The organism is Mesorhizobium sp. RSR380A (genome assembly GCF_054719385.1).
The window spans coordinates 3330151-3386251 of the sequence record NZ_JBTTIB010000001.1; the positions used below are offsets into that span (position 1 = coordinate 3330151).

The 56101-nt window shown below is 63.7% G+C and carries 51 protein-coding genes (2 of these 51 running past the window's edge); 26 read left to right on the top strand and 25 right to left on the bottom strand.

Annotation, left to right across the window (positions count from 1 at the left end; translation table 11 throughout):
- The 3 genes from cmk to ACYG9Z_RS16220 all read left to right on the top strand — a co-directional run.
- On the top strand, positions 1-364 hold the 3' portion of the coding sequence (cmk, locus tag ACYG9Z_RS16210) for a (d)CMP kinase (protein ID WP_023752474.1). The gene continues 281 nt to the left of window position 1, outside the view; only the last 364 of its 645 coding nucleotides appear in the window; its start codon lies off the left edge, out of view; the stop codon is at positions 362-364.
- Between the two features lie 204 nt (positions 365-568).
- Complete coding sequence (gene rpsA / locus ACYG9Z_RS16215) at positions 569-2266, top strand: 30S ribosomal protein S1 (protein WP_023703671.1); 1698 nt, start codon at positions 569-571, stop codon at positions 2264-2266.
- A 248-nt stretch (positions 2267-2514) separates the two neighbouring features.
- Positions 2515-3336, top strand: coding sequence for an MOSC domain-containing protein (locus ACYG9Z_RS16220; RefSeq protein WP_023746537.1), 822 nt, complete (start codon positions 2515-2517; stop codon positions 3334-3336).
- Positions 3337-3473: 137 nt separating this feature from the next.
- Here ACYG9Z_RS16220 and ACYG9Z_RS16225 read toward each other — a convergent pair whose 3' ends face one another.
- The 4 genes from ACYG9Z_RS16225 to ACYG9Z_RS16240 all read right to left on the bottom strand — a co-directional run bounded on the left by ACYG9Z_RS16225 (position 3474) and on the right by ACYG9Z_RS16240 (position 7456).
- Positions 3474-4181: an SDR family NAD(P)-dependent oxidoreductase gene (locus ACYG9Z_RS16225; protein WP_023739672.1), complete on the bottom strand. Its 708-nt coding sequence runs from the start codon at positions 4179-4181 to the stop codon at positions 3474-3476.
- Positions 4182-4368: 187 nt separating this feature from the next.
- Positions 4369-5949: a 5-guanidino-2-oxopentanoate decarboxylase gene (locus ACYG9Z_RS16230; RefSeq protein ID WP_023746538.1), complete on the bottom strand. Its 1581-nt coding sequence runs from the start codon at positions 5947-5949 to the stop codon at positions 4369-4371.
- Positions 5946-6614, bottom strand: coding sequence for a TetR family transcriptional regulator C-terminal domain-containing protein (locus tag ACYG9Z_RS16235; RefSeq protein ID WP_023746539.1), 669 nt, complete (start codon positions 6612-6614; stop codon positions 5946-5948). The genes ACYG9Z_RS16230 and ACYG9Z_RS16235 overlap by 4 nt, the downstream gene beginning before the upstream one ends.
- Positions 6584-7456: a dimethylarginine dimethylaminohydrolase family protein gene (locus ACYG9Z_RS16240; RefSeq protein ID WP_023725952.1), complete on the bottom strand. Its 873-nt coding sequence runs from the start codon at positions 7454-7456 to the stop codon at positions 6584-6586. The genes ACYG9Z_RS16235 and ACYG9Z_RS16240 overlap by 31 nt, the downstream gene beginning before the upstream one ends.
- Before the next feature lie 226 nt (positions 7457-7682).
- Here ACYG9Z_RS16240 and ACYG9Z_RS16245 point away from each other — a divergent pair, with 226 nt between their 5' ends.
- The 7 genes from ACYG9Z_RS16245 to ACYG9Z_RS16275 all read left to right on the top strand — a co-directional run bounded on the left by ACYG9Z_RS16245 (position 7683) and on the right by ACYG9Z_RS16275 (position 14016).
- Positions 7683-8498, top strand: a complete 816-nt coding sequence (locus tag ACYG9Z_RS16245; RefSeq protein WP_023693139.1) for an ABC transporter ATP-binding protein — start codon at positions 7683-7685, stop codon at positions 8496-8498.
- Positions 8499-8551: 53 nt separating this feature from the next.
- Positions 8552-9352, top strand: a complete 801-nt coding sequence (locus ACYG9Z_RS16250) for a transporter substrate-binding domain-containing protein (protein ID WP_023671323.1) — start codon at positions 8552-8554, stop codon at positions 9350-9352.
- A 209-nt stretch (positions 9353-9561) separates the two neighbouring features.
- Entirely contained in the window at positions 9562-10227 is a 666-nt protein-coding gene (locus ACYG9Z_RS16255) for an ABC transporter permease (RefSeq protein ID WP_031253443.1), read from the top strand.
- Entirely contained in the window at positions 10227-11036 is an 810-nt protein-coding gene (locus ACYG9Z_RS16260) for an ABC transporter permease (RefSeq protein WP_023703668.1), read from the top strand. Before ACYG9Z_RS16255 ends, ACYG9Z_RS16260 begins: the two co-directional genes overlap by 1 nt.
- Before the next feature lie 112 nt (positions 11037-11148).
- Positions 11149-12150 carry an Ldh family oxidoreductase gene (locus ACYG9Z_RS16265; protein ID WP_023752473.1) on the top strand — a complete coding sequence of 334 codons (1002 nt, stop codon included), beginning with the start codon at positions 11149-11151 and terminating at the stop codon, positions 12148-12150.
- Between the two features lie 328 nt (positions 12151-12478).
- Positions 12479-12931, top strand: a complete 453-nt coding sequence (locus tag ACYG9Z_RS16270) for a DoxX family protein (RefSeq protein ID WP_023700422.1) — start codon at positions 12479-12481, stop codon at positions 12929-12931.
- A gap of 104 nt (positions 12932-13035) precedes the next feature.
- On the top strand, positions 13036-14016 hold the full coding sequence (locus ACYG9Z_RS16275; RefSeq protein ID WP_023732640.1) for a complex I NDUFA9 subunit family protein: 981 nt from the start codon (positions 13036-13038) through the stop codon (positions 14014-14016).
- Between the two features lie 15 nt (positions 14017-14031).
- Here the strand turns inward: ACYG9Z_RS16275 and ACYG9Z_RS16280 are convergent, their stop codons facing one another.
- Positions 14032-15402: a cytochrome P450 gene (locus tag ACYG9Z_RS16280; RefSeq protein WP_023703667.1), complete on the bottom strand. Its 1371-nt coding sequence runs from the start codon at positions 15400-15402 to the stop codon at positions 14032-14034.
- 210 nt (positions 15403-15612) lie between these two features.
- Here ACYG9Z_RS16280 and ACYG9Z_RS16285 point away from each other — a divergent pair, with 210 nt between their 5' ends.
- The 3 genes from ACYG9Z_RS16285 to gyrB all read left to right on the top strand — a co-directional run bounded on the left by ACYG9Z_RS16285 (position 15613) and on the right by gyrB (position 21506).
- Complete coding sequence (locus ACYG9Z_RS16285; RefSeq protein WP_023752471.1) at positions 15613-16182, top strand: NADPH-dependent FMN reductase; 570 nt, start codon at positions 15613-15615, stop codon at positions 16180-16182.
- Between the two features lie 103 nt (positions 16183-16285).
- Positions 16286-18889 carry a caspase family protein gene (locus ACYG9Z_RS16290; protein ID WP_031244159.1) on the top strand — a complete coding sequence of 868 codons (2604 nt, stop codon included), beginning with the start codon at positions 16286-16288 and terminating at the stop codon, positions 18887-18889.
- A gap of 145 nt (positions 18890-19034) precedes the next feature.
- Complete coding sequence (gyrB, locus tag ACYG9Z_RS16295; RefSeq protein ID WP_023752469.1) at positions 19035-21506, top strand: DNA topoisomerase (ATP-hydrolyzing) subunit B; 2472 nt, start codon at positions 19035-19037, stop codon at positions 21504-21506.
- 36 nt (positions 21507-21542) lie between these two features.
- On the opposite strand, the gene ACYG9Z_RS16300 is transcribed toward gyrB, so the two are convergent.
- The gene (locus ACYG9Z_RS16300) at positions 21543-22991 is read right to left on the bottom strand and encodes a hypothetical protein (RefSeq protein ID WP_031244158.1); all 1449 of its coding nucleotides are present in this window, start codon (positions 22989-22991) and stop codon (positions 21543-21545) included.
- Positions 22992-23322: 331 nt separating this feature from the next.
- On the opposite strand from ACYG9Z_RS16300, the gene ACYG9Z_RS16305 reads away from it, so the two are divergent.
- Positions 23323-24240: a membrane protein gene (locus ACYG9Z_RS16305; RefSeq protein WP_023752467.1), complete on the top strand. Its 918-nt coding sequence runs from the start codon at positions 23323-23325 to the stop codon at positions 24238-24240.
- Positions 24241-24331: 91 nt separating this feature from the next.
- Here the strand turns inward: ACYG9Z_RS16305 and ACYG9Z_RS16310 are convergent, their stop codons facing one another.
- The 10 genes from ACYG9Z_RS16310 to ACYG9Z_RS16355 all read right to left on the bottom strand — a co-directional run bounded on the left by ACYG9Z_RS16310 (position 24332) and on the right by ACYG9Z_RS16355 (position 36402).
- On the bottom strand, positions 24332-25729 hold the full coding sequence (locus tag ACYG9Z_RS16310; RefSeq protein WP_023671337.1) for an NAD(P)(+) transhydrogenase (Re/Si-specific) subunit beta: 1398 nt from the start codon (positions 25727-25729) through the stop codon (positions 24332-24334).
- A 6-nt stretch (positions 25730-25735) separates the two neighbouring features.
- Positions 25736-26161 (bottom strand): proton-translocating transhydrogenase family protein, encoded by a 426-nt coding sequence (locus ACYG9Z_RS16315; protein ID WP_032885960.1) that lies wholly within the window; start codon positions 26159-26161, stop codon positions 25736-25738.
- The gene (locus ACYG9Z_RS16320) at positions 26161-27438 is read right to left on the bottom strand and encodes a Re/Si-specific NAD(P)(+) transhydrogenase subunit alpha (protein ID WP_023671339.1); all 1278 of its coding nucleotides are present in this window, start codon (positions 27436-27438) and stop codon (positions 26161-26163) included. The genes ACYG9Z_RS16315 and ACYG9Z_RS16320 overlap by 1 nt, the downstream gene beginning before the upstream one ends.
- A gap of 101 nt (positions 27439-27539) precedes the next feature.
- On the bottom strand, positions 27540-27764 hold the full coding sequence (locus ACYG9Z_RS16325; RefSeq protein WP_023671340.1) for an aa3-type cytochrome c oxidase subunit IV: 225 nt from the start codon (positions 27762-27764) through the stop codon (positions 27540-27542).
- A gap of 166 nt (positions 27765-27930) precedes the next feature.
- Entirely contained in the window at positions 27931-28080 is a 150-nt protein-coding gene (locus ACYG9Z_RS16330; protein WP_023671341.1) for a DUF3096 domain-containing protein, read from the bottom strand.
- A gap of 104 nt (positions 28081-28184) precedes the next feature.
- The gene (locus ACYG9Z_RS16335; protein WP_023671342.1) at positions 28185-28952 is read right to left on the bottom strand and encodes an N-acyl amino acid synthase FeeM domain-containing protein; all 768 of its coding nucleotides are present in this window, start codon (positions 28950-28952) and stop codon (positions 28185-28187) included.
- Between the two features lie 167 nt (positions 28953-29119).
- Entirely contained in the window at positions 29120-31462 is a 2343-nt protein-coding gene (locus ACYG9Z_RS16340; protein ID WP_031205657.1) for an EAL domain-containing protein, read from the bottom strand.
- Positions 31463-31574: 112 nt separating this feature from the next.
- Positions 31575-35045, bottom strand: a complete 3471-nt coding sequence (locus tag ACYG9Z_RS16345) for an indolepyruvate ferredoxin oxidoreductase family protein (RefSeq protein ID WP_023752466.1) — start codon at positions 35043-35045, stop codon at positions 31575-31577.
- A 222-nt stretch (positions 35046-35267) separates the two neighbouring features.
- Complete coding sequence (locus ACYG9Z_RS16350) at positions 35268-35798, bottom strand: hypothetical protein (RefSeq protein ID WP_023729725.1); 531 nt, start codon at positions 35796-35798, stop codon at positions 35268-35270.
- A complete protein-coding gene (locus ACYG9Z_RS16355) occupies positions 35791-36402 on the bottom strand; it encodes a CGNR zinc finger domain-containing protein (RefSeq protein ID WP_023683519.1) in 612 nt (203 codons plus the stop codon). Before ACYG9Z_RS16355 ends, ACYG9Z_RS16350 begins: the two co-directional genes overlap by 8 nt.
- A 148-nt stretch (positions 36403-36550) precedes the next feature.
- Here ACYG9Z_RS16355 and ACYG9Z_RS16360 point away from each other — a divergent pair, with 148 nt between their 5' ends.
- The 4 genes from ACYG9Z_RS16360 (at position 36551) to ACYG9Z_RS16375 (ending at position 41096) form a co-directional block, all read left to right on the top strand.
- Positions 36551-37456 carry a branched-chain amino acid ABC transporter permease gene (locus tag ACYG9Z_RS16360; RefSeq protein ID WP_023752465.1) on the top strand — a complete coding sequence of 302 codons (906 nt, stop codon included), beginning with the start codon at positions 36551-36553 and terminating at the stop codon, positions 37454-37456.
- A 197-nt stretch (positions 37457-37653) separates the two neighbouring features.
- Positions 37654-38259 carry a TRAP transporter small permease subunit gene (locus ACYG9Z_RS16365; RefSeq protein WP_023671348.1) on the top strand — a complete coding sequence of 202 codons (606 nt, stop codon included), beginning with the start codon at positions 37654-37656 and terminating at the stop codon, positions 38257-38259.
- Complete coding sequence (locus ACYG9Z_RS16370; RefSeq protein ID WP_460222834.1) at positions 38256-40034, top strand: TRAP transporter large permease; 1779 nt, start codon at positions 38256-38258, stop codon at positions 40032-40034. Before ACYG9Z_RS16365 ends, ACYG9Z_RS16370 begins: the two co-directional genes overlap by 4 nt.
- 33 nt (positions 40035-40067) lie before the next feature.
- On the top strand, positions 40068-41096 hold the full coding sequence (locus ACYG9Z_RS16375; RefSeq protein WP_023694709.1) for a zinc-dependent alcohol dehydrogenase family protein: 1029 nt from the start codon (positions 40068-40070) through the stop codon (positions 41094-41096).
- Positions 41097-41346: 250 nt separating this feature from the next.
- Here ACYG9Z_RS16375 and ACYG9Z_RS16380 read toward each other — a convergent pair whose 3' ends face one another.
- Complete coding sequence (locus ACYG9Z_RS16380) at positions 41347-42456, bottom strand: TRAP transporter substrate-binding protein (protein WP_023671351.1); 1110 nt, start codon at positions 42454-42456, stop codon at positions 41347-41349.
- A 294-nt stretch (positions 42457-42750) separates the two neighbouring features.
- Between ACYG9Z_RS16380 and ACYG9Z_RS16385 the strand changes: the two genes are divergently transcribed.
- Complete coding sequence (locus ACYG9Z_RS16385) at positions 42751-43524, top strand: gamma-glutamyl-gamma-aminobutyrate hydrolase family protein (protein WP_023703661.1); 774 nt, start codon at positions 42751-42753, stop codon at positions 43522-43524.
- Between the two features lie 10 nt (positions 43525-43534).
- Here the strand turns inward: ACYG9Z_RS16385 and ACYG9Z_RS16390 are convergent, their stop codons facing one another.
- From ACYG9Z_RS16390 to ACYG9Z_RS16410, 5 genes are all read right to left on the bottom strand, one after another.
- On the bottom strand, positions 43535-43945 hold the full coding sequence (locus ACYG9Z_RS16390) for a hypothetical protein (RefSeq protein ID WP_023683514.1): 411 nt from the start codon (positions 43943-43945) through the stop codon (positions 43535-43537).
- 82 nt (positions 43946-44027) lie between these two features.
- On the bottom strand, positions 44028-45011 hold the full coding sequence (locus tag ACYG9Z_RS16395) for a 2-hydroxyacid dehydrogenase (RefSeq protein WP_023671354.1): 984 nt from the start codon (positions 45009-45011) through the stop codon (positions 44028-44030).
- Positions 45008-46030, bottom strand: coding sequence for a LacI family DNA-binding transcriptional regulator (locus ACYG9Z_RS16400; RefSeq protein WP_023752463.1), 1023 nt, complete (start codon positions 46028-46030; stop codon positions 45008-45010). Before ACYG9Z_RS16400 ends, ACYG9Z_RS16395 begins: the two co-directional genes overlap by 4 nt.
- Positions 46031-46097: 67 nt before the next feature.
- Entirely contained in the window at positions 46098-46982 is an 885-nt protein-coding gene (locus tag ACYG9Z_RS16405) for a DMT family transporter (protein ID WP_032886143.1), read from the bottom strand.
- 157 nt (positions 46983-47139) lie between these two features.
- A complete protein-coding gene (locus ACYG9Z_RS16410) occupies positions 47140-48105 on the bottom strand; it encodes a LysR family transcriptional regulator (protein ID WP_023689239.1) in 966 nt (321 codons plus the stop codon).
- Positions 48106-48233: 128 nt separating this feature from the next.
- Here ACYG9Z_RS16410 and ACYG9Z_RS16415 point away from each other — a divergent pair, with 128 nt between their 5' ends.
- Positions 48234-49022 (top strand): alpha/beta fold hydrolase, encoded by a 789-nt coding sequence (locus tag ACYG9Z_RS16415; protein WP_023752462.1) that lies wholly within the window; start codon positions 48234-48236, stop codon positions 49020-49022.
- On the opposite strand, the gene ACYG9Z_RS16420 is transcribed toward ACYG9Z_RS16415, so the two are convergent.
- Complete coding sequence (locus tag ACYG9Z_RS16420; RefSeq protein ID WP_023714565.1) at positions 49019-49426, bottom strand: DUF2000 family protein; 408 nt, start codon at positions 49424-49426, stop codon at positions 49019-49021. The two genes, ACYG9Z_RS16415 and ACYG9Z_RS16420, sit on opposite strands and share 4 nt — an antisense overlap.
- A gap of 46 nt (positions 49427-49472) precedes the next feature.
- Here ACYG9Z_RS16420 and ACYG9Z_RS16425 point away from each other — a divergent pair, with 46 nt between their 5' ends.
- The gene (locus tag ACYG9Z_RS16425; protein WP_023752461.1) at positions 49473-50336 is read left to right on the top strand and encodes an AraC family transcriptional regulator; all 864 of its coding nucleotides are present in this window, start codon (positions 49473-49475) and stop codon (positions 50334-50336) included.
- 26 nt (positions 50337-50362) lie between these two features.
- Here the strand turns inward: ACYG9Z_RS16425 and ACYG9Z_RS16430 are convergent, their stop codons facing one another.
- Entirely contained in the window at positions 50363-50833 is a 471-nt protein-coding gene (locus tag ACYG9Z_RS16430) for a MarR family winged helix-turn-helix transcriptional regulator (RefSeq protein WP_023694717.1), read from the bottom strand.
- A 419-nt stretch (positions 50834-51252) separates the two neighbouring features.
- Here ACYG9Z_RS16430 and ACYG9Z_RS16435 point away from each other — a divergent pair, with 419 nt between their 5' ends.
- From ACYG9Z_RS16435 to ACYG9Z_RS16450, 4 genes are all read left to right on the top strand, one after another.
- The gene (locus tag ACYG9Z_RS16435; protein WP_023694718.1) at positions 51253-52308 is read left to right on the top strand and encodes a CobW family GTP-binding protein; all 1056 of its coding nucleotides are present in this window, start codon (positions 51253-51255) and stop codon (positions 52306-52308) included.
- A gap of 69 nt (positions 52309-52377) precedes the next feature.
- On the top strand, positions 52378-52656 hold the full coding sequence (locus tag ACYG9Z_RS16440) for a type II toxin-antitoxin system TacA family antitoxin (RefSeq protein ID WP_023689244.1): 279 nt from the start codon (positions 52378-52380) through the stop codon (positions 52654-52656).
- A complete protein-coding gene (locus tag ACYG9Z_RS16445; protein ID WP_023752460.1) occupies positions 52653-53180 on the top strand; it encodes a hypothetical protein in 528 nt (175 codons plus the stop codon). The genes ACYG9Z_RS16440 and ACYG9Z_RS16445 overlap by 4 nt, the downstream gene beginning before the upstream one ends.
- A gap of 111 nt (positions 53181-53291) precedes the next feature.
- Positions 53292-54266: a WD40 repeat domain-containing protein gene (locus tag ACYG9Z_RS16450; protein ID WP_023689246.1), complete on the top strand. Its 975-nt coding sequence runs from the start codon at positions 53292-53294 to the stop codon at positions 54264-54266.
- A 1-nt stretch (position 54267) separates the two neighbouring features.
- Here the strand turns inward: ACYG9Z_RS16450 and ACYG9Z_RS16455 are convergent, their stop codons facing one another.
- Positions 54268-54720, bottom strand: coding sequence for a hypothetical protein (locus tag ACYG9Z_RS16455; protein WP_023683507.1), 453 nt, complete (start codon positions 54718-54720; stop codon positions 54268-54270).
- Positions 54721-54875: 155 nt separating this feature from the next.
- Between ACYG9Z_RS16455 and ACYG9Z_RS16460 the strand changes: the two genes are divergently transcribed.
- Positions 54876-56101 carry the 5' portion of an aspartate aminotransferase family protein gene (locus tag ACYG9Z_RS16460; protein ID WP_023752459.1) on the top strand. It continues 157 nt past the right edge of the window, so 1226 of the gene's 1383 nt are visible here — the first part of the coding sequence; the start codon lies at positions 54876-54878; the stop codon falls past the right edge of the window.

A 56101-nucleotide genomic window follows, 5' to 3' on the forward strand; every position in this document is an offset into this window, starting at 1 on the left:
CATCCTGGTCGAAAAGCAGCGCGATTTCGCCAGGACACCGCCAGGCGCGGTGCTCGACGGGCGCGACATCGGCACGGTCGTGTGCCCTGACGCCGACATAAAGCTCTATGTGACGGCGAGCGCCGAAGTGCGGGCGCAGCGCCGGCTGGCCGAGATCGAGAGCATCGGCGGCACCGCCGATTTCGCCGAAATCCTTGCCGATATTGTGCGCCGCGACGAGCGCGACATGGGCCGCGCCGACTCGCCGCTGAAGCCGGCGGCGGACGCGCACTTGCTTGATACCTCCGAAATGGCTATAGAGGCCGCGTTTCTAGCGGCCAAAGCGATCATCGACGACGCCCTGGCCAAGAGAGACAAAGCCTGATCCAGGGTTTTCCCGCTCCACCGATTGCCGGAAGCGAAGAAAATACCCATATCGGGCACGAACCAGCCTGCCAGCATTCTTCATGCGCCGGAATTGCCGCTTAGGCGGCCCAGGGCTTTTGTAGCCCGGAACGCCGGCAGGCCAACGCAACGCTAACCCACGGCGCCCGTCCCGCAAGAGATGCGGGGCACTCCAGGAGAAAATATGTCAGCTGCAAATCCCACTCGCGACGATTTCGCGAGCCTGCTCGAAGAATCATTTACCGCCGGCCACTCCGGCGAAGGTCAGGTCGTCAAGGGCACGATCCTGGCGATCGAAAAAGACATGGCCATCATCGATGTCGGCCTCAAGGTCGAAGGCCGCGTGCCGCTGAAGGAATTCGGCGTCAAGGGCAAGGACTCGACGCTCAAGGTCGGCGACACGGTCGAGGTCATGGTCGAGCGCATCGAAAACGCGCTGGGCGAAGCCGTCCTGTCGCGCGACAAGGCCCGCCGCGAAGAGAGCTGGGTCAAGCTCGAAGAGAAGTTCACCAAGGGTGAGCGCGTCGAAGGCGTCATCTTCAACCAGGTCAAGGGCGGCTTCACCGTCGACCTCGACGGCGCCGTGGCCTTCCTGCCGCGCAGCCAGGTCGATATCCGCCCGATCCGCGATGTCTCTCCGCTGATGCACAACCCGCAGCCCTTCGAGATCCTCAAGATGGATCGCCGCCGCGGCAACATCGTGGTGTCGCGCCGCACCGTGCTCGAGGAAAGCCGCGCCGAACAGCGTTCGGAAATCGTGCAGAACCTCGAAGAAGGCCAGGTTGTCGAAGGCGTCGTCAAGAACATCACCGATTACGGTGCGTTCGTCGACCTCGGCGGCATCGATGGCCTGCTGCATGTCACCGACATGGCATGGCGCCGCGTCAACCACCCGACCGAGATCCTCAACATCGGTCAGACGGTCAAGGTGCAGATCATCCGCATCAACCAGGAAACCCACCGCATCTCGCTCGGCATGAAGCAGCTCGAGAGCGATCCGTGGTCCGAGATCGGCACCAAGTTCCCGATCGGCAAGAAGATCAAGGGTACCGTCACCAACATCACCGACTACGGCGCGTTCGTCGAGCTGGAGCCGGGCATCGAAGGCCTCATCCACGTTTCGGAAATGTCGTGGACCAAGAAGAACGTGCACCCCGGCAAGATCCTGTCGACGACACAGGAAGTCGACGTTGTCGTGCTCGAGGTCGATCCGGCCAAGCGCCGCATCTCGCTCGGCCTCAAGCAGACGCTGGAAAACCCGTGGCAGGCTTTTGCCGCGAGCCATCCGGTCGGCAGCCAGGTCGAGGGCGAGGTCAAGAACAAGACCGAGTTCGGCCTGTTCATCGGCCTCGAAGGCGACGTGGACGGCATGGTGCACCTTTCCGACCTCGACTGGACCCGTCCGGGCGAGCAGGTCATCGAAGAGTACAATCGCGGCGACATGGTCAAGGCGCAGGTGCTCGACGTCGACATCGACAAGGAGCGCATCTCGCTCGGCATCAAGCAGCTGGCCAAGGATACGGTCGGCGAAGCCGCGACTTCAGGCGAACTGCGCAAGAACGCTGTCGTCACCTGCGAAGTCACCGGCATCAAGGATGGCGGTCTGGAAGTGCGGCTGGTCGACAGCGGCATCGAGACCTTCATCAAGCGCAACGACCTCAGCCGTGACCGTGACGAGCAGCGCCCCGAGCGCTTCTCGGTCGGCCAGAAGCTGGACGCCCGCGTCATCGCCTTCGACAAGAAGACCCGCAAGCTGCAGGTCTCGATCAAGGCGCTGGAAATCGCCGAAGAGAAGGAAGCCGTCGCACAGTACGGCTCGACTGACTCCGGCGCTTCGCTGGGCGACATCCTTGGCGCCGCGCTGAAGAAGCAGGGCAGCTAAGCCGCTTCGCGCGCAGCGCGTAAGTCGCTTCGCGCAAGCGTAAACCTCGGCTGCGCCTCACGCGCGGCTTGAACAAGAAGACCCGCGGGCCGCAAGGCTCGCGGGTTTTTTCATGCTCGGCGACGCGGTTGGCACAAGACAAAGACGGCGGAACCCCTTCAATTCCGCATGCGCGGCTGTAGGCTCGGCTGTCGTTGCAGACGTAAACACGGAAGTCCGGCCCTTCGGGCAACAGGGAAGCATGCGCGATGAAGGTCGTCGAACTCTATCGCTATCCGGTCAAGAGCCTGCGCGGCCATGCCGTGCCGAGCGCCGACATCGAGACAATGGGCATGGAAGGCGACCGCCGTTGGATGGTGATCGACAAGGATGGGCAGTTCCTCACCATTCGCCAGATACCTGATATGACGACGATCGACGTCGAGCATCGCGGAACGGGCATCCTGTTGAAACATGACAGGCATGGCTCGCACTTCGTCGAGGCACCGGCTCCCGGCACCGCGCTCCGGCAAGTCAAGATCTGGAAGGATATGGTTGCCGCGCGGCCGGGCGATCCGGCCGCCGGCGCCTATCTCTCGGCTATTCTTGGCCGGCCCGTCGATCTCGTCTATTTCGACGATCCGCGAAACCGGCCGGTCGATGCGGAATTCGGCCAGCCTGGCGATTACGTCGGCTTTGCCGACGGTTTTCCGCTGCTGATCGCCACGACGGGCTCGCTGAACCATCTGAACAGCCATCTTGGCAGGCGCATCGAGATGGCGCGGTTCCGGCCAAACATCGTCGTCGACGCAGACGGCGCATGGCTCGAAGACAGCTGGAAGACGATCCGCATCGGCGCTGTCGAGTTGCGCATCGCAAAGCCCTGCTCGCGCTGCGTCATCACCACCCGAGATCCGTTGAGCGGCGAGCAGCCGGACCCGCGCGAGCCGTTGCAGACGCTTGGCAAACTCCACCGCTCCGCCAAGGGCGGCATCATCTTCGGCCAGAATGCCATTCCCAACAACGCCGGCACGATCGCCATCGGCGACGCAGTCGAGGTCGTGGAAGCGGGGGTCTCGAACCTGACGTAGTCGCAGCCCTTCTAATGCCGTGGAGGCGTCGGCGGGTCGCCATGATTGAATGGCCAACCTCCGCTGTAGATCAGGCGAGGTCGGCAAAGGCCGCCATCGGAAGCCAAACCAAATGAGCCGCTCTGCGCGGCGGAACTTCAGGCGCGGCCGTAGAGCGGCGCCAGCGTTCCGCTCATTGCCAGATTGGCCGGTGATGCCAGATAGGCGATTGCCTCGGCGGCGGCTTCGAGGCTGACCCATCTGCCGAAATCGGCGTCCGGCATGTCGGCGCGGTTGGCTGGCGTATCGAGCGTCGAGGGCGCCACCGCGTTGACCAGTATGCCTTTGTGCTTCAGCTCTTCCGCCATCGCCACGGTCATCGCCGCCACCGCCGCTTTGCTGGCGGTATAGGCGACCATGCCGGCGCCTCGGCGCGGGTCGAGCCCAGCACGCGCCGTGACATTGACGATGCGGCCTGCAGTGGCCGAGCCAAGCATGGAGCGCACCGCCGCGCGGCAGCACAGAAAGGCGGTGCGGGCGTTGGTGTCCATCATTTCGGCAAAGGATGCGGATTCGATTTTCTCGACGGGGGCCATGGCGAAGCCGCCGGCCAGATGGATGGAGGCCCACAATTCGGGAACGCTGTCATAGAAGGCATCGACCTTGGCAGGATCGGCGAGATCGACATTATGCGCCAGCCGGACGCGATCATGGGCCGCGAAGGGGAAATGCGTGGGGGCCGACGCGTGGGCATTGGGCACATGGCAGATCGCGCCGTCCGCCAGCAATTTGCCGACGACCGCGGCACCCAGCGCCCCGGTGCCACCGGTCACCACGATATGCTTGCCCTGAACTGTTTCCGTCATCCTGGACGCTCCTGTCGTTTCTTATATTATGTCGCTTGTCGTGCCGCGCCGACGCAGAGCGTCGCGCCTTTTGCACGATCACTCAACCGACATCTCGACATGGCAGTTGTTGCGTCTTTGCATCGCTCGAAGCCGCCGACCGCCCCTTCCGACCCCCGCGCATGGACGTACGGCGCGCGGCCAGGCGTCAGTCGATGGTGATTTCGAGGACGTGCGGCAGTCTGGTTGCGCGTGCGCGTTTGAGCGCATCGGCGAGACCGGCAGTACCGGCAAGCCGCTCGGCTGATATGCCGTAGGCCTCGGCCAGCTTGCAGAAATCCGGCGGCGCCGGGGACACGCCGACCGGCTCGACGCCGACATCGAGCATCGACGTTTCGATCTCGCGATAGCCTCTGTTGTTCCAGACGACGAAGATGACCGGTGCGGGTGCATCGAGCGCCGCGCCTAGCTCCGGCAAGGTGAACTGGAAGCCGCCGTCGCCGGTCAGGCAAACCACCGGCACGCCGGGCATGGCGAGCGCTGCGCCGATCGCCGCCGGCGGCCCGTAGCCGAGCGCGCCGAAACCGGTGGCGGCGTTGAACCAGCCGCCTGGCCGGTCATGGTCGTAATAGAGATTGGCGGCGTAGATCGGCTGCGTGGAATCGCCGACGATGATTGCGCCCGGCAGTGCGTCGCGGATGGTTTCCACCGCACGCACCTGCGCGGCATAGGCCGGGCTGAGCTCGGCAAAGGCCGCCTTCCTCGACGCGGCTGCGCGGCTCTCGCCGTTCTTCGCCGCGGCATGATCAGGGTGGAGCGCGCCAAGCAGTGCGCCAAGCGCCTCCGCGCAATCGGCCTGGATGCCGACGCTCACCGGGCGGCGGGCGAGCTGGTCGGCGCCGATATCGATGCGGATCAGGTTGGCGGGCAGCACGAAGCCGCCGTCGCTGTAACCGTCATAGTCGGTCGGGCCGAATTCGGTGCCGGCAGCGATGACCAGATCGGCGTCTGCCATCAGCGCACGCACCGCCTTCAGGCTGGGGCTGGCCGGCACGCAAAGCGGATGCGCGTGCAGCAGACCGCGCGCATTGGCGGTCTGGACGACAGGTGCGCCGAGCCGCTCGGCCAGGCGCTGCAGTGGCTGTTCGGCGCGCTTGGCGCCGCCACCGGCAAGGATCAGCGGCCGGCGCGCGGCTGCGATCAGTTTGGCTGCCTCGGCAATGGCTGCGCCATCCGGCGCCGGCGGCGCCGCATTGGTGAGCGAAGCAGCGATGCCGTCGGCCGGTTTGACCATGACGTCGGTCGGGATCTCGATATGGACGGGGCCCGGCCGCGACGACGAAAACAGCGCGAAGGCCCGCGCCAAAGCGCCCGGCAATTCGCTGGCCTCGGTGACACGCTGCGAAAACAGCGCCACTTTCTCCATCATGCCGCGCTGGTCCGGCAGCTCATGCAGGAAGCCCAGCCCCTTTCCCAGCGTCGGCATCGCGTTGACACCCGAAATCACCAGCATCGGCACCGAATCGGCGCGCGCCTGGCCCATTGCGGTGATGGTGTTGGTCAGCCCCGGTCCGGTGATGACAAAGGCAACGCCCGCCCGGCCGCTGGCGCGGGCATAGCCGTCGGCCATGAAGCCGGCGCCCTGTTCGTGACGCGGCGTGACATGGCGTATCTTTGAACGCGCCAGCCCGCGGTAAAGCTCGACAGTGTGGACGCCAGGAATGCCGAAAACGGTGTCGACGCCATGCGCTTCGAGCAGCGTGATCAGCGCTTCGCCGATGGTGGTCATGGCTTCTCTCCCTTTTGCGGCGCGAGGCCGAGCTCGGCCTCTATGGCTTTGACGCCGATCGCCGCCAATTCGCCAGGCGAGAACATCTCTGCGGCCAGACAGCCTTCGATCCAGAGCCCGTCGATGATCGCGTTGATGGCAATGGCATGGCGGCGCAGTTCATCTGCGTTTGGCCTGCGCTGCTCGGCGCCGAGCACTTCGGCAACGACTGCTTCCACCTCGTTGCGAAAGCCGAGATAGCCTTCGCGGTGGGCGCGAGCCAGGCTCGGATCCGCGCCGGCGCGGCCGATGAAGGTTGCCCACAGCGAAAACACGCGTGCATCGATGATCGGCGCGTTGAGGTTGGCAGTAACGAAGGCCGCAAGGCGCTGGCGCGGCGAGGCGTTTTCCATGAGCAATGCCGCCTTCGCCTGCTCGATCATGCGGCCCATCAGCGCCGCGTAGGCTTCCTGCAGCAAGTCTTCCTTGCCGGGGAAATAGTGCCGGATCAGCCCGGCGGTGACGCCGGCGCGCAATGCGATGGTGCGCAGGCTGGCGCCCTCCAGCCCATGTTCGGCCACGCTGTCCAGGGTCGCGTCGATCAGATCCTGCCGCCGCCGCTCCTCGCCCTCGCGGCGGAACTTGCGGCGCTCATTCATTGCCGCAGGATGGGCCGCGTCAGGCATGTCGGCCCACCTTCGCAGGCGATGCAGAGCGCATCCGCCTCGAAGATTTGAACCGTGCAGCCGGCGGCTTCCATCGCGGCCTTGGTCTTGGGAAAGCCGGCGACGGCAATGACCTTATGCGGGCTGGTCGGCAGCACGTTCAGGCTGAGGCCGTTCGAAGCGGCAAACTCTTCGGCGTCGCCTTCCACCAGCCGGATGCCGCGCGCCTTCAGCAACTGATAGAACGGCGCCGGCAAAAGCGGTGAATAGACCAGGGCCAGGTCGTCGGCCAGCGGGCTGATCACCGACATCAGATGCAGGCACGCCTCCTCGCCCTGCCACAGCGGCAGATCGAAACCGTAGACGGAAATGCCGAGCGGCGTCAGCAGATTGGAAACCTGCTGTATGCCTTCCTGGTTGGAGCGCACCCCGCGCCCGATCACCAGCGTGCTGGCATCCAGCCATACGCAATCGCCGCCTTCGACCTGCCCGGGAGCCTGGACGCGGCCGAGGATGGGAATACCCAGGCGTGTGTAGGTTTCCTCATGCAGCGATGGCTCCCGGGCGCGCAATGGCTTGCCCATGGACAGGATCAGCGCGCCGCGGTCGGTCATCAGCGACGGGTCGTGGGTGAATACGGAATCCGACAGCCCGTCGGCCTTGTCATCGATCCATTCGATTTCGGCGCCGGACGCCGTCACCAGCTCAGCGAGAGCCGCGTGCTGCGCCGCCGCTTTCGCCGGGTCGAAACCCGGGCCATAGTGCCAGGTAGCCCGGTCGGCACCGCGCATGGCATTGGCCGCCGACCGCATCAGCACGCGCCGCAACGGCGCCGCCATGGACTGTGATCCGAAAGCGCTCATCAGTGCCCTTTTCAATGCCGTGTTCAAGGTGAAAAAATTGGAAAAAATTTCATCGGAGGCTATTTATACACTTGCACAATAAGGCCGCAAGTGCCGTAATGAGCGGGATTGACGGGCTCGCGCTGTTGGGTCCATGCTGAAGTCTGGAGTGGGCATTACAGCGTATGTTGATTAGCCGGATAGACGTTCGACGATCTGCCGTGGACCCTGTGGCAGAGGTTCCCCGGTGAGCGCGGCGGGAACCGCCGCAGTCCAATCCGGCAAGGCGCAGGACGGCGCCGCCGAAGCCATCCATGTCGAGAACCTGCACAAGAAATTCGGCCAGCTGCATGTGCTGAAAGGCGTTTCGCTGTCGGCGCGCGACGGCGAGGTGATCGCCATTATCGGCGGCTCGGGTTCCGGCAAGTCGACGCTGCTGCGCTGCATCAACTGCCTGGAAAACCCGACCAGCGGCATCATCCGCGTCAATGGCGAGGAGATCAAACTCAAGGCCGACAGCCACGGCCACACCGTGCCCGCCGACCGCCGGCAGATCGAACGCATCCGCGCCAAGCTCGGCATGGTGTTCCAGAACTTCAACCTGTGGAGCCACATGACGCTGATCGAGAACGTCATCGAGGTTCCGGTGCATGTTCTGGGCGTCAGGCGCGACGTGGCGATCAGGGAAGCCGAAAAGCTTTTGGCGCGCGTCGGCCTCGCCGAAAAGCGCGACGTCTATCCGGCCTATCTCTCGGGCGGCCAGCAGCAGCGCGCGGCGATCGCCCGCGCCCTGGCCATCAACCCGCGCGTCATGCTGTTCGACGAGCCGACCTCGGCGCTGGACCCGGAGCTGGTCGGCGAGGTGCTGAAGGTGATCGGCGACCTGGCGCGCGAGGGCCGCACCATGGTGCTGGTCACGCATGAAATGAAATTCGCCCGCGAGGTCGCGACCCATGTCGTCTACCTCTGCAACGGGCTGGTCGAGGAAGAGGGGCCGCCGGAGCAGATATTCGGCGCACCGAAATCCGAAAGGCTGAAGCAGTTCATCCGCAACATCGGCTAGGAAGGCCGGGACGGAAGAAAACCGGGAACCAACAACAAACTGGGAGTCGTGACATGAAGACTGTTCTGAAAACATTCGCCGCAGCGCTGCTGCTCGGCGTCGCCGCCATGGGCGTGGCCAAGGCCGATCCGGTCAAGATCGGCGTCGCCGCCGAGCCCTATCCGCCCTTCACCTCGCCGGACGCTTCCGGCAAATGGGTTGGCTGGGAAATCGAGTTCATCGACGCCGTCTGCGCCGAGGAGAAGCTCGACTGCGTCATCACGCCTGTCGCCTGGGACGGCATCATCCCGGCGCTGACGACCAAGAAGATCGACGTCATCGCCAGTTCGATGTCGATCACCGCCGAACGCGAGAAGACCATCGACTTCTCGGATAAGTACTACAACACGCCGACCGCTATCATCGGCCCGAAGGACCAGAAATTCGGCGCCACGCCCGACGATCTCAAGGGCAAAGTGCTCGGCGTGCAGGTGTCGACCACCCATTCGGCCTATGCCAAGAAGCATTTCGGGCCCACGGCCGCCGAGATCAAGGAATACCAGACCCAGGACGAAGCCAACAACGATCTGGCCGCAGGCCGTCTGGACGCGGTGCAGGCCGATTCGATCGCGCTCGACGCATTCCTGAAGTCGGACCAGGGCAAGGCCTGCTGCGATCTGAAGGGCATGGTGGCTCCGGACGATGAAGTGCTCGGACCGGGCGTGGGCGCCGGCGTGCGCAAGGAAGACACCGACCTTAAGGCCAAGATCAACGCCGGCATCAAGGCGATCCGCTCGAACGGCAAATATGACGAGATATCGAAGAAATACTTCGATTTCGACATTTACGGTGGTGGCGGCGCGCAGTCGAACTGACGATCCTCGCATGAGCTGAGGGGCATGGCGCCAACGCCATGCCCCCTCCTGCCCGACCTTTCCCAGACATGCTGCCACCGACGCTGCCGTCGGCGGTGGTTGAAGCCAGCAATCCGGGGGCGACGCTGATCGACGCACTTCTTTCGGCCTCGGCGGCCGGCATCATAGAACTTCTCTCGCCCAATCCGCCGGGCTGGGGCGGCACGCTGTTGCTTGGGCTGCTCCATTCGATCGAGATCGCGCTCGGCGCCACGGTCCTTGGTCTCCTGATCGGCACCGGTGGCGCCTTTGGCAAACTTTACGGCGGGCCGGTCGTACGCGACTTGCTGGCGGTTTACACCACCATCGTGCGCGCCGTGCCCGAACTGGTGCTGATCCTGCTGCTCTATTATGCCGGAACAGACCTGATCAACCAGGCGCTGACGGCAATGGGCTACCAGCGCGTCGACATCAGCGGCCTTGCCGCGGGCATCGCCGTGCTCGGCTTTGTCCAGGGTGCCTATTCGACCGAAGTGATCCGCGGCGCCATCCTGGCCATACCGCAGGGCCAGATCGAAGCCGCCCGCGCCTATGGCATGTCACCCGGGCTCATGCTGCGGCGCATCACCTTGCCGGCGATGCTGCCCTTCGCCATACCCGGGCTCGCCAATCTGTGGCTGATCGCCACCAAGGACACAGCCCTTCTGGCGGTCGTCGGCTTTTACGAGCTGGCGCTGGCGACGCGGCAGGCTGCGGGGGTCACCAAAGCCTATTTCACCTTCTTTTTCGCCGCGGGCGTGCTCTATCTCATCTTGTCGCTGGTTTCCAACCTGCTCATCGGCCGCGTCGAGGCCTGGTCGCGGCGCGGTATGCCGTCGCTCAAGGATGCGCGCTGATGGCCGGAGAAGCGACCATCATCAACGCTGCCGCGCGGACGTCGCTGTGGCTGCAGCCGCATCGCATCGTGCTGATCCTGGTCGCAATCGCGCTGGTTTTCGGTGCCGCCTTTTTCATGCGCTGGGACTGGCTTCCGCAATATTATGAAATGGGACTGATCGGCATCTGGCGCTCGCTGTGGATCCTGGCCGTCACCTGCTTTCTCGGCTTCCTGCTCGCCGTGCCGCTCGGGCTCGCGCAGGCCGCCGGCTCTTTCTGGTTTTCCGCGCCCGCCAGGACATTCTGCACCGTCATCAGGGGCACGCCGCTGCTGATCCAGCTATGGCTGCTCTATTACGGGCTAGGCTCGCTGTTTCCGCAATTTCCCTGGATCCGCGAATCCTGGATGTGGCCGTATCTGAGGCAAGCCTGGCCTTATGGAGTGCTGGCACTGACCTTGTCCTTCGCCGGCTATGAGGGCGAAGTGATGCGCGGCGCCTTTGCCGGCGTGCCGAAGGGGCAGTTAGAGGCGGCCCGCGCTTTCGGCATGAGCCGCTGGAAGATTTTCCGCCGCATCTGGCTGCCGCAGGCCATCTACCGGGCGCTGCCGACGCTGACCGGCGAAACCGTGCTGCAGCTGAAGTCGACGCCGCTGGTGGCGACGATCAGCGTCATCGACATCTTCGCAGTCTCGTCCAAGGTCCGGCAGGACACCTACCTCACCTACGAACCCTTGCTGCTTTTGGCGCTGATCTACATGATCATCACCGGCCTCCTGGTGTTTGCATTCAGCAAGATCGAGGCGCGCATACCGAACAAGGTGGGCTAGGGAATAGTGAGTAGGCAGTAGTGAGTAGTCAGCATATGACCGGGAAACCGCTTGCTTTCGCTACTCCCTACTGACTACTCCCTACTCACTCACCACCAATCGGGTCCGCAACATGCAACTCTCTCTCGATCAGGCAACAGGGCTGTGCCGGATGGCGGCGCTCGGCGCCGGCGCCAATGAGGAGGCGGCGAGGTCGCTCACCGCCTCGATCATTGCCGCCGAGGCGGAAGGGCTTTCGACCGTCGGGCTGACCCATTTCATCGATTACCTCGAAGCGCTGGAAGCCGGCCGCATCGACGGCAATGCCGATCCCGTGATCACCAGGCCGGCGCTCGCCGTCTATCAATCCGATGCGCGTGGCGGCCTCGCCCATACCGGCTTCGACCGCACCATCGATGACCTTGCCAAGGCGGCAAAGCTGTTCGGCGTCGCCATCTTCTCGCAGAAGAACGCTTATACCTGCGGCGCACTAGGCTATTTCACCGGGCGTCTGGCGCAACTGGGATTGGTCTCCTTCGCCGCCACCAACGGGCCGGCGGTGCTGGCAGGCTCGGGCTCGGTCAAGCCGGTCTATTGCACCAACCCGATGTCGTTTGCGGCACCCGCCGCCGATGGCGCGCCGCTGGTCATCGACCAGTCGTCGAGCGCCACCGCCTTCGTCAACATCCGCAAGGCGGCCGAGGACGGCAAGAAGATCCCCGAAGGCTGGGCGCTGGACGCCAGCGGCAATCCGACCACCGATCCGGCCGCGGCCATGAAGGGCGCCATGCTGGCCTTCGGCGGCCAGCGTGGCGCCAACATCGCGCTGATGGTCGAAGTGCTGGCGGCTGGCTTGTCGGGCGCCAACTGGTCGCTCGACGCGCCCTGGTTCTCCGGCGGACCGGACAGCCCCGGAACCGGCCTGTTCGTGCTCGCCGTCGAGCCCAAGCTGCTCGACCCGGATTTCGAGCAGCGCATGAAGGACCAGCTCGACCGGCTGCGCCGGCGCTTTGGCGTGCACGTGCCGGGCCGGGCGCGGGCCGAAGCGGCCGAGAAGGCGCAGGCGCGCGGCATCAATGCCTCCAAAGCCGTGGTGCAGCGCATTTCCGAATTCGCCGAGCGCTATTCGGGCTGAAGCAGTCCTGCGACAACGAATTTTTACGCGACCTGGCTGAACCTTTCTACCGATCGCAACGACCAATAGCTGCCGGGTCGGGTTTGCCCGGTCGGTGTCTTCTGTCGGATGCGTTTAGGGCCCGGGCGGGCGTATGCCGTCTCAGGTTACCCGCCCCGTTGCGCTCTGTCTCGACCGTTGCGTCACGCGGAAAACGCCGCTTCGGCGGGGTTTTCTGCGTTCGTGCTCTGTGTGCTAAAACTTGATGGCGGAAGTTAACTTTTGTTAACTTGACTTGCCGGGAACCATCGGGCGTTTGCAAGGGATCGTCACAACAACAGGAGCTACGATGTCCGCAACCACCGACGCTTCCCGCGGCAAACTTATCGTTCCGGTGTTTGGCCGCCTGTATTCGTCGCTGCATGATGGCGCCGAAACCCTTCTGCGCGTCGTCGCCGGCGGGTTTCTCACCATTCACGGCTCGCAGAAGATCACCAACCCTTTCGGCGCCGCCGAGATGGTCGAAGGCCTCGGCTTCTATCCCGGCGCGTTCTGGTCGCTGCTTTTGTCCTGCACCGAATTCTTCGGCGGCATTCTGATCGCCATCGGCCTGTTGACTCGGCCCGCCGCCTTTGCCGGCATGATCGTGCTGCTGGTCACCGTCTGGTTCCACTGGATCACTGTCGGCCAGGGCTTTTCCGGCGCTGAAAAGTCGCTTCTATGGGCGGCGATCCTGCTGTTCTTCGTTATCCGCGGCGGCAACCGCCAGTCGGTCGACGCGCGCCTCGGCAAGGCGTTCTGAAGGGTCCATAAGAGGGTGGCAGCGACGACGCGTCACCCTTTGCCTTTGGCCCAAAACGGACTATGAAACGGCTTCAGCCAAGCTTTCGAGCGCCGGAGCCAGCCATGACCGAAATCCTGCAGATCCCCAAGCTCGTGGTCGTCTTCGGCGGCTCCGGCTTCGTCGGCCGCCACATCGTGCGAGCGCTGGCCAAGCGCGGCTACCGCATCAGGGTGGGGGTGCGCCGGCCCGATCTCGCGGGACATCTGCAGCCGCTCGGCAATGTCGGCCAGATCCAGCCGGTGCAGGCCAATGTGCGCGTGCGCTGGTCCGTCGACCGCGCCGTGCAGGGCGCCGACCATGTCATCAATCTGGTCGCCATCCCGCATGAAAGCGGCCGGCAGAAATTCAACACCGTGCACGAATTCGGCGCCCGCGCCGTCGCCGAAGCCGCGCGCTCGGTCGGCGCAGGACTGACCCATATTTCGGCGCTTGGCGCCGACCTCAACGCCGAGTCCGACTATGCCCGCACCAAGGCGCTCGGCGAAAAGGCCGTCCTGGAGACGATCCCGGACGCCGTCATCTTCCGACCGTCGATCAATTTCGGACCCGAGGACAGTTTCTTCAACCGCTTCGCCGACATGGCGCGCTATTCGCCGGTGCTGCCGCTGATCGGCGGCGGCCAGACCAAGTTCCAGCCGGTCTATGTCGGCGATGTCGCCGAAGCGGTGGCGCGTTCGGTCGAGGGCAAGATCAAGGGCGGCCAGATCTATGAACTCGGCGGGCCGCAAGTGCTCACCTTCAAGCAGTGCATGGAAGAGCTGCTCACCGTCATCGAGCGCAAGCGGCTCCTGGTGCCGGTGCCGTGGTGGATGGCCAATCTGCAGGCCTCGATCCTCGGCCTGCTGCCCAACCCGTTGCTGACCAAGGACCAGGTGCTGCTGCTGCGCCAGCCCAACATTGTGTCGGAGGAGGCCAACAAGGCCAACCGGAACCTTGCCGGCCTCGACATCCAGCCGCAGTCTATCGGCACAATCCTGCCCAGCTATCTCTGGCGCTTCCGCGCCGCAGGCCAGTTCCAGCGCAAGCCCGCCGGCATCGCGTAACAAGGCGTTGCGCCGTTAAACGCGCCGCGTCACCTGCATCGGCAGGCCGCCTTGCGGCTGTGTCGTCAGTTTCTGCACCGGCCACGGCTTGGTCTCGGCCGTCACGTCGAAGCGGAAGCGCGACAGCATGATGGCCAGCGCAATGATCGCCTCCTGCATGGCGAAGCTGGCGCCGATGCAGATGCGCGGACCGGCGCCGAACGGCAGATACTGGAAGCGGTCGATCTTCTCGCGGTTTCCCGGATGGAAGCGTTCGGGCATGAAGGCGTCGGGCATGTCCCACAGTTTTCTGTGGCGGTGTACGACCCAAGGCATCACCAGTACGGCCGCGCGCTTGGGGAGCACCAGATCGTTCCAGGTCTCCGTCTCGATCGGCTCGCGGTTGATGGACGGCGCCGGCGGATAAAGCCGCAGCGCCTCCTCGAAGGCGGCGCGGGTGAACGGCATTGCGTCGAGCCATTTCGTCGGGTCGGGTTCGCGCGCCAGCACGGCATCGATCTCGCGCTCGACCTTTTCGCGCTCCCACGGCGCTTCGGCGAGGCAGTAGATCGTCCAGCCCAGCGCCCGCGCGGTGGTCTCGTGGCCGGCGCCGATGAAGGTGATGATGTTGTCCTCGACTTCCGCCCGCGTCAGCCCGTCGGGGCCTTCGGCGCGCAGCAGAAGCGTCAGGAAATCCTGCGGCGCGGTGTCGGGGTCGCGCTTCAGCCGCTCCTCGCGCATCTTGACTGTATCGGTGACGATCTTGCGGAAATACGCCATGGTCTTGCGGCCGCGGATGCGGGTCAGCCGCGGCAGCCATTCGGGCGCGCGCAACAGGTCGAGCGGATCGACACGGCCCATGGTTTCGAACAGGCGGTCGATTTCCTGCGCGAAACTGCCGGGCTCGCCCGCAATCTCGCCCGAAAACAGCGTTTCGGCCAGGATATCGTAGGTGAGCAGCGTCATGTCGTGGGCGACATCGGTCATCCCGCCCTCCTCGTAGCGGGCGACGAACTGCATCGTGCGGCGCAGCATCGGCTCGGCGAAGCCGAAGATATGCCGCGGCGTGAACACCGGCGCCATCGCCTTGCGCGACCGCTTCCACACCTCGCCTTCGGCGGTCAGCAGCCCGTCGCGCAGGATCGGCCGCAGGATCATCTGGCGCACCGTCGCCATCTTGTAGTTCTTGGCGTTGTCGATCAGCACGTGGCGGATGAGGCCGGGATCGTTGGCGACGATCAGATGCCCGCCGACGCCATTCGCCGAAATCCAGGGTTCGTTGTAGGTGTGCTCGCCCCACAGTTCGAGGGGATTGCGGTAGACGATCCGCATCATCTCCAGCGTCGAAGGCGGCGTCGTGCGCGGCTTGGGCGCCGGCGGCACGAAGGGGACGGGCTGCGTGTCCATGAGGTACTCCGCTGATAGCTTAGATGTAGTGGTTGACGATCCGGGCGTCCATGTGACCGAAGGGCAAGCCGAAACGCTGCAGCGGGAATGCCTCGACAGACAATCTGTTCATCGGATCGAGACCGCCTGTGAAACGCTCGCGCCTTGTCCAATCGGACACTCTGCCGTAGGTGATAGTCACCAACAGATACTGCCAGCAGGAGAGCCCGCTTGAAGCATCAGCTGAACATCATCATCGGCAGCACGCGGCCGGGCCGCGCCGGGCCGGTCTTCGCCCACTGGCTGGAGGATTTTGCCCACGAGCACGGCAAATTCGAACCGGTGCTGACCGACATTGCCGCATTCCAGCTGCCGGTTCTGGACGAACCGCACCATCCGAAACTCGGCAAATACGAGAAGGACCATACGAAGGCCTGGTCGAAGGCAATCGACGCCGCCGACGCCTTTGTCTTCGTGGCGCCGGAATACAATTATTTCGTCGCTCCGGCGATCGTCAACGCGATCGATTATCTATCGCGCGAGTGGAAATACAAACCTGCCGCCATCTTCAGCTATGGCGGGGTTTCCGGAGGCCTGCGCGCCGCGCAGGCGCTGAAGCCGCTGCTGACCGCGGTGGGCGTCATGCCCATCTCGGAAGGCGTCGCGCTGCCGATGTATCAGAAACTGCTGGAGAGCGACGGCTCCTTCCAGGCTAGTGAGCAGGTAGAGGGTGGGACCAAGACCATGCTGGACGAGCTCTCGCGCTGGAGCGAGACGCTGAAGCCGATGCGGGCTGCGTAACGCAGCCGGCCCCGGCTTGCTCATGCCATAAAGAGGTGGAATGGTCGGCAGGTGACTGAGCCGGGGGCGGTTCGATTTGCGCCTGTTGTTTGCCTTGTTGTTGATGCTTGCGACCACCGCCACAGCGGTGGCGGAGCGGCGCGTGGCGTTGGTCATTGCCGAGGACGACTACCGGCTGGTGCGGCCGCTGGCCAATCCTGTCAATGACGGCGAGGTGATGGAAGTGGCGCTGAAGAAGCTCGGCTTCGAGGTCGTGGTCGAGACCAATCGTGATCTCAGGCGCATGCGCCGGGCTCTCGACGATTTTCGCGAGGACGCCATGGGCGCCGACGTGGCGCTGGTGTATTTCTCCGGCCATGGCGTCGAAATCTCCGGCGACAACCGTCTTCTGCCGGTCGATGCCGATGCCTCCTCGCTCGACCAGCTGGAGAAGACCAGCCTGCCGCTGGAGGAAGTGCGCGATGCGGTTGCCGCCACGGCGAAGGTCGGGCTGATCGTGCTCGACGCCTGCCGCAGCGATCCGTTCACAGGCGGCAACGGCGACGGGCGTGGCGCCACATCGCTGATCAAGGACCTGGTGGACAAGATCAAGCCGGGCCTCGGACGCGTCGGCAAGGCGGAAAACATCCTGTTCGCCTTTTCGGCGGCGCCCGGCGAGACGGCTGCCGACGGTACCGGTGCGAATTCGCCCTTTACAGCGGCGCTGATCAAATACCTCGGCACCGACGGGCTCGAAATCCGCTCGGTGCTGACGCTGGTGCAGCAGGAGGTCTACGACCTTTCGCGCGGAAAACAGCTGCCCTACGTCGAGAGCGGGCTGCCGAAGCTGTTCTTCGCCTCGGCGGCCAAGGAACAACTGCCGGAGCGCGAGCGGCTGTTGCTTGCCATGGCCGATGTGACGCCGGAAATGCGCGGCGCGGTCGAACGGGTCGCCAGCGATGCCGACATGCCGCTGGCGCCGCTCTATGGCGCGCTGATCAGTTCCGACACCAGCCATCTCTCCGGCGAAAGCCTGGACGCCAAGCTGCGCGAGGCGGCCGACGCCTTCGTTAAGGTGCGCGGCGAGATGAAGACGCTGGCCGCCGACGACCCGCAGGTGACCGAACTGCGCCGCCAGGCCGAGGAACAGTTGGCGCTCGGCGCTTTCGATGGTGCACGCGTGATCCTCGCCAAGGCCGCCGACGTGGACAATGTCTCGCGCCAGGCGTTGAAGGCCAATTTCGTCAGCCGCACCCTGTCCGAAGCCGCGACGCGATTTCTCTCGGGCGGCGCGGCGCGCGCCACCCTGGACTATGCCACCGCCATCAAGGACTATGAAACGGTGCTGTCGCTCTACGGCGAGGCCGGGCAGACCTCTCTCAGCCTGGAACAGGCCGACCGCCAAAGCCGCACGCTGGAAGAGCTCGGCATCCTCTACACGACGGTTGGCAACACCGACGCCGCCGGCCGCGCCTTTGCGGCGCTGGTCGCCAATCTTGAGCAGCGAGCGCGTCAAGAAACCGATCCGAGCGTCAAGCGCGACCTCGCCATCGGCCATATCAAGTTCGCCAACATCAAGATGGCGCAAGGCGATCTGCCGGCCTCCCTGCAAAACTATGAGGCGGCCAGGGACATGTTGCAGGGCCTGACCACAAACGTGCCGGACAAGAAGGACTGGCTCGGCGATCTCGCCATGGCGAATGACAAGATCGGCAACGTGCTGGCGACGCAGGGCGACGTGGGTGCGGCAGCCCAGGCCTACCAGCAAAGCCTGTCCATCAAGCAGCAATTGGCCCATGCCGAGCCGAACAGCGTCTATCTGCTGCGCGACCTGACCATTACCTACGACGAAATCGGCGGTCTTGCCCGTACCGCCGGCCAGCTGGATGGCGCCCAGACTGCATTCGAAGAGAGCCTGAGAATTCGGCTGGCGCTGGCGCAGAACAACCCCGACGACCCCAGGCATCAGCGCGCCGTCTCCGTCAGCTACACCAGGATCGGCGACGTCCTGCGCGAGCGTGGCGACGCTGCGGGAGCGCTCGACGCCTACAACAAGAGCCAAATAATCGCCGAAGCGCTGGTGCGCCGCGACTCAAACGACACCGATTTGAAACGCGACCTGTCGGTCGGTTACGCCAAGATCGGCAATGCTTACGGCGACCAGAAGGACTGGCCACTCGCGTTGGACGCCTACCAGCAGGCGCTGGCCACGGCGCGAGACCTTGCCGCCGGCGACCCAGGCAACACCGATTGGCAGCGCGACCTGTCGGTCTGTCTGGAAAAAATCGCCGGCGTGTTTGATGCCCAGGGCGATATCGCCGGTGCTTTGCAGAACTACCAGGACAGTCTCGTCATTGCCAACCGGTTGGCAAAGCTCGACCCGGGCAATTCCGACTGGCAGCGCGACCTGTCGATCACGTTCGAGGAAATAGGCCTGCTGGAGACCAAGCAGCGCCACTATGAGGGCTCGAAGAAGGCCTTCGAAGCCAGCCTGGCCATCCGCCAGCGGTTGGCCCTGTCCGATCCGGACAATGCGATCTGGCAATTCGATCTGGTACAGGCCTACATCAACTATGCCTATGTGGCGAAGAATCCGAAGGCTGTGTTGTCCCAGGCGCTAGACCTGACGCTGGAGCTTGACCGCACAGGCAAACTGGCGCCGAGGGACAAACCCACGATCAAATATCTGCGCCGTCTTCTGGCCAAATTGAAAGCCGCGAAAAAATAGCCGGCTGCCGGCTCGGGATTCAGCCCTGAAATGCCCGCAAACCTTGGAAAAACCGCCTTTTGCGCCTATATCTAGGACATCAAAGCGGCGTGATTCGAAGCCATTTTTTCGCGCTGAGCATGCGGCATCAATCAGACAGGTTTTCATGAGCGATCAAAGCGACAACGCCAACGGCGCTGAGGCCGAATACGGCGCCGATTCCATCAAGGTTTTGAAGGGGTTGGACGCTGTCCGCAAGCGGCCGGGCATGTATATCGGCGACACCGACGACGGCTCGGGCCTGCATCACATGGTCTATGAGGTGGTCGACAACGCCATCGACGAGGCGCTGGCCGGCCATGCCGATCTGGTCACGGTGACGCTCAATCCCGACGGTTCGGTCACCGTTATCGACAATGGCCGCGGGATTCCGACCGATATTCACACTGGCGAAGGCATTTCGGCGGCCGAAGTGATCATGACGCAGCTGCATGCCGGCGGCAAATTCGACCAGAATTCCTACAAGGTGTCTGGCGGCCTGCACGGCGTCGGCGTCTCGGTGGTCAACGCGTTGTCGGCCTGGCTGAAGCTGAAAATCCGCCGCAACGGCCAGATTTTCGAGATGAGCTTCACGCATGGCAATGCCGATGCGCCGCTCAAGGCGACCGGCAGCTATGAGCAGAACAAGCAGCCCGGCACCTATGAGGGCCGCAGCGGTTCCGAGATCACCTTCTTTCCGTCGTCCGAAACCTTCACCATGGTCGAGTTCGACTTCGGCACGCTGGAGCACCGGCTGCGCGAGCTCGCCTTCCTGAATTCCGGCGTGCGCATCATTTTGACCGATGCCCGCCATGCCGATCTCGTGCGCCACGAGTTGCACTATGATGGCGGCCTGGAAGAGTTCGTCAAATATCTCGACCGGGTCAAGAAACCGCTGATCGACAAGCCGATCGCCATCAAGGCCGAGCGCGACGGCATCACCGTCGAAGTGGCGATGTGGTGGAACGACAGCTACCACGAGAACGTGCTGGCCTTCACCAACAACATCCCGCAGCGCGATGGCGGCACCCATCTGGCCGGCTTCCGTGGCGCGCTGACGCGCCAGATCACCGGCTATGGCGAATCGTCGGGCCTGACTAAGAAGGAAAAGGTGGCGCTGATCGGCGACGACTGCCGCGAAGGCCTGACGGCGGTGCTGTCGGTCAAGGTTCCCGACCCGAAATTCTCTTCGCAGACCAAGGACAAGCTGGTCTCGTCGGAAGTCCGCCCGGTGGTCGAAGGCCTGGTCAACGAGGCGCTTGGCACCTGGCTGGAAGAACACCCCAGCGAGGGCAAGGTGGTTATCGACAAGGTGATCCAGGCGGCCGCGGCGCGCGAAGCCGCGCGCAAGGCCCGCGACATCACCCGCAAAAGCTCGCTCGGCGTCACCTCGCTGCCTGGCAAGCTCGCCGACTGCCAGGAGCGCGACCCGGCGAAATCCGAAATCTTCATCGTTGAGGGTGATTCCGCCGGCGGCTCGGCCAAGGGCGGCCGTTCGCGCCAGAACCAGGCGATCCTGCCGTTGCGCGGCAAGATCCTCAATGTCGAGCGCGCCCGCTTCGACCGCATGCTCGGCTCCGAGATGATCGGCACGCTGATCACCGCGCTCGGCACCTCGATCGGCAAGGACGAGTTCAACGCCGACAAATTGCGCTACCACAAGATCATCCTGATGACCGACGCCGACGTCGACGGCGCCCATATCAGGACCTTGCTGCTCACCTTCTTCTTCCGCCAGATGCCGGAGCTGATCGAGCGCGGCCATCTCTACATCGCCCAGCCGCCGCTCTACAAAGTGACGCGCGGAAAAAGCTCGCAATACATCAAGGACGAGAGCGCCTTCGAGGAATTCCTGATCGGCTCCGGGCTGGAAGAGGCGTCACTGACGCTTGCCTCCGGCGAGGCGCGGGCCGGACAGGATCTGCGCGGCTCGATCGACGATGCACTGGCCGTGCGCCAGCTCATCAACGGGCTGCACACGCGCTACAACAGGGGCGTGGTCGAACAGGCGGCGATCGCCGGCGCGCTCAACGCCGATGTGCTAAACGACCTCGGCCGCGCCAATGCCATGGCCGAACGCGTCGCCCGGCGCCTCGACATCATCGCCGAGGACACCGAGCGCGGCTGGACCGGCCGGCTGTCGACCTCCAATGAGGGCGTCGGCGGCTACGTGTTCGAGCGCACGGTGCGCAGCGTCAAGGAATTCGCGCAGCTCGATGCCGGGCTGATAAATTCAGCCGACGCACGCCAGCTCGACCGCTATGCCCCGCGCCTCATGGAAGTCTATGGCGAGCCGCCGGTGCTGCGCCGCAAGGATGTCTCCGAAACCATTTCGGGGCCGCTGGCGCTGCTCAACGCGGTGTTTGCGACCGGCCGCAAGGGCCTGACCATGCAGCGCTACAAGGGTCTCGGCGAGATGAATGCCGAACAGCTCTGGGAAACCACGCTCGACCCGAATGTGCGTTCGCTGCTGCAGGTCAAGGTCAATGACGCCACCGATGCGGATTCGCTGTTTTCGCGGCTGATGGGCGACGAGGTCGAGCCGCGGCGCGAATTCATCCAGGACAACGCGCTGTCGGTGGCCAATCTGGACATTTGAGGGCTGGGGGCCTTGCCGCCGGAGCTCCACTCCGGGTCAGGCCTTTGGCTCCAGCTTTCGCCCGAGGTCCACCGCGTCGCGGAGCACTTGCAGATGCGAGCGCGGCGCGGTGCCCACCGGCGGGGCGATTTCAACGCCGTTTGCCGTCGATGACCAATAAAGCGTGTGCGTGAAGATACGGCCAAGTGAGCTGCGAAGCTCGATCTGGATGTTCTCCACACTGGGGCCGAAGTTTTCCGTCATCGGACCGGAAATCGGATCGCCTGTCGCCCAGCCATTGCCGCGGTCGTAGACGTTCGTCCAGCGCGTTGCCGCAAACACCGCGCCATGATGCACCGCGCGCTGCGCCTTGCCTGCTTGGCTGTGTCCTTCCTGGTAAAGCACGGTGCCGCCGGCGCGCCCGTCATCGGCAATCGGCGGGCAGGCCGAGAACAGGCGCTCGGCAAGGCCACGCCTGAATTCCGCGAGATTGTAGGTCACCAGGAATTCGCTGTGGGAGAGCGGACTGCCAAGCGTGACGAAATCGCTGATCTTCCAGGGCAGCGGGTGGTCGGCGTCCTTGGTCCGAAGCTGCTGGTAGAGCGCCCATTGGCCGCGCCGGAACCCGGCGAGGTCTTCAAGGTTCTTTGGCCACGCTGACCCATCTGAGCCGAGCGTTGCCTTGTCGATGGCGTCGACCGCCGCCAGTTTGGCCTTGTCGCGGACTGCTTCCAGCCTTCGCGGCCGGAACTCGGCCCACAGGATCTGCAGCAAATCATAGGCGATGATCGACCCAAGGCTGTGCGAGACCAGCACGATGCGGTCGTAAGCATCGTCCTTCATCAGCGTCTTGAGCAACGTCAGGCCTCTGTCGCGGATCAGCGCACGCTTCTCGATCGTCGCCGCCTCGGCGCGCACATAAGCGGCGACGTCACCGAAATAGGGCAGGGCGAACTGATCCACCGCCCAGATGACAAAAGAAGCGAGGGTGGTGATCATCAGGCCGGTCGTCAAGGTAACGGCCTGTTGCCAGACCGATGTTGCCAGCACGAGTGCTGCGCCCAGAATGACGGTAACGATCAGAAGTGTGGCGACGTAAAGCTTGCGGGCGTCGGGCGGAATGTCGGCGGGCTTGCGCCACAACAGGTTCGTCACCCAGGCGGCCAGCCGGCCGCGCGTCGTGCCTTGCGTGATGTCGGCCCAATAAAGCTCGTAGAAATCGGTACGGCGGCCATCGACGTCGTAGGGCGTGGTGATGCGGCGCAGCTCGTGTGACTTGGTCCGGCTGTCGGGCGTGATCCAGCTCTGGTTCATCGTGGCGCCGGAAACGTCCGGATCGGGAATCTGGGCGTAGGGTGGAGCACGGGTGGGATCGCTGCCCCAGACCGCCTGGACGAATCCCCTCAGCGTACCCATCGGCCGCTGCTCGCCCATGCCGTGCACGATCACCACCGCCTGGCCGGGCTGCGCCTTTTTGTAAGCCAGCGATGCGACAGTCTTGGGCATCAGCGTCTCCGTTGACGACATCCGACGGCGGGATCGCTCATGCTACCCCCGGCTCACCGAGCCAACAATACACGGCAGCCCATGTGGAACTCCGTGAACCAATCCACAGTTTCGCAGTCGTGCCTCGGGCCACGCGGAAAATAGTTCCGTTCCCGGCAAGCAAATCATTTCATTGCCCTTCGGAACGGAAATCGCTCAGGAACATTGTGACGACATCGATCAATTTCTCGCAGGGAGGCTCTTTATGGGACGCGGTATTTTGCTCTGGTTGCTCGGTATTCCGATCCCGATCATCATTCTCATCATGCTGTTCGTACGGTAGGAGGCGTCGATGCAGTCCACCGTATCGGCTGTCGACGTATCCGCCTCAACAGAATCCTCCGCCCCGGCCGTCAGCTGGGGTCCGATCATCGCCGGCGCCTTCGCGGCCTCGACGCTGACCTTCATCCTCATGCTGCTCGGTTCGGGGCTGGGGCTGACCATGGTCTCGCCGTGGTCCGGCGCCAGTGCCTCGCTGACCACCTTCGCGGTGTCCGGCGCCATCTGGCTCATCATCGTGCAATGGCTGTCCTCCGGGGTCGGTGGCTATCTTGCCGGACGCCTGCGCACCAAATGGGTCGGCATCCACACCGACGAGGTCTATTTCCGTGACACCGCGCACGGCCTCCTCGCCTGGGCGCTGGCGACATTGCTGGTCGTCGGCATTCTCGGGTCGGCGCTGTCGGCAGTGCTTGGTTCAGGCGTGCAGGCGGCTTCTACTGTTGCCTCAGGCGCCGCCATGGGTGCTTCGGCCGGCGCGTCCGCCAATGCCGGCAGCGCACCGGCCGACAATGCAACGTCCTATCTTGTGGATACGCTGTTCCGTCCGGCTGATGCCGCCAGGCTCGCGGCGGCCAATCCGGACAGCGATGCGGCTGCGGCCGGGCAGGCTTCGCGCATCCTCATCGCCAGTGCGGCGGCAGGCGAAATTTCGGCTGACGACAAGACCTATCTGTCGCAGCTGGTCGCCGCCCGCACCGGGCTTTCCGAGGCTGACGCCAAGGCGCGTGTCGACGCCTTGGTGGCCAGGGTCGAGGACGCCAAGGTCAAGGCCAAGCAGGCCGCCGACGCCGCGCGGAAAGGCAGCGCCACCTTCGCCCTGCTTGGCGCCCTGTCGCTGGTAGTCGGCGCCTTCATCGCCAGCGCTGCGGCAGCACTGGGCGGCAGGCAGCGCGACGACGAGGAAGCGGTTTTCCTGACCAGCCGCTAACCGGTCTTCAACATCGAAAAGCCCGGTCGAACCGGGCTTTTTTGTTTCCGATGATGGACCGACAACCTTCCACTGGAAGGTTGCGGCGGGATCAGTGATCCATGGCCTTGACGATTTCCTCGGTCATCTTCTTGGCGTCGCCGAGCAGCATCATGGTGCCGTCCTTGTAGAACAGCGTGTTGTCGATGCCGGCGTAGCCCGAGCCGAGCGAGCGCTTGACGAAGAGACAGGTGCGGGCCTTGTCGACGTCGAGGATCGGCATACCGTAGATCGGCGACGACTTGTCGTCGCGGGCGGACGGATTGGTGACATCGTTGGCGCCGATGACATAGGCAACATCGGCCTGCGCGAACTCGGAGTTGATGTCTTCCAGTTCGAACACTTCGTCATAGGGAACATTGGCTTCGGCGAGCAGCACGTTCATGTGGCCGGGCATGCGGCCGGCCACGGGGTGGATGGCGTATTTGACGTCGACGCCATTGGCCTTGAGCTTATCGGCCATTTCGCGCAGCGCGTGCTGGGCCTGGGCGACCGCCATGCCGTAGCCCGGCACGATGATGACCTTCTGTGCGTTCATCATCAGATAGGCGGCGTCGTCGGCCGAGCCCTGCTTGACCGTGCGTTCGATGCCGTCATCGGCAACCGCCGCGGTCTCGCCGCCGAAGCCGCCGAGGATGACCGAGATGAACGACCGGTTCATGCCCTTGCACATGATGTAGGACAGGATGGCGCCGGACGAGCCGACCAGCGCGCCGGTGATGATCAGCGCCAGATTGCCAAGCGTGAAGCCGAGTGCCGCGGCGGCCCAGCCGGAATAGGAATTCAGCATCGAGACGACGACCGGCATGTCGGCGCCGCCGATCGGGATGATCAAGAGGACGCCGAGCGCCAGTGACGCCGCGACGATCAGCCAGAACACCAGCTTGGCCTCGGTGGTGACCAGAAGCACGATCAGCACGATCAGCGCGATGCCGAGGACCGCGTTGATGATGTGACGGCCGCCGATCATGATCGGCTTGCCCGACATGCGGCCATCGAGCTTGAGGAAGGCGATGACGGAGCCGGTGAAAGTGATGGCGCCGATGGCAACGCCAAGGCTCATCTCGATCAGCGCCTGGGCGTGGATGTCGCCATTGGTGCCGATGCCGAAACTTTCCGGCGCGTAGATGGCGGCTGCCGCTACCATGACGGCGGCAAGGCCGACCAGCGAGTGGAAGGCGGCGACCAGCTGCGGCATCGAAGTCATGGCGATGCGGCGCGCTGTAACGGCGCCGACGCCGCCGCCGATGGCCAGACCAAGCACGATCAGGCCGAAGCGCCCGGCGGACGGAGTCGCCAGCGCCAGCGTGGTGGCAATGGCAATGCCCATGCCGATCATGCCGTAGAGATTGCCTTGGCGGCTGGTGGTCGGATGCGACAGGCCGCGCAGCGCCATGATGAACAGGACGCCGGAGACCAGGTAGAGGAAGGACGCGAAGTTGGCGTTCATGGCTCTCTACCGGTCCTTCTTCTTGTACATGGCCAGCATGCGCTGGGTGACCAGGAAGCCGCCAAAGATGTTGACCGAGACCAGCATCAGCGCGACGAAGCCGAAGCCGGTGGCAATGCCGGAGGCCGAGATGCCGACGGCCAGCAGCGCGCCGACGACGATGACCGAGGAGATGGCGTTGGTGACCGCCATCAGCGGCGTGTGCAGCGCCGGCGTCACCGACCAGACGACGTAGTATCCGACGAATATCGCAAGTACGAAGATGGCGAAGCGGAAGACGAAGGGATCGATGGCGCCGCCGGACAGTGCGTGCGCGGCATCGCCCGCCGCATCGGCGCCACCGGGCGCGTTGGCCAGGTTCTGCACAGCCAGCCGGACGGCGGCACTTGCCTGGTCGAGCTGATCGAGGGCTTTCTGCAAGGTCTGATCCATCACGCGATCCCCTTCGGCTTGGCGGCGGACTTGCCGGCAGTGGCTTTGTCGGACGCCTTTTTCGGTGCAGCCTTCTTCGGCGTGGCATCAGCCACCATGGTCTCGGCCGGAATGGCCGCCGGTTCGATATGGGGCTGTTCCGCCGCCTTGGCGAAGGCCGGATGCACCACGCGGCCAGCGTCGGTCAGCATCGTCGCCTTAACCAGATCGTCTTCGCGGTTGATGGCGAGCGTCTTGCTGGTCTTGTCGACCAGCGTCTCGAGGAAGGCGAACAGGTTCCTGGCGTAGAGCAGCGAGGCCGATGCGGCGACGCGGCCGGGCACGTTGAGGTGGCCGACGATCTTAACGTTGTTGGCCGTCGTCACCACCTGACCCGCAACCGCGCCTTCGACATTGCCGCCGCGCTCGACGGCGAGGTCGACGATCACCGAACCCGGCTTCATCGAGGCGACCATCGCCGCCGACACCAGCTTCGGCGCCGGCCGGCCGGGGATCAGCGCCGTGGTGATGACGATGTCCTGCTTGGCGATGTGCTCAGCGGTGAGCGCTGCCTGCTTGGCCTGGTACTCCTTCGACATTTCCTTGGCGTAGCCGCCGGCGGTCTCGGCCGCCTTGAACTCCTCGTCCTCGACGGCGAGGAACTTTGCGCCAAGCGACGCCACCTGTTCCTTGGCGGCGGGACGAACGTCCGTGGCGGTGACGACAGCGCCGAGACGGCGCGCCGTGGCGATCGCCTGCAGGCCGGCAACGCCGACGCCCATGATGAAGATCTTCGCCGCCGGCACGGTGCCGGCCGCAGTCATCATCATCGGCAGCGCGCGGTCATACTCCGATGCGCCGTCAATCACGGCCTGGTAGCCGGCGAGATTGGCCTGCGACGACAGCACATCCATCGACTGGGCGCGGGTGATGCGCGGCATGAATTCCATCGAGAAGGCGGTGACCCCAGCCTCGGCAAGCGCCGCGACCGCGGCATCATTGCCGTAGGGATCCATGATGGCGATGACCGCCGCACCCGATTTGTAGCCCTTCAGCTCGGCGTCGGTCGGCCGGCGCACCTTCAGCACCACATCCGCCCGTCTCGCATCCGAAGCCTTGCCGATCGCGGCACCCGCCTTGGCGAACTCCTCATCGGGAATGCGCGACCTGGTGCCGGCGCCCGTCTCGACGGTGACGTCGAAGCCCAGCGCCGCCAGCCGCTTCACGGTATCGGGCGAGGCCGCGACACGAGGCTCGCTGGCATCGAGCTCGCGAGGGATGAAAACCGTCTGTCCCACCGCATGATCCTTTCGGCTGGAACCTGTTTGCGCAAGAGTGCGGCTTTGCGAAAGAGTGCGGCCGGATGTCCGGCTACGCCCTTGGCAAGGGTCTGAAGAGACTATCGGAGAATGAAGGCGCCGAGGGCGAGGATCAGCACGAACAGGATGGTCGCGGAGAAGAAGCCGCCTGCGAAGAAGCCGAAAGCCATGGCCAGGAGCAGGGCGCCGCAGAACAGCGAGCCGTATTTGGCCAGCGCCAGAAAGCCATGATAGGTGCGGTCATGTTCGGCATAGTCCATCTTCGCGCCCAGTTCGACAGGACCGGTCGGCGTGTGATCAGCCATAGGAATACCCCTTCGAAGACATCTTTGAGGCACATAGCGAAAAGCTGGACCAAGAGCAATGGCGCTATTGCCGCACGACCAGCGACAACAGCCTCAAAGAATGTTGAAAGCCGGCGGTATGGGCTCTTGTCGCCGGCCTAACGTCGAACGTTGAGGGTTTTGCGTTTCAACCGGCTAGATGCGGAAACAGCCCGAGCAGCCCAATGACGATCAGATAGAGCGCGACGATGTAGTTGAGCAGCCGCGGCATCACCAGGATCAGCACGCCGGCAATCAGCGAGATCAGCGGGGTCAGTGCTAGCTCGGGAATATGCATGTCGGTTCCTTTCTATGGCCGCGTCGGGGTCGTGACGTCCAGAACGCCGAAGCGGCCGGAAAGCTCCTCGCACCGGGCGCTAAAGTGCGCCGGCTTTGCCGACATTACGCTGCTTCGCGAAAATATTTAGCGGTGGGCAGGATGGTCAGCGGCGCGAGCTCGCCGGCCGGCGCCTTGGCAAACAGCATACGCCGCTCCAGCGCCGTCGACTGGAAGAAGGGAAAGCGCTCCAGCGTCGGGGCCATGTTCTGCTCGCAGATCGATTCATAGAAGAAGATCGGCATGGTGAAGGGCGGGTAGAGGCGCGGCTCGCCGACCTGCACCGATCCGAAGATGCGATGGTAGAAGGCCGTGTGCTCCTCGCGGATCATCGAAATGCAGCTGGTGGCGTTGAAGAAGGTGTTGGCGATAACCGCGAGCCGCAGCGTGACATAGGGCAGGGCGCGGTTGGCCGACGACATTTGCGGATCGATCGCCAACCGGCTCGGGTCGATGAAGGTTTCACCGCGCGCCAGCCGCAGCAGCAGCCGGTCGCCGAAAACGGTCATGATCGGCGCTTCGGGGGTCTCACGGGTCAAATGGTGGAGCCTGACGGTGCTGACCAGCTCGCCATCCATGAAGACGCCGAAACAGTAGCAATTGCGCACTTCGTCAAGGTGATCGACGAGCTTCTGTTCGGTAATGGTGTCAAGCAGGCCGTGTGTATGAAAGGCCTTGTAGCGCAGCCGGTAGACCGCTTCGAGATCCTCGCCGCTTTCGCAGCGCCGGTATTCGACACGCTCGAGGACGTCGAGGACGTTGCGGGCGAACAGGGAAGGCGGGCCAGATTTGACTGCCGCACCCGAAAGCACACCTGACTGATGCGTGTCCATTACTTCCCCTCGTACCGCCGCAGGAGAACAATACCGGACGACCGAAGGAACAAGAAGATGAAACTCTAATCGTCTGTGTTTACCGATCATTAACCTTAACAATCAGTTAACGTCTAGACAATACAACGCTTTTTAGACGGGCTTTTCAAGCGCAATTTAATGACGGGTCAGGGCGTGGCGAGTTTTGCCGCCGGCCGCAGCTCGGCGGCGAAAGGCCAGGTCACGTTGGACATGGTCTCTATGCCCGAGGCACTAAGTGCTGCGCCAAACAGGAAGCCCTGGACGAGGTCCGGCTTGACCGAATGCACCAGGATCTTCAGCTGTTCGAAGGTTTCCACACCTTCGATGGTGACGGTCAGCCCGAGCACGCGGGTCAGGTCGACGATGCCCTTCAACAAGTCGAGCGAACGCTTGTTCTGGGTCACGTCCATCAGGAACGAACGGTCGATCTTGATCTTGTCGAGCGGCAGCTTGTGGAGGTAGCTCAGGCTTGAATAGCCGGTGCCGAAATCGTCGAGCGCAATGCGCACGCCAAGCTGCTTCAGTTCCTCGATATACTGGCGCGTTAGCGATTTGTCGTCGAGCAGCGCGGTTTCGGTGACTTCGATCTCGAGGCGGCCGGCGGCGAGCCCCGAAGTGGCAAGCGCGTCGCGAACCTTCTGGACAACGTCGCGGTTGCGGAAATCCTTGGCCGAAAGGTTGACCGAGACGCTGGTCTGGCCCGGCCATTTGGCGCATTCGGCGCAGGCAGCCGCGAGCACAAAAGTGCTGATCTCGGAGATGATGCCCATTTCTTCGGCCAGCGGAATGAAGATGCTGGGCGAAACCGGCCCGAGATCGGGATGATCCCAGCGGCACAGGGCCTCGCAGCTGGCGATGCGCATGGTGTTCATCGCCACGATCGGCTGATAGACCACCCGCAGCGCCTTGCCTTCGACCGCCGTGCGCAGGTCGGCCTTCATCAGCTGGCGGTTGCGGAACGCCGCATCCATCGCTGCCTCGAACAGCCGCCAGTTGTTCTTGCCGAGTTCCTTGGCCTTGTAGAGCGCCAGATCGGCCTTGACGATCATGGCGTCGACATCGGTGTCGTCGACCCTGGACAGCACGGCGCCCGCGCTTGCCTGGATGCGCAGACCGTGGCCTGCGACGTCGACCTCGCCCTGCAGATCGGCAAAGATCTGGTCGAGCAGGCCCGTCAGATGGCTTTCATCCTCGACGCGGTCGAAGAAGATCATGAACTCGTCGCCGCCGAAACGGCTGACATTGACGCCTTGCCCGGCGACGGCCGCCAGCCGCTCGGCAACGGCATAGATAAGTCCGTCGCCGACCGGATGGCCGAGGGTGTCGTTGACGCTCTTGAAATCGTCGAGATCGAGCACCGCCAGGGCGCACAGGCGGTCGCGGCTGCCCGACGCCATGGCTTCACCGACCAGCTCATGGAAATACGCGCGGTTCGGCAGGCCGGTAAGGCTGTCATAGCGCGCCATGAAGCGGATTTTTTCCTCAGCCTCGACGCGGGCGGTGACGTCCTCGAAGGTGATGACACCGAGATCCTGATTGCCTTCGCGGGCCGAGAACTCATAGTGCTGGCCATTGGAGAAGGAGACCAGCACCTTGCGGTCGCGGCCCTCGCGCAAGGCGCGCGTCAGCTGCGCTTCGACATAACGACAGTCTTTCGGCGCCAGCATGCCTCCGGCGACGCCGCGCAGGAGCAGCGAATGGATCGACCGCCCGAGCAGTTGGTCAGGCGAGCGCAGCGACATCAGATGCGCGGCTTCGGCATTGCCGACCACGACCTTGCCGTCGGGGCCGAGCATGACCAGGCCATGCGACATGGTGTTGAGCGCGCGGTTGAAGCGCTCGGCGAGCCTGGCGGCCGTCTTGCGCTCCGAAATGGCGTTGAACAGCACGGTGCGGACGTGGCTGGCCATCCGGGTGATGATGAAGATGAACGGCACGATGTAGAGGCCGAGGATGAAATCGCCGAGATGTCCCTTGAGCATCAGCCCGACCGCGATCGGCAGCACGACCGTGAAGGCCTGCACCGCAACCATGGTCTTGGAGCCGTAATTGCGGCCGACAATGGTCACCGTCGAGCCCATTATGACGGCGATGGCGGCGCTTTCCCCGAAGACATCGGGAATGAGATAGATTGAGGTGAAGCAGAAAAGCCCCATGAAGAAAGCCTGGATGGTGCCGCCAACCAGGTAGTAGCGTTCCCACTTCTTGGCTTGTTCATAAGTTTCGAAACTGCCTATGCGCAGGCCTTTGCGGATGCCGTAGTAACGGTAAAGCCCCGCCGCAAGCATAAGCGCGGCCAATGCAAGATAGGCCGGATGCCCCGAGGTAAAATAAACCAGAATGCCGATGAGGCCATGGCAAAATGCGCCAATCAGCAGGATCCCGGGATCGTTGAACAACGATCGCACGAACCCAGCATAGACGTCCTCACCTATCTCTGCGGCTTTGTTTTCTTGCATGGCCTGCGGTGTCGCACGAACCGCAGTCATGTCACATTCGCCTTAAGAAAGGTTTAGAGATGCCGTTCCGACGCCTGGCGTCAAGTCGGCTCCATCGGCGTAAACCGCGAAAATTCGTGTTCAGGTAAACAAGGCGTATCGATCACTCGGCGGCCTGAAGTTCAGGCCGCGCCGGCGTGTTGGCCAGCCGCTCGACAAGCCTTGTGCGCTCGCCCTCTGCCTTTTCGGCGCTGGCTTGCCTGACATGGCCGTAGCCGCGAATGAGCGCCGGCACCGAGACAAGGGCGATGGCGGCCTCGATCCTGCCTGGCGCAAGTGCTTTGGCGACAAGCTCCAGATCGGCCTCATAGCGGGCCAGAAGCTGCCGCTCCATGCGCCGCTCGGCGCTGTAGCCGAACACGTCGAAGGCCGTGCCGCGCAGGCTTTTCAGCGCCGCCAGCAGGCGAAAACCCTTCATCATCCACGGGCCGAAGCTCGATTTCCTCGGCTTGCCGTCATTGCCGCGCCTGCCCATGATCGGCGGCGCCAGATGAAATTCGAGCTTTTCGTAGCTCTGGAACTGTTTTGACAGCTCCATAGCGAAGGAGCCGTCAGTGTAGAGCCGCGCCACCTCATATTCGTCCTTGATCGCCATCAGCTTGAACAGATTTTTGGCGGCTGCCTCGGTCACCGCGGTCGAGCCGGGCACGGCCTTTGCCTCGGCGGCACGCAGGACCGCCAGCCGCTCGACATAGCGCCTGCCATAGGCGGCATTCTGATAGGCAGAGAGGAAAGCGACGCGGCGGGCGATGATATCGTCCAGCGTCTCGGCGATCTCAGTGGCCTTGCTCGGTTGCGCGATGAGGCCGCGCACAAACTCCGGCTGATGCGCGGCGCGCCGGCCCCAGCGGAAGGCGGCGATGTTCATCGCCACCGCCTCGCCATTCAATTCAATCGCTCTTTCAACGGCTTGCGCGGACAGCGGCAGCCCGCCATGCTGGAAAGCGAAGCCGAGCATGAACATGTTGGCGCCGAGCGAATTGCCGAACAATTGGGTGGCGGTGCGCGTGGCGTCGAAGAAATGGGTCTTGTCTTCGCCGGCGGCAGCACGGATCGCCTTCTTCAGGCGCTCGATCGGCAGCGAGAAATCGGCCGAACGGGCGAACTCGCCAGGCATGATCTCGGCGGTGTTGGCGAGGAAGATGGTATGGCCTTCGCGTACCGCGCCAAGCACCTTCTTGGCGCCCGAGACGACGAGGTCGCAGCCGAGCACCAGGTCCGCCTTGCCGGCCGAAACGCGGATCGCGTGGATGTCGTCCGGGGTGCGGGCGATGCGGACATGGGTGAACACCGAGCCGCCCTTCTGGGCGAGGCCGGCCATGTCGATCATGCCGCAGCCCTTGTCCTCGAGATGGGCGGCCATGCCGAGCACAGCACCTATGGTGACGACGCCGGTGCCGCCGACGCCGTCGATGATCGCCGCCCAACCCTCGCTACCGAGCGGGAATTCGGCCGGCACCGGCACGCCGTCAAGCGGGTCGGAGCGGCCGGCAATGCCTTCGGCCTTCCTGATCTTGGCGCCGTGCACGGTGACGAAGGACGGGCAGAAGCCGTTGACGCAGGAGAAATCCTTGTTGCAGCTCGACTGGTCTATTCTGCGCTTGCGGCCGAACTCGGTCTCGACCGGCTGGATCGAGACGCAGTTCGATTGCAGGCCGCAATCGCCGCAGCCCTCGCAGACCAGTTCGTTGATGAAGACCCGCTTGTCGGGATCCGGGAAGGTGCCGCGCTTGCGGCGGCGGCGCTTTTCGGCGGCGCAGGTCTGGTCGTAGAGCAGCACCGAGACGCCCTTGACGTCGCGCAGCTCGCGCTGGACGAGGTCGAGGTCGTCGCGGTGGTGGATGGTGGCGCCGGAGGGGAATTCGGCCTTCCCCGCATATTTCTCCGGCTCGTCGGTGACGATGGCGATGCGCTCGACGCCTTCGGCGCGCACCTGCCTGGCGATCATGTCGACAGTCAGGCCGCCCTCATGCGGCTGGCCGCCGGTCATGGCGACGGCGTCGTTGTAGAGGATCTTGTAGGTGATGTTGGCATCGGTCGACAGCGCGAAGCGGATCGCCAGCGTGCCGGAGTGATTGTAGGTCCCGTCGCCGAGATTCTGGAAAATGTGGCCGCGCTTGGAGAATGGCGCCTGGCCGACCCATTGTGCGCCCTCGCCGCCCATGGCGGTGAAGCCGACCGTGTTGCGGTCCATCCACAGCGCCATGAAATGGCAGCCGATACCGGCGGCGGCGATCGAGCCGACCGGCACCTTGGTCGAGGAATTGTGCGGGCAGCCGGAGCAGAAGAACGGCGTGCGCGAACCGATATCGCTGGTGTCGGCAAGCATCGCCTGGAACTGGCGCAGCTTTGCCACCTTGGCAGTGATCTCTTCCGAAGGGCCGATTGTGCGCAGGATGCGCTCGCCCAGCGCAATGGCGATCTCGTTGGGGTCGAGCGCGCCCTTGGCCGGGAACAGCCAGTCGCCGCGCTCGTCCTTCTTGCCGACGATCATCGGCTGGGTGGCGGTGCCGTAGAGGTTTTCGCGCAGTTGCACCTCGATCAGCGAGCGCTTCTCCTCGACGACGACGATGGTGTCGAGGCCGCGGGCGAATTCGGCGATATGCTGCAGGTCGAGCGGCCATGGGCAACCGACCTTGAACAGGCGGATGCCGATGCGGCCGGCGGCGGCCTCGTCGATGCCGATGTCTTCCAGCGCCTGGCGGACATCGAGATAGCTCTTGCCGAGCGTGATGATACCGAGCTTCGGCGCGCGGCCGCCCGAATAGACGATGCGGTTCAGGCCGTTGGCATGGATGAAGGCGGATGCAGCGGCGCGCTTGTATTCATGCAGCCGCTCCTCCTGGCCGAGCATGTCGATCTCATCGCGGATGTTGAGGCCGCCGGGCGGCATATCGAACTCCGGCACGACGATGTTCAGGCGCTCGAGCGCGGCATCGACGGAGGCCGTGGATTCGATGTTGTCCTTGACGCATTTGATAGCCGCCCAGGTGCCGGCGAAGCGCGACATGGCAAAGCCGTAGAGGCCGTAGTCGATGATCTCCTGAACGCCGGCCGGGTTGAGGATCGGCACCATGGTGTCGACGAACAGGAATTCGGTGGCGTGCGCATTGGTCGATGATTCGGCCATATGGTCGTCGCCCATCAGCGCAAGCACGCCGCCATACTTCGACGATCCCGCGAGGTTGGCGTGGCGGAAAACGTCGCCGGAGCGGTCGACGCCCGGACCCTTGCCGTACCAGACCGAAAATACCCCGTCATGCTTGCCTTCGCCCAGCAATTCCGTCTGCTGAGAGCCCCAGCAGGCGGTGGCGGCAAGCTCCTCGTTGAGGCCGGGCTGGAAAACGATGTCGGCCTGCGCCAGCTGCTTTTTCGCCCGCCACAGCTGCATATCGAGGCCGCCGAGCGGCGAGCCGCGATAACCGGACACGAAGCCGGCCGTGTTGAGGCCGGCCCGGCGGTCGCGCTCGCGCTGCATCAAAAGCATGCGGATGACCGCCTGTGCGCCGGACAGGAAGATGCGCTCCTTACCGAGATCGAACTTGTCGTCGAGCGCGACGTCGTGCAGCGTCATCAGGCATTTCCTCGGCGGAGGCAGCACCGGGGGGCGCGCAGCCAACGTAGGAGTGAGATGGCGCAGTCTTTCTCCGCTTGCAAGGCAGGTCAAACGAAATCGAAAGTGCCAGGCAAAGCGCAACGAACGATCCGCTGCCGTCGCGTATCCGGCACGAAATCGGTCCGCGGCGGTTGTCCGGCGACCGAAAATTTCCACGCAGTCGCGCCCGGCAAAGACGCGTCAGCCTTTCGAGCAATCCGGCTTCGGCTCACCCGGCAGCTTGCCGTCGGGATGGCCGGCAAGATCGGGATTGGCCGTATAGAGCTGGTCGACCACCAGCGGCCGGTCGGGAAGGATCGACTGGTCCTCGCTCGACATCAGCGTGGTGTCGATCTTCTGCAGGAACGTGCCGTCAGGACCCCTGATGCTGATGGAGATCGCATAGGGTTTGTCCTTGACGATGCAGGTGAGCGCCGGGCTCTCCAGGCTGACCTTGTCGAGCTTCGGCCAGACCTTCTGCTCGACTACCAGGGGAGGGCCGCCGGCCGGATTCTGGAAACTGGCGACCGCCACCTGGCCTTCGCCCATCGGCTGCAGGGGCCGCAGCGTCACGACATAGGTCGCCCGGGCGAGACGGTAGTTGAAGACGACGACCTTGCCGGAAACCTCGAACAGCTTGCCGTCGCCGCCGGTGTCGCGGCAGGCGCCAAGCGCAACGGCTGCAATGAGCGCAGCACCGACAAGGATCGAACGAAAAACAACCCTAGGCATTGTTGACCTCATGGGGCGCCGTGCGGCGGCGGCGATAGTGACGGCTTGCTTTCTGGCGGTTGCCGCACACAGCCATATCGCACCAAAGGCGGCTGGAATTGCGGCTCCTGTCGACGAACAGCCAGCTGCAATTGGGACAGATCCTGAGCCTGGCGACCGTGTCGTCGCGCAGCAGCGACAAGGCCGAAACCGCCAGCGCCGCCTCGAACGCGATCGGCGTCGATGGGTCGCCGAACGGTCTGCCCGGTGCGCCGATTTCGGCCAGGCTCCGGTCGAGGCCGTTGGCGCAGGCCTTGAGAAAAGCGGCGAGGTCGCCGGCGGCAAGCGCACCTTTCGACACCGCGCCGCGAAACAGGCAGTCGGTCGTCTCGCGGATCGCCAGCACCACCGGGGCGATCCTGTCCGGCGAGGTCGCCTCCAGCGGTCTGCCGCCAAGCTCGGCACCGCGAAAGCCGCTTGCGGCATCGGCGAAGCGCGCGATCTCGGCCGGATCGTCAAAACGGTCGAAGGTCTTTTCCGGATCGTTGCGCAACACCACGGTGTTGGCCGTATCGAGCGCAAGAATGCCGCCGGTGAAGCGATGCGGGGTCCAAGATACCGTCATATCAGAAATCTAACCGATAAACCGCATTTGACAAGTTAGATTCTAGGATGCAAACCTTGGCGCGGGCTCCAGCGCAGGATTTTGTTGAGGCAAGTCGTTGCCCCAAAACCGCTTTGCACTTTTGGGCGACATGCCCTGAAAGCTGTCCATGCTCTATTTCTTCCAGCAGGTGCTGAACGGGCTGCATTCCGGCGCGCTCTATGCGCTGCTTGCCTTCGGCTACGTGCTGACCAACGGCATCCTGCACCGGACCAATCTCGCCTATGGCGCGCTGTTCGCCTTTTGCGGCCAGACGATGATCCTGACCGTGGCCTTCGGCTATCAGGTATTGTGGCTGACCTTGCTGGCGGCAGTGGTGCTCGGCGTCGTCACGGCTTTCCTTTATGCCGCGCTGATCGGCCACGTGCTGTCGCGCAGCGTCTTCGAACCGCTGGCCGACCGCACGCCCAATGCCATTGTGGTGACGACGCTCGGCATCCTGCTGGTGCTGTCGGAAGCAAGCCGTATCGCCGCCGACACGCATGATTGGTGGCTGCCGCCGATGCTGGCGCAACCCATTGTCTTCGCTCAGGATGCCGGCTTCCAGGCGACGCTGACGCTGATCCAGCTCATCGATTGCGCGGTGGTTCTGGCGGCCATCATGCTCGCTGCATGGGCGTTTGCCCGCTCGGGCTTCGGTCGCCGTTGGCGCGCCGTCTCCGACGATCCCAAAGCGGCTGCCATGTGCGGCGTGGACGTGCGCGCAGTGTTCCGGCATGCGGTGCTGTTCGGCGGTTTCTGCGCCGCGCTGGCCGGAATCATGGCCGCCCTTTACTACGGCAATGTCAGCTTCGGCTCCGGCCTCGTCTTCGGGCTGAAAATCCTGTTCGTGACGGCGGTGGGCGGCTATCTCTCTCCGCCTCGGGCCGCGCTCGGTGCGGCCGCCTTCGGCATGACGGAGTCGCTATGGGCCGGCTATTTCCCGATCGAATGGCGCGATGGCTGGATGTATCTGTTCCTGGTCGCGGCACTTGTGCTGATCGGTCCCGGCCGCGACCAGCAGAAGATCGCCTGATCGCCGCATCCGCTGTCAGACTTTGGTTGCATGACGCAGCAGCCGGTCGGCACTTATCCCCTGCCTCCCGTCACGACGGCGTTGATCGCGCCCATGCCATGTTGACCCGCCGAACCACGCACGGCATACCGTTGGGCCACAGCGGCGCGACGGAAAATAGGGGAGCCGGCGCGCCTTCGACCTCAGGGAGGAAATGCATGGCAGGGCTGCTCGCTCTATCCAGAACGATCGACCGTATGAACGAGTTCATCGGCCGGTGGATATCGTGGCTGATCCTGCTGGCAATCCTGGTCAGTGCCGCCAATGCCATCATCCGCAAGGTCTTCGACGTCTCGTCGAATGCCTGGCTGGAACTGCAGTGGTACCTGTTCGGCGCCGCCTTCATGCTGGCCGCCGCCTACACGCTGAAACAGAACGACCATATCCGCATCGACATCGTCTACGGCATGTGGTCGCGCCGCGTGCAGCACTGGATCGACCTGCTCGGCCATGTCTTCTTCCTGATGCCGTTCGTGACGCTGATGGTGATCTATTTTATACCCTACGTGTCGCTGTCGTTCCGCAGCGGCGAAATGTCGAACAATTCCGGCGGCCTGATCATCTGGCCGGCCAAGGCGATCCTGCTCGTCGGCTTCTTTCTGCTGGCGCTGCAGGGCATCTCCGAGATCATCAAGAAGATCGCCATCATGCGCGGCGACATGGACGATCCCAATCCGTTCATCTCGGTGCACGAACAGGCCGAGCTCGAGGCGAAAGCCCTTGCCGAAGAAGCCAAGGCGCTCGCCCAGGAGGCGCGCCCATGATCGAGTTCATCGCCCAGAACATGGCGCCGATCATGTTCGCCTCGCTGATCATCTTCCTGCTGATTGGCTATCCCGTCGCTTTCTCGCTCGCCGCAAACGGCCTGATGTTCTTCTTCATCGGCGTTGTGCTGTCGCCCTATTCGGGCGGCTCGATCAACCTGGCGTGGCCGCTGCTGCATGCGCTGCCCGACAATTTCTACGGCAGCCGGGTGATGTCGAACGACACGCTCTTGGCGATCCCGTTCTTCACCTTCATGGGCATCGTGCTCGAACGATCCGGCATGGCCGAGGACCTGCTCGACACGATCGGCCAGCTGTTCGGCCCGGTTCGCGGCGGCCTTGCCTATGCGGTGATCTTCGTCGGTGCGCTGCTGGCAGCAACCACCGGCGTCGTGGCGGCGTCGGTCATCGCCATGGGCCTGATCTCGCTGCCGATCATGCTGCGCTACGGCTATGACCGACGACTGGCGTCGGGCGTCATCGCGGCATCCGGCACACTCGCCCAGATCATCCCGCCGTCGCTGGTGCTGATCGTTCTGGCCGACCAGCTCGGCCGTTCGGTCGGCGACATGTATGCCGGCGCGCTGATCCCCGGCCTGGTGCTGACCGGCCTTTACACGCTCTACATCCTGATCATGTCGGTCGTCCGGCCGAACTCGATGCCGGCGTTGCCGCTGGCGGCCCGCACGCTTGGCCACGGCGTGCTGTCGCTGCTCGCGGCACTGCTGGTGGCAGTCGCGGCTTCCTATGCGGCCTATCGCTACCTTGCGCCGGCGCATGGCGACAATGCCGATATCCTTGGCGCCAGCATCGGCGTGATCCTGATCTATATCGTGGCGATCGCCGACAAGGGCCTGAACATCAACATGGTGTCCAGGCTGGCGCAGCAGGTGATCATCGTTTTGATCCCGCCTCTGGCACTGATCTTCCTGGTGCTGGGCACCATCTTCCTCGGCATCGCAACCCCGACGGAGGGCGGCGCCATGGGCGCGGTTGGCGCCCTGGCGATGGCGGCAATGAAGGGGCGGTTGTCGCTGGAGGTCATCAAGCAGGCGCTGGCTTCGACGACCAGGCTTTCCTCCTTCGTGCTGTTCATCCTGATCGGCGCGCGGGTGTTCTCGCTGACCTTCTACGGCGTCAACGGCCACGTCTGGGTCGAGCATTTGTTGACGTCGCTGCCGGGCGGCGAAGTCGGCTTCCTGATCGGCGTCAACATCCTGGTCTTCGTGCTCGCCTTCTTCCTCGATTTCTTCGAGCTCGCCTTCATCATCGTGCCGCTTTTGGCGCCGGCAGCCGATAAGCTCGGCATCGACCTGATCTGGTTCGGCGTGCTGCTCGGCGTCAACATGCAGACCTCCTTCATGCACCCGCCTTTCGGCTTTGCGCTGTTCTACCTGCGCTCGGTCGCCGCGCGCGTGCCCTATCTCGATCGCCTCACCGGCAAGCAGATCGCGCCGGTGACCACCGGCCAGATCTATTGGGGCGCCGTGCCCTTCGTCTGCATCCAGGTGATCATGATCGGGCTGACCATCGCCTTCCCGCAAATGGTCATGCGCTACAAGGGTGCGGCCGTCGATCCGGGAACGATCGAGATCAACTTGCCTGATATGCCAGGCCTTGCGCCTCTCGGCACACCACCACCAGCCAACGGTGGCCCATCACCCGCGGCGCCACCGTCGAACGATCTCTCGCAGCCGCCGAATTTCGGCGAGACGCCGCCCGCCAAGCCGGCGGCGCCGGCGACCGACCTGTCGCAGCCGCCGAACTTCAACTGATGTGTGAACACTGAGAACCTGAGTGAGGATGTCATGAGAGCCGTGCGCCTGGAAGCCGTGGGCAGCATTGCGCTACGGGAGGTCGACAAGCCTGTTGCGGGACCGCAGGACGTTCTGGTGCGCGTCGAAGCCTGCGGCGTTTGCGGCACCGACCGTCACCTCCTCCACGGCGAATTCCCTTCGAGCCCGCCGGTGACGCTTGGTCACGAATTCTGCGGCATCGTGGAGGCTGTCGGTGATGCGGTTTCCGGCATCGCCATCGGTGACCGTGTTACCGGCGATCCCAACATCTTCTGCGGACGCTGCAGTCATTGTCGGGCTGGCCGGGTCAATTTGTGCAGCAATCTCAGGGCCATCGGCATCCATCGCGACGGCGGCTTCGCCGACTACGTCGTGATGCCGCAGAGCCAGGCCTTTCTTCTGCCTGCGAACCTCAAGCCAACGCATGGCGCCTTCTGCGAGCCGCTGGCCTGCTGCCTGCACGCTGTCGACCTCGCCGGAATCAGACCCGGCGCTGCCGTGGTGGTGCTTGGTGGCGGCGTCATCGGCCTGCTTACCGTGCAATTGGCGAGGCTCGCAGGAGCGGCGACCATCATCCTGTCGACGCGGCAGGCCTCCCGCCGGGCGCTCGCTGAAGAACTCGGTGCAACGGCGACGGTCGACCCAAACGCGGTCGACCCGATCGAGGCGATCGCCGGCCCAGCCGGTCTTGTGCCCGGCGGGGCCGACGTGGTGCTCGAATGCGCCGGTGTCCCCGATACCGTCGAACAATCGATGCGGCTGGCGAAGTCCGGCGGCTCGGTGGTGATCGTCGGCGTGATGCCGCAAGGCGTGAAAGTGCCCTTCGAACCGTTCGACATCCTGTTTCGCGAACTGAAGGTTCTCGGCTCGTTCATCAACCCCTTCACCCACAGGCGGGCGGCGGACCTTGTCGCGTCCGGCGCAATCGAGATCGACAAGCTCATCTCAAGGCAGGTCGGCCTGGAGGAAGCCGCCTCGGTGATCGCCAATCCGGCAGCGCCCGGCGAGGTCAAGGTGTTGGTGGTGCCGGGCATGGAATGAAGGGCAGCCTCAATCCTGCGGCGTTGGCGATTGGCGAAACGGCGATGACCGCGCCCCTCTCCCCGTCACTATACGGGGACAGGATGCCGGCAGGCAGGTGAGGGGTAGCGTCAACGCTCGGAAAAATAAGCTATAATTTCGGGGCGGCTACCAAGCCCAAGGCGATCGATCGCCGAAGTTTGCGCCGCCCTCATCCACCTGCCGGGACCTTCTCCCCGTATAGTGACGGGGAGAAGGGACAGATCCCAGCCTACAGTTTGCCGTTGCGCTGCTGGACCATCATGAAGGTGTCGTAATTGTACTCGGCCACCTGCGCCCACAGATAGTGCTCCTTGCGGAAGCCCTTGATCGAGTCCCAGATCTTCTTGAACGGTGCGTTGGTGGCTTCCATTTCGGTGTAGACCTCATTGGCCTTCTCGAAACAGGCGGCCATGATGTCCTGGCTGAACGGGCGCAATTTCGCGCCGCCGGCCACCAGCCGCTTCACCGCCGCAGGATTGAGAAAATCGTATTTCTGCAGCATGTTGGCGTCCGCCGCCTGCGCGGCGGTGTGCACAAGCGACTTGTAGGCGGGCGACAGCTCCTCGTACTTGGCCTTGTTGAACAAGAGATGGACGGTCGGGCCGCCTTCCCACCAGCCGGGATAGTAGTAATAGGGCGCGACCTTGTAGAAGCCGAGCTTCTCGTCGTCATAGGGGCCGACCCATTCGGCGGCGTCGATCGTGCCTTTTTCCAGCGCCGGATAGATGTCGCCACCGGCGATCTGCTGCGGCACGACGCCGAGCTTCTGCACCACTTTGCCGGCAAAGCCGCCGATGCGCATCTTGAGGCCGGACAGGTCGGCGACGGTGTTGATCTCCTTGCGGAACCAGCCGCCCATCTGCACGCCGGTGTTGCCGCCGGGCAGGCCGAAAAGACCCTGCGTGGCAAGAAACTCGTTGAACAGGTCGATGCCGCCGCCATGATAGTGCCAGGCGTTCATGCCGCGCGCGTTGAGCGAGAACGGCACCGCCGCACCGAGCGCCCATGTCGGGTCCTTGCCCCAATAATAGTATGACACCGTGTGGCAGGCCTCGACGGTGCCGGCAGTGGTGGCGTCGGCGGCCTGCAGGCCGGGCACGAGTTCGCCGGAGGCGAAGACCTGGACCTGGAAATTGCCGTCCGTCGCCTCAGACAGCATCTTGGAGAAGACTTCGGCGCCGCCATAGATCGTATCGAGTGACTTGGGAAAGGATGACGCCAACCGCCACGTCACTTTCGGATTGGACTGGGCGATTGCCGGTGCGGCTAGCGTAGCGGCAGCCGCCGCTGCGCCCACGCCGGTGACCCCGGCCTTGCGGATGAATGAACGACGATCCATGCAGTTCCTCCCTATTGGACCAACAACCGATATCAGGGACATCTCCTCACGTCCGGTATCGATTTGCCCGAAACAATACACGGGCAAAAGGTCGAGTCCAGCATGGTGGCGGGATTTGACGGCGGCGCTGGCGACAAATCCGCGGGCCGGCCGGCCAGCCTGCAACTATAGTCTAACGTTCGCCGCGTGGCCCATGCGAGATGGCGAAACTTGCCATGGAAAAGCGCCTTCGGATCGCCTATTTTGCAGGCACAATAGCTATTCGCTTCGCGCCAAATGGAATCCGGACCCAAAATGCACCAGCCGCTCGTCGCCATATCAACCGACGTCCGTCAGTTCGACAACTACACCTGGCATGCCGTCCCGCAGCAATATATCGAGGCAGCACTTTCCGGCGCCGGCGTGTTCCCGCTTTTGGTGCCGTCATTCGGTGACCGGCTCGACTTCGACGAGCTGTTGTCTTCGGTCGACGGTGTCATGGTCACTGGCTCGAAGTCCAACGTGCATCCATCGCTCTATGGCGGCGACGCCAGCGAAGCCAACGGCCCCTACGACCCGGCGCGCGATTCCACCACGCTGCCGCTAATCCGCAAGGCGATCGAGCGCGGCGTGCCGCTGCTTGCCATCTGCCGCGGCATCCAGGAGTTGAACGTTGCGCTGGGCGGCACGCTTGGCACCGAGATCCAGGAGCGCGAAGGCTCGCTCGACCATCGCGCGCCGGTGAGCGACAACCAGGACGAACGCTTCGCCATTCACCAGACCATTTCGATCAAGCCGGGCAGCTGCCTGGCCGGCGTGTTTGGCGCCGGCGACATCAAGGTCAACTCGCTGCACCGCCAAGGCATCGACCGGCTCGGCTCGAAGCTGCAGGTCGAGGCGGTTGCCGGCGACGGCACGGTGGAGGCAGTTTCGGTGAAGGACGCCCGCGCCTTCGCCGTCGGCGTGCAATGGCACCCCGAATACTGGGTCAAGTCGGACGGCAACTCGGCCAAGATCTTCCGCGCCTTCGGCGATGCGGTGCGCCTGCATGCGGCGGCGAAGGCCGGCGCGCGGGCGGCGGCGGAATAAATCCCGACGATCAATTGCCGGCGGATTGATCCCGTTCGCCGGTTGTCGCCAGCGAAAGCAGCGGCGTGGCCGGAGCGTAGGATTCGTAGCCGTCGCCATCCGCAACCGAGAAGGTGACGATCGGGTCGGTGCCGTCGGCGCTGAACGCGATCGTGCCGTCCTCGCCCTCTCGCCAGAATTTTGCCCGCTCGATCCCCGGCAGCAGCCCGCGGCAGTTCGGCGCCACGGTCAACAGCGACAGGCCATCGTCAATCGCGGCGCCGCGGCTAACCGCGCAGTCGCCTTCGTCGCCATTGGCGACCAGCCTGAAGGTGGTTGCCGGCCTTGCTTCATTGGCCGAACTTTCACTGCTGCCGCCGTGAAACAGCTGAAAGCCGGCGAAAAGTGCCGCTGCCGCAATCAATGCCGGAAGTTTCGTCATCTTGCACTCCGCGCCCCCCGGCGCAGATGCAGAATGATTCCAAAGCGTTAAGCCGACGTTAACGAGTGTGGCAGACAGCCGCTCAGCTTCGTGGCTTGACTTGCGCCGTCTCCGGCACCGGGGTCAGTGGCCGGCGCTCGCTGAACCAGGATACCAGATTGTCGACGCACAGATCCGCCATGGCGCGGCGCGTGTGGTGCGAGGCCGAACCGACATGGGGCAAAAGCGAGGTGTTGGGCGCCTCCAGCAAAGCCTTGGGCACATTCGGTTCATCGGCGAAAACATCGAGCCCGGCCGCGGCGATGGTGCCGTTGGCAAGCGCTGCGGCGAGGTCTGCCTCGTCGACCGTGCTGCCACGGCCGATGTTGACGAAAACGCCGTTGGCGCCAAGCGCCGCCAGGATTTCGGCATTGACCGCCTTCTCCGTGGAAGCGCCGCCCGGCACTACGGAAATCAGCGTATCGACCGCTTCGGCAAGGCCCTTCAGCGTCGGGTGGTATTCATAAGCCAGACCTTCGACCTTGCGCCTGTTGTGGTAGGCCACCGGCAGCCCGAACGCTTCCAGCCGGCGCGCAATGGCAAGGCCGATGCGGCCCATGCCGAAAATGCCGACATGCCGACCGCGCAAGGTCAGCCGGCTCAGGGGATAGTTGCCCTTCTTCACCCAACTGCCGTCGCGCAGCCATTTCTCGGCGTTGTAAAGTTCACGCACGGTGTTGAGCAAAAGGCCGATCGTGGTGTCGGCGACCTCCTCGGTCAAAACATCGGGGGTGTTGGTGACCATGATGTTTTTCTTGGCCGCATGGCCGGCATCGACCGAATCATAGCCGACGCCGAAGGAGGCGATGAGTTCGAGGTTGGGCAATGCATCCATCAATGCCGCATTGACGCCGGCAAAGGACGCAATGGCGCGCACGTCATGGCGCATCTCCTCGGTGACCAGGGCGGGATCGGCTCGCTCTATCTTGACCCGCTTGAAGGTGCGGTCGATGCGCTCGACCGCATGGTCGTTGAAATGTCCCGGCACCAGAACGGCGACGGTCTGCAACGCATCAGTCTTGGTCATTCACGCTCCACCGGCTTGCCGGTCGACTGGCGCACATGCAGTTCCGGCTTGATCAGTTCCTGTGACGGCCGTACCGCCTGTCCGTTCAGCTTGTCGAGCAGCGCGCTGGCGGCACGGCGGCCGACCTCTCGCTGGCCATTCCAGACTGTGGTGAGCGCCGGTGTCGCGATTGCCGCCTCCTCGAGATCGTCATAGCCGGTGACCGAGATGTCGGCGCCCGGCACCAGGCCGGCGCGGGCAATGCCGTTCATCAGGCCGATGGCGACCAGATCATTCCAGCAGCAAGCGGCGGTTGGCTTGTCTTTAAGTGCCAAAAACTGTCCAGCCGCCTCGAATCCGCCCTGCTTGGTGCGCGGCCCGGCGATGCGCCAGGACGGCCTGACCTCAAGCCCGGCGGCCTCCATGGCGTTGAGATAGCCCTGGTAGCGGTCGCGCCCTGTCGAGGTCTGGTCGGTGCCGCCGATCATGGCGATGCGCTTGTGCCCGAGCGAGATCAAATGATTGGTGGCAAGTGCCGTGCCATAGGCATCGTCACCACGAAACACCGGCACGTCGGCGCCTTCCACGCTGCGTGCGATCAGCACCGCCGGCAGGCCGTTTTCCTCGGCCATGACGATGTCGGAAGCCGGCGTGCCGATGGCCGGCGACATGATGACGCCGTCGGCGCCAAGCTGCAGCAGCGTATCGATGAAGGTGCGTTGCTTTTCCAACTGGTCATAATGGTTGGACAGGATGAAGGTCTGCCGGCTGCGATCGAGTTCGCTTTCGATCGAGCGCAGGATCTCGGCGAAGAACGGGTTCATGATGTCGTGCACGACGACACCGACAATGCCCGAGCGCGAGGTGCGCAGTGAGGCGGCGCGGCGGTTGTAGATATACCCGATGGCCCGCGCATGTTCCTTGATGCGGTCACGCGTGGCGCCGGCGACCAGCGGGCTGTCGCGCAAGGCGAGGGAGACCGTGGCCGTGGACACGCCAAGCGCATCCGCGATCGTCGAAAGCTTGATCTTTTGTGCCAGCCCTTCGCTCCCCGAGTTTTTTTAAAATTTTTTAAATGCGGCGTTATGCCATCGGATTCGGAGCAAATCAAAGTTTTTTCGCCAGCGCCTCCGCCTCGGCATCGACGGTCGTGCGATTGCGCAGCCGCAAACGGTGCTCGCGATGGATGATGTAAAGGCCGCTGGCGACGATGATGGCAGCACCCACCAGCGTCCAGCGGTCGGGGAACTGGTGGAAGATGATCCAGCCGGACAGGATCATCCAGACCATCTGCGAATAGGGGTACGGCGCCAGCGCCGTGGTGGTCGCCAGGCGGTAGGCCTGCACCAGCAGCCAGTGGCCGCCGGCGCCGAACACGCCCAGCATCACCAGTATGAACCAGTGCCAGCCATCCTGCGGCAGCCCATGCGAGAACGGCAGCATCGGCAGAAGCAGCACGGCCGGCGCCAGCGCCGAAAACAGGATCAGGCTTTCCGAGGTTTCGCTGGCTGACATCCGCCGCGTCATGATGACGTAAAAACTGTTCGACAGCATCGAGCCGAGCGCGAAAAGATGGCCGATGCCGAACACGCCGATGCCCGGCCTTGTAATGACGAGCACGCCGACAAAGCCCGACAGGATTGCCAGCCAGCGCCGCCAGCCGGCCCATTCACCAAGCAGCGGTCCGGCAAGGGCGGTGATCACCATCGGCCCGAAGAAGTAGATCGAGGTGGTCTCGGCCAGTTGAAGCGTTTTGAGCGCCATGACGTTGCACATGGTCGAGCCGAACAGCAGACCGCCGCGCAGGATGTGGGCCGGCAAATTGTTGGCGCGGAAGCGCGACGGCTCGCGCCAGCCGCGCAGGAAGACGCCGACAAGCAGGACATGGACGGTGAAGCGGGCCCAGGCGACGATCAGCGCCGAGACGCCGGCCAGCACCAGATATTTGCTCGAGGTGTCGAGAAAGGTGAAAAAGACATAGGTCGAAAGCATGAACAGCATCGCCGCGGGCGGCGTTGCGCTTTCGTCTGATTTTGCGGGAACGTTCAAATGTCAGGCCGGGCAGGGAGGATCAACGCTTAACCTTTGCGGCAATCGCCTGCGCCCGGCAAGCCAAAAGCGACTGGCACAACAGGCGTCTGAGACAGGTTCAGCGCAGGCCGATCCGATGCCAGCTAAGGCGCTTTGCGTTCCGCTGCGACGTTCTGACATCCGGTGCTTTGCCGTCGGATGCCACTTGCGCCTGGAGATGAAGCCACAACGCCTCGGCGACGGGTCCATGCGGTCGGTCGCGCCGGCGCACCGCCGCCAGGATCTCCGTCCGGCCGGGCAGATGTGCACCAGCGATCGAGATCAGCCTCCTATCCCGCAGTTCGTCCTCGATCAGCCATGCCGGCAGATGGCCCCAGGCCAGTCCGTGAAGGATCAGCTCCTTCTTCATCAGATGATCCGGCGCCGAGCACTGATGCGCACCGTCGATGAGGAAATAGCTCTCCGGCGCTGGCCGCCGCGCCGTGTCGCGGATCACGCACTGGGTGAAGGGCCGCATCTGCTCCGGCGCAATCTCGCGGCCAGGCGCGAACGGAAGGAACCCAGGCGCCACCACCGGCACGAGGGGCACCGCGCAGAGATCGATCCGCTCGAGATGCGGATCGGAAGGATCCGCGCGATGGAAGATGAGGTCAGCCGAGCCTTCCATCAACCGTTCGAGCGGACCGCCGACCGCCTCGTACTCCAGGTGCAGGCGTGTCCCGGTGCGTTCGGCAAAGAAGCCGCTGAGCATACGCAGGATTTGCGGTCGCGGGCAGAGATCACCCATGACGACACGCAGGACCGTCTCCTCGCCACTCGCCAACTGGCCCGCATAGGTTCGCAGATGGTCGAGCTCGCGCAATGTCAGCTGCGCTCGCGCGTGAAACTCGCGGCCCGCCTCCGTCAGCCCCACCCGATATCCGCTGCGGTCGAGAAGTGTGAGCCCGAGCAACTGCTCGAGGCGTGCGACAGCGGCGAAGACGGATGGATGCGATCGGTTCAAGGCAAGGGCGGCCGCCTGGAAGCTGCCCTCGCTTGCCACGGCGTCAAAGCACCGTAGGTCGTGGAGTTTCAGACCATTCATTATCGCCAAAACCTACTGAGATTGTCCAATCATAGTAATTTTCCTGGATAATTACGAGGCCTAGGGTGGCTCATTCAAAGGGCGGCGGGAGCATCGAACTCCTTTCGCCAGGGTGAGATGAGGACCAGATGACTGACACGCTTTATTTTACGACGGGCGACGGCTGCCGGATCGCCTATCAGCTGGCGGGGGCCGGCCCTGTGCTTGTGCTCTCGAATTCCATTGCGACGAACCTGCATATGTGGGACCGGCAGCTTGCGGAATTTGCCGGATCTTTCCGGGTGCTGCGCTATGATCTGCGCGGCCACGGCAGTTCCGATGCTCCGGCCGGAGCCTATTCGCTCGATCGGCTGGGCCGCGACGTCCTTGAGTTGCTGGATGCGCTTCAGATCGCCCGCGTGCATTTCTGCGGGCTGTCGCTGGGCGGCTTCGTAGGGCAGTGGCTGGGTATCCATGCCCCGGACCGCATCGAGCGTCTCATCCTTTCCAACACCTCGCCACATCTCGGGCCGGCTTCTTACTTTGACGAGCAGATCCGTACTGTCCTTGCTGCGAGCAACATGTCGGCCGCCGCGGACATGTTCATGCACAACTGGTTTCCCGCCTCGATGCTTGCCGGCCCAAACGAAACCGTCGACGCGTTCCGCGCGATGGTCCTGGCGACGCTGCCCCAAGGTCTCGCGGGATGCTTCGCCGCCGTACGCGATTGCGATCTGCGCCGGACTGTCTCCCTCATTACCGCCCCCACTCTGGTGATCGGTGGAGAAGACGACAAGGTAACGCTGGCAAGCCACAGCGAGGCGATCGCAGCCAGCATCCCCGGCGCCACGCTTACACTGCTTCCGGGCGTCCATATGCTGAACGTCGAGCGGCCGACTGAATTCATGAGCGCCGTTACACGCTTCCTGCTGAATTAGGCGTGCATGCGGGCGCCCTTGGTGATCTTGTCGACGAGTTTCTTGTCGGCACGCAGCGCGATGCCGACGATCTTGGCGTCCTCAGGGCCGAACTCGGCGAAGACGGCGCGGTTGGCCGCATCGAAGCCGGTGGCAAACATCTCCTCGACATAGGCTGACGCCGTCACGCCCCGCTCCAGCGCCTTCCGGTGGATGGAGTTGAGCGTCGGCCCATCGGCCGAAAGCACGATGACCGGCTGGATCGACAGAGGATTGTAAAGGTTGCCGGCGCGGTCGCGGTAGGGTTCGCCGATAATGTCGGGGAATTGCGCGACGACGCCGCTGCTCAGGAAGGCCGTGACGTTGAGCTTTTGCCAGACGGCGAGATCGTCCCGCAGCACGATTGCAAATTTCGTATCGAACACCAAAATGAGGACTCCGGAGCACGCCCATGAAGGGCAGGGATAGGTGATGACGCACGATCTAGACGGTGAGGCGACACAGGGTCTTGGACGTTCGTGCGCGGATGAAGACCGGATCGTCTCGGCGCCAGGCAGGACCGGCATCGAGCGCATCGAGGCGCATTTCCATGGCAAAGCCTTCGACCTGCACCGTCATGATACGCTTGCCGTCGGCGTGACGCTTTCCGGTGTGCAGCGCTTCCACTACAGGGGCACTGTCAACCACAGCCTGCCCGGCCAGGTTATCGTGCTGCATCCCGACGAAGTGCACGATGGCGGCGCCGGGACCGAGGATGGTCTGCGCTACCGGATCCTCTATCTGGAACCCTCACTGCTGCTCGACTGCCTCGACGGCGCGCCGCTGCCTTTCGTCAGGGATGCTGTGGTCAGCGATCCTGCCTTGCGTGGCACGCTGCTTTCGGCCCTGTCGCCGCTCGATGAGGAACTGAACGAGCTGTTCGTCGCCGATTTCGTTGCGGAGCTGGCGCGGCATCTGGGGCGTCATGCGGGACAGAAGGCAAAGCCGATGGGGAAGTCGGCCTCGCGTGCGGCAGCGCTGGCGCGCGGCTATCTCGAGGAGAATGCCGAGCGGTCCGTTCGTTCCGATGAGCTGGAAGCCGTCACCGGGCTCGACCGCTATGCGCTGTCACGCCATTTTCGCGCGACCTATTCCACCAGCCCGCATCGGTTCCTGCTGATGCGCCGGCTGCAAAAGGCAAGACGGATGATCGAGATCGGCGAACCGCTGGCCGAGATTGCCGTCGGCGCCGGCTTCAGCGACCAGAGCCATTTCAACAGACATTTCAAGAAAGCATTCGGCCTGACGCCCGGCCGCTGGTCGGCGCTGGTGCGCGGCCCTTCGGTGGCGGCCTAGCTCAAGACACGCGGCCGCCGTGCCGGTCAGTCGTCGATGTCGGCGTCGTCGTCGACGAGCACCAGCTCCTCGTTCGACAAATTGGCCTCGATGCGGGCGAGCAGCTTGAACAGCGTCTTCTGTTCTTTCTTGTCGAGGCCCTTCAACGCCTGCTTCTCGGTCTTCTTAACCGACTTCTCGATGGCGTGGATGATCTCGCGGCCGGTGTCGGTGAGAAAGATATGCGCCTGGCGTGCATCCGCGGAAGAGGCGCGCTTTTCCAAAAAGCCCTGGGCCTGCAGCCGGTTTATGGTCTTGGTGATGGTCGGCGGGCGCACGCCGAGGCGGCCGGCGAGATTGCCGGGCGTCTGGCCGTCCTCGCGGTCGAGCGTCAGCATGATCTGGTCCTGGCCGGCATAGAAGCCATGCGCCAGAAGCCGCGCCGCCAGCGCGGTCCTTGCCAGCCTTGCCGCCGAATGCAGCCGGCTCATCGTTGCAGTCTTGTCCGCCTTGGCCATGGTGATCCCTCTTCGGCCGTACCGGTGCGTGCAGCATAGACGCAGCCGGCCGGTTGGCAATCGACGATCCAAAAGATTCCGGCTTTCGAAACAGCTTTGCCGGCAAGCATTTGTGGTGCTCGAAATGGTGATGCCAGATGTTTATTTCAGTTAGATGACAAACGAGTTTCCGCCAAGGCGATTGCAACGGTTTGACGCGGCGCGGCTCAGCACAGGTCAACGAAGAGGCGTTTCCGGCGACACGTTGATGGTCGGCATCCCTCGCACTCGGCCTCTCGGTCTACCCACCCGCTTCGTCAACCTGGGTCAAACACCCAGGCGGTTTGCCTCGTGCAAAAGGCCGGCACACATCCTATATCAGGCCAACAATCCCTTCTTGCGGCCCGCAATTCCGTGGCCCAGCCATTTCGAGGCAAGATATGAGCGAAGCACAGACGCAAATCCCCGTGACCGTTCTCACCGGCTATCTCGGCGCCGGCAAGACGACGCTGCTCAACCGCATCCTGTCGGAAAACCATGGCAAGCGTTATGCCGTCATCGTCAATGAATTCGGCGAGATCGGCATCGACAATGATTTGATCGTGGAATCCGACGAGGAAATCTACGAAATGAACAATGGCTGCGTCTGTTGCACGGTGCGCGGCGACCTGATCCGCGTCGTCGAAGGCCTGATGCGCCGCCCGGGCCGCTTCGACGCCATCGTCGTCGAGACCACCGGCCTTGCCGATCCGGTGCCGGTGGCGCAGACCTTCTTCATGGACGACGACGTGCGCTCCAAGACCAGGCTCGACGCTGTCGTGGCCCTGGTCGACGCCAAGCACCTGCCGCTCCGGTTGAAGGATTCCAAGGAAGCCGAGGACCAGATCGCCTTCGCCGATGTCGTCGTGCTCAACAAGACCGACCTGGTGACGCCCGAAGAGCTGGCCAAGGTCGAGGCCACCATCCGCGCCATCAACCCGGCGGCCAGGATCCACCGCACCACGCGCGCCGGCGTGGCGCTGTCCGAAGTGCTCGACCGCGGCGCCTTCGACCTGTCGCGCGCATTGGAGAACGACCCACATTTCCTCGAGGCGCACGATCATGATCACGACCACCATGACCATGACGGGCACGATCACCACGACCATGATCACGACCATCATCATCACGATCACGCGCATCCCTCCGACATCCATGACGTGACCGTGCAGTCGGTGTCGCTGCGCGGCGGCGAGATGGACCCGAAGAAATTCTTCCCGTGGATCGAGAAGATCACTCAGATGGAAGGTCCCAACATCCTGCGGCTGAAAGGCATCATCGCGCTCAAGGGCGACGACGAGCGCTATGTCATCCAGGGCGTGCACATGATCATCGAAGGCGACCACCAGCGCGCCTGGAAAGACGGCGAAAAGCATGAGAGCCGGCTGGTGTTCATCGGCCGCGAGCTTGACGCCGAGCGGCTGAAGAAGAGCTTTGACGCCTGCCAGGCGGCCTAAACGCCTCAGAGGGTTGATTTTGGCGTGATGTACACATATGATGTGTACATCACGTTGAGGAGACAATTTATGCCGCGGCCCGCCGACAACAAGACTGAGCGCTATCAGATTCGCATTGCGCCCGCGCATAAGGCGATGATTGCACGCGCCGCTGCGTTGTCTAACCAGGATGTTGCCGACTTCATCCTCAACAGGATCGTTCCCGAGGCGCAGGCTGTTATCGAAGCGGCTGAGATTACGAAAGTATCCGATCGTGATTTTGCACGCATACTCGACCTGTTGGAAAACCCGCCGAAACCCAACGCTAAACTTCGAGCGGCGATAGCCGCCTTGCCAGATACGCTGTGACCCTTCCGTCCTGGCATGAGCAGCCCATTACTAAACAGCACGATCGGGCTTCGTTTGATTGCGGTGATACGCAAATGAACGATTTTTTGCGAAGGTTCGCGCGACAAAGCCACGAGCAGAATGCGGCAAAGACCTTTTGCGCAATAGACGATAGAGCCCCGGAGCGGATTTTGGGTTTCTACACAATTGCTCCGTCTGCCGTACCTCACGACGCCGTACCCACGGCGATGACGAAAGGGTTGGCGCGGCACGAAGTCTCTGGGTTCAAGCTTGCACGTCTTGCGACGGATCTCAGTGTTGCGGGTCACGGATTGGGTGGGCAGTTGCTTGCGGCCGCTGCGCTGCGCTGCTTACGCCTGGCTGGCGAAGGCGGCGGCATCCTGCTCATCATTGACGCCAAAAGCGAGCGGGCAGCGAGTTGGTATGCCGGCTACGGTGCAGAGTCTCTTCTAGACCAACCACTGACGCTGATAATGCCGCTCGCGACCTTCGCGACGGAGTTGCGAACAAACAGGCTGCTTTGATGCCTACCTTCTTGCCTTTGGCGACCGCCACCAATCCCTGGTGATTGCCGATGAGGGAAACGTCAAGTAAGTCGCCAAGACAAATTCGAAACCTCCTTCGCCCAGGAAGCCATGCCCACAGTTGCCCCCCTTGACCTGGAAGGTCACTGCCTTGCCGCCGTCTTCCTCGACAACGTGCCGCATTTTGCGCTGGCCGATGGGACAGTTCATAGGCTCGACAACGGCCACAAGGCAATTCAGGCCAATGACGGCCTGCTCTCCACGTTCCATGACGCCGCCAACGACCGCCTGATCACCGGCGGCGAGGACGGCAAGATTTTTGCTGTCACCGCAGGTGGCACCGTCGGCGAATTGGCGAGCGCCGGCAAGAAGTGGATCACCAGCGTCGCCGCCGGGCCGCAAGGCGCTATCGCCTATGCCACAGGCAAGACTGCCTTCGTGCGCTTTGCCGACGGCAAGACCAAAGAGTTTGCCCATCCGCGTTCGGTCGAGGGGCTGGCCTTCTCCCCCAAGGGCATACGCTTCGGCGTCGCCCGCTACAATGGCGCGACGCTGCATTTCCCGGCCGCCGAGGGCAAGCCGGTGGAGCTGGAATGGGCCGGTGCCCATACCGGCGTCACCTTCTCGCCGGATGGCGCCTTCCTCGTCACCACCATGCAGGAAAACGCGCTGCATGGCTGGAAGCTCGCCGACGGCAAGCACATGCGCATGACCGGCTATCCCGGCAAGGTCAAAAGCCTGTCGTGGAGCGTGAAGGGCAAATGGCTGGCGAGTTCCGGCGCGCCGGCGGCGATCGTCTGGCCGTTTTCGGGCAAGGACGGCCCGATGGGCAAGGCGCCGCTGGAGCTCGGCACGCGCGGCAACGCCATGGTGACATCGGTTGCCTGCCATCCGAGCCAGGATGTCGTCGCCGTCGGCTATGATGACGGCATGGTCATGGCGGTGCGCTTTACCGATGCCAAAGAGGTGCTGTTGCGCCGCCCGGGCAAGGGCGCCATCACCGCGATGATGTGGGATAAGGAAGAGCGCCGGGTCGCCTTCGGCAGTGCCGCCGGCGACTGCGGCGTCATCGATATCTCGGCGTGACCTATTCGGCTCCGCACGACACCTTGCCGGTCAATTCTTTCGGCTTGCCGTCCTGTTCCGTGTCGGCGGCGTTGTCGTAGACGGCAAGCGTGTACCGGCCGTCATAGACGCCCTCGTCACTGGTCTTGGTCAGGATCGTCAGTTCGACAGAGTTGAATTTATCTCCGAGCTGATGCTCGTGGTAGACGTTCAGCCGCAACTCCTTGTCGTCCAGCCAGTACTGGGTGAGGTCGGAATCCTCAAAGACGGTCTTGCGCAGACTGTCGCCTTCCGGCCGGCCAAGTATCTCGAGATCGCCGCGAAAATTGAAGGTCGGGCCGCCCATACCTCTGGTGACCCCGGCGCCGACCTCGAATTGCACCGCTTTGTCATCGACGGAACACCAGACGCCGCCCGATGCGGAAGCCGCAGCGGCCGACAAGAGTAGCGCAATAGCGCAGATGATCGTCCGCATTTTTCTCCCCAAACCACACACCCGATCGCATTGGCGCCCGACTGCGCCGGAAGGTCAAGTCTGCCGAACTTGCTGCTGACCCAATGCAGGGCACCAACACGGCCAATTGCGGTTGCCGTCGCCAATTGGGTAGTGTGCCGGCCGAGAGGGATTTCATGCACAGCACGAACAGTTCAAAAGCATCCATCGGCGGTATCAGCCGTGACCGCATCGCTGCATTGCGGACAAGCGAGGCGAACACCTTCCGCAAGGCGCGGCCGAAATCGCAGGCCAAGGTCGGTAACGGCCTGCCAGGCTTCTTCGGCGGTGTGCCGATGCACTGGATGAACGACTGGCCGACGCCATTCCCGATCCTGGTCGAAAGCGCCAAGGGCGCCGCCATCACGGATATCGACGGCAACAGGCTGGACGATTTCTGCCTCGGTGACACCGGCTCGATGTTCGGCCATTCGCCGCCGCCGGTGGCGCGCGCCATCCGCCGCCAGGCCGGGCGCGGCCTGACCTATATGCTGCCTTCGGAAGATGCGCTGGCCATCGGGCCGCTGCTCACACAGCGTTTCGGTCTGCCGTTCTGGCAGATCGCCACCACCGCCACCGACGCCAACCGCTTCGCGCTGCGCGTCGCCCGCGCCGTCACCGGCCGCGAAAAGATACTGGTCTTCAACGGCTGCTATCACGGCTCGGTCGACGAGACGATGGTCCGGATGGTCGACGGCAAGCCCGTGAATCGGCCGGGGCTGGCGGGTGAGTTTCGCGACCTGACCAAGACGGCGAAGGTCATTGAATTCAACGATGTCGCCGCGCTGCAAGCAGCGCTCAAGGACAAGGATGTCGCCTGCGTCATTGCTGAGCCGGTGCTGACCAATTCCTGCATGGTGCTGCCCGATCCGGGTTTTCACGACGCCTTGCGCAAACTGACGCGCGCGGCCGGAACGCTGCTTCTGATAGACGAGACGCACACGATTTCGACTGGACCCGGCGGCTACACCAGGAAATTCGGGCTGCAGCCCGACCTGTTCGTGCTGGGCAAGCCGATCGCCGGCGGCGTGCCGGCAAGCGTGTGGGGCATGAGCGACGAGGCCGCCTCGCGCTATGCCGACTACAATCGAACCAAGGAGCCGGGCTATTCCGGCATGGGCACGACGCTGTCGGCGAACCCGCTGCAGTTCGCAGCCATGCGCGCAACGCTCGAAGAGGTGATGACGCAGGAGAATTATGCCCGGATGGATCGCCTCGCCCTGCGGCTCGATGCCGGGCTGACCGGCGTCATCGATCGCTACAATCTGCCCTGGCATGTCGCCCGCGTCGGCGCCCGCGTCGAGTTCATCTGCGCCCCTGGCCCGCTCAGGAACGGCGCCGAAGCCGAGACTGCCCATGCGCC

What these genes read in the sequence shown, in the direction of transcription:
- rpsA (WP_023703671.1), top strand. Translation starts at nt 569, where the DNA reads ATGTCAGCTGCAAATCCCACTCGCGACGATTTCGCGAGCCTGCTCGAA.
- ACYG9Z_RS16220 (WP_023746537.1), top strand. Translation starts at nt 2,515, where the DNA reads ATGAAGGTCGTCGAACTCTATCGCTATCCGGTCAAGAGCCTGCGCGGC.
- ACYG9Z_RS16225 (WP_023739672.1), bottom strand. Translation starts at nt 4,181, where the DNA reads ATGACGGAAACAGTTCAGGGCAAGCATATCGTGGTGACCGGTGGCACC.
- ACYG9Z_RS16230 (WP_023746538.1), bottom strand. Translation starts at nt 5,949, where the DNA reads ATGACCACCATCGGCGAAGCGCTGATCACGCTGCTCGAAGCGCATGGC.
- ACYG9Z_RS16235 (WP_023746539.1), bottom strand. Translation starts at nt 6,614, where the DNA reads ATGCCTGACGCGGCCCATCCTGCGGCAATGAATGAGCGCCGCAAGTTC.
- ACYG9Z_RS16240 (WP_023725952.1), bottom strand. Translation starts at nt 7,456, where the DNA reads ATGAGCGCTTTCGGATCACAGTCCATGGCGGCGCCGTTGCGGCGCGTG.
- ACYG9Z_RS16250 (WP_023671323.1), top strand. Translation starts at nt 8,552, where the DNA reads ATGAAGACTGTTCTGAAAACATTCGCCGCAGCGCTGCTGCTCGGCGTC.
- ACYG9Z_RS16260 (WP_023703668.1), top strand. Translation starts at nt 10,227, where the DNA reads ATGGCCGGAGAAGCGACCATCATCAACGCTGCCGCGCGGACGTCGCTG.
- ACYG9Z_RS16265 (WP_023752473.1), top strand. Translation starts at nt 11,149, where the DNA reads ATGCAACTCTCTCTCGATCAGGCAACAGGGCTGTGCCGGATGGCGGCG.
- ACYG9Z_RS16270 (WP_023700422.1), top strand. Translation starts at nt 12,479, where the DNA reads ATGTCCGCAACCACCGACGCTTCCCGCGGCAAACTTATCGTTCCGGTG.
- ACYG9Z_RS16275 (WP_023732640.1), top strand. Translation starts at nt 13,036, where the DNA reads ATGACCGAAATCCTGCAGATCCCCAAGCTCGTGGTCGTCTTCGGCGGC.
- ACYG9Z_RS16280 (WP_023703667.1), bottom strand. Translation starts at nt 15,402, where the DNA reads ATGGACACGCAGCCCGTCCCCTTCGTGCCGCCGGCGCCCAAGCCGCGC.
- ACYG9Z_RS16290 (WP_031244159.1), top strand. Translation starts at nt 16,286, where the DNA reads ATGCTTGCGACCACCGCCACAGCGGTGGCGGAGCGGCGCGTGGCGTTG.
- gyrB (WP_023752469.1), top strand. Translation starts at nt 19,035, where the DNA reads ATGAGCGATCAAAGCGACAACGCCAACGGCGCTGAGGCCGAATACGGC.
- ACYG9Z_RS16300 (WP_031244158.1), bottom strand. Translation starts at nt 22,991, where the DNA reads ATGCCCAAGACTGTCGCATCGCTGGCTTACAAAAAGGCGCAGCCCGGC.
- ACYG9Z_RS16305 (WP_023752467.1), top strand. Translation starts at nt 23,323, where the DNA reads ATGCAGTCCACCGTATCGGCTGTCGACGTATCCGCCTCAACAGAATCC.
- ACYG9Z_RS16310 (WP_023671337.1), bottom strand. Translation starts at nt 25,729, where the DNA reads ATGAACGCCAACTTCGCGTCCTTCCTCTACCTGGTCTCCGGCGTCCTG.
- ACYG9Z_RS16315 (WP_032885960.1), bottom strand. Translation starts at nt 26,161, where the DNA reads ATGGATCAGACCTTGCAGAAAGCCCTCGATCAGCTCGACCAGGCAAGT.
- ACYG9Z_RS16325 (WP_023671340.1), bottom strand. Translation starts at nt 27,764, where the DNA reads ATGGCTGATCACACGCCGACCGGTCCTGTCGAACTGGGCGCGAAGATG.
- ACYG9Z_RS16330 (WP_023671341.1), bottom strand. Translation starts at nt 28,080, where the DNA reads ATGCATATTCCCGAGCTAGCACTGACCCCGCTGATCTCGCTGATTGCC.
- ACYG9Z_RS16335 (WP_023671342.1), bottom strand. Translation starts at nt 28,952, where the DNA reads ATGGACACGCATCAGTCAGGTGTGCTTTCGGGTGCGGCAGTCAAATCT.
- ACYG9Z_RS16340 (WP_031205657.1), bottom strand. Translation starts at nt 31,462, where the DNA reads ATGACTGCGGTTCGTGCGACACCGCAGGCCATGCAAGAAAACAAAGCC.
- ACYG9Z_RS16345 (WP_023752466.1), bottom strand. Translation starts at nt 35,045, where the DNA reads ATGACGCTGCACGACGTCGCGCTCGACGACAAGTTCGATCTCGGTAAG.
- ACYG9Z_RS16350 (WP_023729725.1), bottom strand. Translation starts at nt 35,798, where the DNA reads ATGCCTAGGGTTGTTTTTCGTTCGATCCTTGTCGGTGCTGCGCTCATT.
- ACYG9Z_RS16355 (WP_023683519.1), bottom strand. Translation starts at nt 36,402, where the DNA reads ATGACGGTATCTTGGACCCCGCATCGCTTCACCGGCGGCATTCTTGCG.
- ACYG9Z_RS16360 (WP_023752465.1), top strand. Translation starts at nt 36,551, where the DNA reads ATGCTCTATTTCTTCCAGCAGGTGCTGAACGGGCTGCATTCCGGCGCG.
- ACYG9Z_RS16365 (WP_023671348.1), top strand. Translation starts at nt 37,654, where the DNA reads ATGGCAGGGCTGCTCGCTCTATCCAGAACGATCGACCGTATGAACGAG.
- ACYG9Z_RS16370 (WP_460222834.1), top strand. Translation starts at nt 38,256, where the DNA reads ATGATCGAGTTCATCGCCCAGAACATGGCGCCGATCATGTTCGCCTCG.
- ACYG9Z_RS16375 (WP_023694709.1), top strand. Translation starts at nt 40,068, where the DNA reads ATGAGAGCCGTGCGCCTGGAAGCCGTGGGCAGCATTGCGCTACGGGAG.
- ACYG9Z_RS16380 (WP_023671351.1), bottom strand. Translation starts at nt 42,456, where the DNA reads ATGGATCGTCGTTCATTCATCCGCAAGGCCGGGGTCACCGGCGTGGGC.
- ACYG9Z_RS16385 (WP_023703661.1), top strand. Translation starts at nt 42,751, where the DNA reads ATGCACCAGCCGCTCGTCGCCATATCAACCGACGTCCGTCAGTTCGAC.
- ACYG9Z_RS16390 (WP_023683514.1), bottom strand. Translation starts at nt 43,945, where the DNA reads ATGACGAAACTTCCGGCATTGATTGCGGCAGCGGCACTTTTCGCCGGC.
- ACYG9Z_RS16395 (WP_023671354.1), bottom strand. Translation starts at nt 45,011, where the DNA reads ATGACCAAGACTGATGCGTTGCAGACCGTCGCCGTTCTGGTGCCGGGA.
- ACYG9Z_RS16405 (WP_032886143.1), bottom strand. Translation starts at nt 46,982, where the DNA reads ATGCTTTCGACCTATGTCTTTTTCACCTTTCTCGACACCTCGAGCAAA.
- ACYG9Z_RS16410 (WP_023689239.1), bottom strand. Translation starts at nt 48,105, where the DNA reads ATGAATGGTCTGAAACTCCACGACCTACGGTGCTTTGACGCCGTGGCA.
- ACYG9Z_RS16415 (WP_023752462.1), top strand. Translation starts at nt 48,234, where the DNA reads ATGACTGACACGCTTTATTTTACGACGGGCGACGGCTGCCGGATCGCC.
- ACYG9Z_RS16425 (WP_023752461.1), top strand. Translation starts at nt 49,473, where the DNA reads ATGACGCACGATCTAGACGGTGAGGCGACACAGGGTCTTGGACGTTCG.
- ACYG9Z_RS16430 (WP_023694717.1), bottom strand. Translation starts at nt 50,833, where the DNA reads ATGGCCAAGGCGGACAAGACTGCAACGATGAGCCGGCTGCATTCGGCG.
- ACYG9Z_RS16435 (WP_023694718.1), top strand. Translation starts at nt 51,253, where the DNA reads ATGAGCGAAGCACAGACGCAAATCCCCGTGACCGTTCTCACCGGCTAT.
- ACYG9Z_RS16440 (WP_023689244.1), top strand. Translation starts at nt 52,378, where the DNA reads ATGCCGCGGCCCGCCGACAACAAGACTGAGCGCTATCAGATTCGCATT.
- ACYG9Z_RS16450 (WP_023689246.1), top strand. Translation starts at nt 53,292, where the DNA reads ATGCCCACAGTTGCCCCCCTTGACCTGGAAGGTCACTGCCTTGCCGCC.
- ACYG9Z_RS16455 (WP_023683507.1), bottom strand. Translation starts at nt 54,720, where the DNA reads ATGCGGACGATCATCTGCGCTATTGCGCTACTCTTGTCGGCCGCTGCG.